Source organism: Methylobacter sp. BBA5.1 (genome assembly GCF_000746145.1).
GTDB lineage: Bacteria > Pseudomonadota > Gammaproteobacteria > Methylococcales > Methylomonadaceae > Methylobacter > Methylobacter marinus.
On the sequence record NZ_JQKS01000002.1, the window covers coordinates 173,014 to 229,718 of the forward strand.

59 protein-coding genes (2 of these 59 only partly in view) are annotated in these 56,705 nt (G+C 58.8%); 37 read left to right on the forward strand and 22 right to left on the reverse strand.

The features are described from left to right. The 4 genes from EK22_RS01835 to EK22_RS01850 form a co-directional block, all read left to right on the forward strand. On the forward strand, positions 1-1,257 hold the 3' end of the coding sequence (locus tag EK22_RS01835; protein WP_036247468.1) for an MMPL family transporter. The gene continues 1,359 nt to the left of window position 1, outside the view; only the last 1,257 of its 2,616 coding nucleotides appear in the window; its start codon lies beyond the left edge, outside the window; its stop codon occupies positions 1,255-1,257. A 505-nt stretch (positions 1,258-1,762) separates the two neighbouring features. Beyond that, a complete protein-coding gene (locus tag EK22_RS01840; RefSeq protein ID WP_036247470.1) occupies positions 1,763-2,281 on the forward strand; it encodes a hypothetical protein in 519 nt (172 codons plus the stop codon). Between the two features lie 142 nt (positions 2,282-2,423). Next, positions 2,424-3,917 carry a SulP family inorganic anion transporter gene (locus tag EK22_RS01845; protein ID WP_036247472.1) on the forward strand — a complete coding sequence of 498 codons (1,494 nt, stop codon included), beginning with the start codon at positions 2,424-2,426 and terminating at the stop codon, positions 3,915-3,917. Continuing rightward, positions 3,917-4,786 carry a universal stress protein gene (locus EK22_RS01850; RefSeq protein ID WP_036247474.1) on the forward strand — a complete coding sequence of 290 codons (870 nt, stop codon included), beginning with the start codon at positions 3,917-3,919 and terminating at the stop codon, positions 4,784-4,786. The genes EK22_RS01845 and EK22_RS01850 overlap by 1 nt, the downstream gene beginning before the upstream one ends. A 214-nt stretch (positions 4,787-5,000) precedes the next feature. Here the strand turns inward: EK22_RS01850 and EK22_RS01855 are convergent, their stop codons facing one another. Both EK22_RS01855 and EK22_RS01860 read right to left on the reverse strand, forming a co-directional pair. Then, positions 5,001-5,642, reverse strand: a complete 642-nt coding sequence (locus EK22_RS01855) for a class I SAM-dependent methyltransferase (RefSeq protein ID WP_036247476.1) — start codon at positions 5,640-5,642, stop codon at positions 5,001-5,003. Positions 5,643-5,653: 11 nt separating this feature from the next. After that, the gene (locus tag EK22_RS01860; protein ID WP_036247479.1) at positions 5,654-5,848 is read right to left on the reverse strand and encodes a hypothetical protein; all 195 of its coding nucleotides are present in this window, start codon (positions 5,846-5,848) and stop codon (positions 5,654-5,656) included. 70 nt (positions 5,849-5,918) lie between these two features. On the opposite strand from EK22_RS01860, the gene EK22_RS01865 reads away from it, so the two are divergent. Both EK22_RS01865 and EK22_RS01870 read left to right on the forward strand, forming a co-directional pair. Beyond that, positions 5,919-6,794, forward strand: a complete 876-nt coding sequence (locus EK22_RS01865) for a DMT family transporter (protein ID WP_036247482.1) — start codon at positions 5,919-5,921, stop codon at positions 6,792-6,794. A 90-nt stretch (positions 6,795-6,884) separates the two neighbouring features. Then, entirely contained in the window at positions 6,885-8,108 is a 1,224-nt protein-coding gene (locus EK22_RS01870) for an HD domain-containing phosphohydrolase (RefSeq protein WP_036247632.1), read from the forward strand. Positions 8,109-8,112: 4 nt separating this feature from the next. Here the strand turns inward: EK22_RS01870 and EK22_RS01875 are convergent, their stop codons facing one another. Then, complete coding sequence (locus EK22_RS01875) at positions 8,113-8,721, reverse strand: DUF938 domain-containing protein (RefSeq protein ID WP_036247634.1); 609 nt, start codon at positions 8,719-8,721, stop codon at positions 8,113-8,115. A gap of 149 nt (positions 8,722-8,870) precedes the next feature. Between EK22_RS01875 and EK22_RS01880 the strand changes: the two genes are divergently transcribed. From EK22_RS01880 to EK22_RS01955, 16 genes are all read left to right on the forward strand, one after another. Further along, positions 8,871-10,004 (forward strand): GNAT family N-acetyltransferase, encoded by a 1,134-nt coding sequence (locus tag EK22_RS01880; protein ID WP_036247485.1) that lies wholly within the window; start codon positions 8,871-8,873, stop codon positions 10,002-10,004. Between the two features lie 67 nt (positions 10,005-10,071). Then, the gene (locus EK22_RS01885) at positions 10,072-10,242 is read left to right on the forward strand and encodes a rubredoxin (protein ID WP_020158596.1); all 171 of its coding nucleotides are present in this window, start codon (positions 10,072-10,074) and stop codon (positions 10,240-10,242) included. A 23-nt stretch (positions 10,243-10,265) separates the two neighbouring features. After that, positions 10,266-11,279: an NAD(P)/FAD-dependent oxidoreductase gene (locus EK22_RS01890; protein WP_036247487.1), complete on the forward strand. Its 1,014-nt coding sequence runs from the start codon at positions 10,266-10,268 to the stop codon at positions 11,277-11,279. Between the two features lie 133 nt (positions 11,280-11,412). Continuing rightward, on the forward strand, positions 11,413-12,066 hold the full coding sequence (gene bluB, locus EK22_RS01895; protein WP_036247489.1) for a 5,6-dimethylbenzimidazole synthase: 654 nt from the start codon (positions 11,413-11,415) through the stop codon (positions 12,064-12,066). Next, a complete protein-coding gene (gene cobT, locus EK22_RS01900) occupies positions 12,057-13,091 on the forward strand; it encodes a nicotinate-nucleotide--dimethylbenzimidazole phosphoribosyltransferase (RefSeq protein WP_036247491.1) in 1,035 nt (344 codons plus the stop codon). Before bluB ends, cobT begins: the two co-directional genes overlap by 10 nt. 128 nt (positions 13,092-13,219) lie before the next feature. Next, positions 13,220-13,459, forward strand: a complete 240-nt coding sequence (locus EK22_RS01905; protein ID WP_020158600.1) for a hypothetical protein — start codon at positions 13,220-13,222, stop codon at positions 13,457-13,459. Continuing rightward, entirely contained in the window at positions 13,456-13,902 is a 447-nt protein-coding gene (locus EK22_RS01910; protein ID WP_036247494.1) for a type II toxin-antitoxin system VapC family toxin, read from the forward strand. Before EK22_RS01905 ends, EK22_RS01910 begins: the two co-directional genes overlap by 4 nt. A gap of 9 nt (positions 13,903-13,911) precedes the next feature. After that, complete coding sequence (gene cobS, locus EK22_RS01915; protein WP_036247497.1) at positions 13,912-14,658, forward strand: adenosylcobinamide-GDP ribazoletransferase; 747 nt, start codon at positions 13,912-13,914, stop codon at positions 14,656-14,658. Further along, entirely contained in the window at positions 14,643-15,206 is a 564-nt protein-coding gene (cobC, locus tag EK22_RS01920; RefSeq protein ID WP_036247500.1) for an alpha-ribazole phosphatase, read from the forward strand. Before cobS ends, cobC begins: the two co-directional genes overlap by 16 nt. 268 nt (positions 15,207-15,474) lie before the next feature. Next, positions 15,475-16,629, forward strand: a complete 1,155-nt coding sequence (locus EK22_RS01925; protein ID WP_081917725.1) for an aminotransferase class I/II-fold pyridoxal phosphate-dependent enzyme — start codon at positions 15,475-15,477, stop codon at positions 16,627-16,629. Between the two features lie 96 nt (positions 16,630-16,725). Continuing rightward, the gene (locus EK22_RS01930; protein WP_036247639.1) at positions 16,726-18,123 is read left to right on the forward strand and encodes a cobyric acid synthase; all 1,398 of its coding nucleotides are present in this window, start codon (positions 16,726-16,728) and stop codon (positions 18,121-18,123) included. Between the two features lie 71 nt (positions 18,124-18,194). Next, positions 18,195-19,139, forward strand: a complete 945-nt coding sequence (gene cbiB / locus EK22_RS01935) for an adenosylcobinamide-phosphate synthase CbiB (protein ID WP_235209204.1) — start codon at positions 18,195-18,197, stop codon at positions 19,137-19,139. Continuing rightward, a complete protein-coding gene (locus tag EK22_RS01940) occupies positions 19,136-19,633 on the forward strand; it encodes a bifunctional adenosylcobinamide kinase/adenosylcobinamide-phosphate guanylyltransferase (RefSeq protein WP_020158607.1) in 498 nt (165 codons plus the stop codon). Before cbiB ends, EK22_RS01940 begins: the two co-directional genes overlap by 4 nt. Before the next feature lie 123 nt (positions 19,634-19,756). Next, positions 19,757-20,863: a lytic murein transglycosylase gene (locus EK22_RS01945; protein WP_036247503.1), complete on the forward strand. Its 1,107-nt coding sequence runs from the start codon at positions 19,757-19,759 to the stop codon at positions 20,861-20,863. Positions 20,864-21,009: 146 nt separating this feature from the next. Further along, complete coding sequence (locus EK22_RS01950) at positions 21,010-22,215, forward strand: ABC transporter permease (RefSeq protein ID WP_036247642.1); 1,206 nt, start codon at positions 21,010-21,012, stop codon at positions 22,213-22,215. Positions 22,216-22,217: 2 nt separating this feature from the next. Further along, entirely contained in the window at positions 22,218-23,417 is a 1,200-nt protein-coding gene (locus tag EK22_RS01955) for an ABC transporter permease (RefSeq protein ID WP_036247506.1), read from the forward strand. Positions 23,418-23,467: 50 nt separating this feature from the next. Here EK22_RS01955 and EK22_RS01960 read toward each other — a convergent pair whose 3' ends face one another. Further along, positions 23,468-24,106 carry an MlaC/ttg2D family ABC transporter substrate-binding protein gene (locus EK22_RS01960; RefSeq protein ID WP_036247509.1) on the reverse strand — a complete coding sequence of 213 codons (639 nt, stop codon included), beginning with the start codon at positions 24,104-24,106 and terminating at the stop codon, positions 23,468-23,470. A 678-nt stretch (positions 24,107-24,784) separates the two neighbouring features. Here EK22_RS01960 and EK22_RS01965 point away from each other — a divergent pair. Next, on the forward strand, positions 24,785-25,642 hold the full coding sequence (locus tag EK22_RS01965) for an NAD(P)-dependent oxidoreductase (RefSeq protein ID WP_036247511.1): 858 nt from the start codon (positions 24,785-24,787) through the stop codon (positions 25,640-25,642). 88 nt (positions 25,643-25,730) lie between these two features. Here the strand turns inward: EK22_RS01965 and EK22_RS01970 are convergent, their stop codons facing one another. The 5 genes from EK22_RS01970 to EK22_RS01990 all read right to left on the reverse strand — a co-directional run bounded on the left by EK22_RS01970 (position 25,731) and on the right by EK22_RS01990 (position 29,923). After that, on the reverse strand, positions 25,731-26,489 hold the full coding sequence (locus EK22_RS01970; RefSeq protein ID WP_036247513.1) for a 4Fe4S-binding leucine-rich repeat protein: 759 nt from the start codon (positions 26,487-26,489) through the stop codon (positions 25,731-25,733). Beyond that, the gene (locus tag EK22_RS01975; RefSeq protein WP_020158615.1) at positions 26,490-27,044 is read right to left on the reverse strand and encodes a flavodoxin; all 555 of its coding nucleotides are present in this window, start codon (positions 27,042-27,044) and stop codon (positions 26,490-26,492) included. It abuts the gene before it with no gap. Positions 27,045-27,391: 347 nt separating this feature from the next. Then, on the reverse strand, positions 27,392-27,856 hold the full coding sequence (locus tag EK22_RS01980; RefSeq protein ID WP_235209205.1) for an amine oxidase: 465 nt from the start codon (positions 27,854-27,856) through the stop codon (positions 27,392-27,394). A 13-nt stretch (positions 27,857-27,869) separates the two neighbouring features. Next, positions 27,870-28,964: a flavin monoamine oxidase family protein gene (locus EK22_RS01985; protein ID WP_036247516.1), complete on the reverse strand. Its 1,095-nt coding sequence runs from the start codon at positions 28,962-28,964 to the stop codon at positions 27,870-27,872. A gap of 5 nt (positions 28,965-28,969) precedes the next feature. Beyond that, positions 28,970-29,923: a hypothetical protein gene (locus EK22_RS01990; protein WP_036247519.1), complete on the reverse strand. Its 954-nt coding sequence runs from the start codon at positions 29,921-29,923 to the stop codon at positions 28,970-28,972. A gap of 975 nt (positions 29,924-30,898) precedes the next feature. On the opposite strand from EK22_RS01990, the gene EK22_RS02000 reads away from it, so the two are divergent. Beyond that, positions 30,899-31,141, forward strand: coding sequence for a DUF6868 family protein (locus tag EK22_RS02000; RefSeq protein ID WP_036247524.1), 243 nt, complete (start codon positions 30,899-30,901; stop codon positions 31,139-31,141). Between the two features lie 67 nt (positions 31,142-31,208). On the opposite strand, the gene EK22_RS02005 is transcribed toward EK22_RS02000, so the two are convergent. Beyond that, complete coding sequence (locus EK22_RS02005; RefSeq protein ID WP_036247526.1) at positions 31,209-31,598, reverse strand: hypothetical protein; 390 nt, start codon at positions 31,596-31,598, stop codon at positions 31,209-31,211. 438 nt (positions 31,599-32,036) lie between these two features. On the opposite strand from EK22_RS02005, the gene EK22_RS02015 reads away from it, so the two are divergent. Then, on the forward strand, positions 32,037-32,504 hold the full coding sequence (locus tag EK22_RS02015; protein ID WP_020158621.1) for a MarR family winged helix-turn-helix transcriptional regulator: 468 nt from the start codon (positions 32,037-32,039) through the stop codon (positions 32,502-32,504). Positions 32,505-32,811: 307 nt separating this feature from the next. Here EK22_RS02015 and EK22_RS02020 read toward each other — a convergent pair whose 3' ends face one another. The 3 genes from EK22_RS02020 to EK22_RS02030 all read right to left on the reverse strand — a co-directional run bounded on the left by EK22_RS02020 (position 32,812) and on the right by EK22_RS02030 (position 35,085). Further along, positions 32,812-33,603: an MOSC domain-containing protein gene (locus EK22_RS02020; RefSeq protein WP_036247532.1), complete on the reverse strand. Its 792-nt coding sequence runs from the start codon at positions 33,601-33,603 to the stop codon at positions 32,812-32,814. Positions 33,604-33,700: 97 nt separating this feature from the next. Then, a complete protein-coding gene (locus EK22_RS02025; protein WP_036247535.1) occupies positions 33,701-34,681 on the reverse strand; it encodes a 2Fe-2S iron-sulfur cluster-binding protein in 981 nt (326 codons plus the stop codon). A 29-nt stretch (positions 34,682-34,710) separates the two neighbouring features. Next, positions 34,711-35,085, reverse strand: coding sequence for a group I truncated hemoglobin (locus tag EK22_RS02030; RefSeq protein ID WP_036247538.1), 375 nt, complete (start codon positions 35,083-35,085; stop codon positions 34,711-34,713). 197 nt (positions 35,086-35,282) lie between these two features. Between EK22_RS02030 and EK22_RS02035 the strand changes: the two genes are divergently transcribed. After that, positions 35,283-35,738, forward strand: coding sequence for an Rrf2 family transcriptional regulator (locus tag EK22_RS02035; protein WP_020158626.1), 456 nt, complete (start codon positions 35,283-35,285; stop codon positions 35,736-35,738). Between the two features lie 69 nt (positions 35,739-35,807). Here EK22_RS02035 and EK22_RS02040 read toward each other — a convergent pair whose 3' ends face one another. From EK22_RS02040 to EK22_RS02055, 4 genes are all read right to left on the reverse strand, one after another. After that, positions 35,808-36,227 (reverse strand): hypothetical protein, encoded by a 420-nt coding sequence (locus tag EK22_RS02040; RefSeq protein WP_020158627.1) that lies wholly within the window; start codon positions 36,225-36,227, stop codon positions 35,808-35,810. Positions 36,228-36,306: 79 nt separating this feature from the next. After that, complete coding sequence (locus EK22_RS02045) at positions 36,307-37,533, reverse strand: HlyD family secretion protein (RefSeq protein ID WP_036247541.1); 1,227 nt, start codon at positions 37,531-37,533, stop codon at positions 36,307-36,309. A gap of 123 nt (positions 37,534-37,656) precedes the next feature. Beyond that, positions 37,657-39,201 (reverse strand): efflux transporter outer membrane subunit, encoded by a 1,545-nt coding sequence (locus EK22_RS02050; protein ID WP_036247544.1) that lies wholly within the window; start codon positions 39,199-39,201, stop codon positions 37,657-37,659. After that, positions 39,198-40,793: an MFS transporter gene (locus EK22_RS02055; RefSeq protein ID WP_036247648.1), complete on the reverse strand. Its 1,596-nt coding sequence runs from the start codon at positions 40,791-40,793 to the stop codon at positions 39,198-39,200. The genes EK22_RS02050 and EK22_RS02055 overlap by 4 nt, the downstream gene beginning before the upstream one ends. A 276-nt stretch (positions 40,794-41,069) precedes the next feature. Between EK22_RS02055 and EK22_RS02060 the strand changes: the two genes are divergently transcribed. From EK22_RS02060 to EK22_RS02080, 7 genes are all read left to right on the forward strand, one after another. Then, positions 41,070-41,918: a LysR family transcriptional regulator gene (locus EK22_RS02060; RefSeq protein ID WP_036247650.1), complete on the forward strand. Its 849-nt coding sequence runs from the start codon at positions 41,070-41,072 to the stop codon at positions 41,916-41,918. Between the two features lie 221 nt (positions 41,919-42,139). Continuing rightward, on the forward strand, positions 42,140-42,820 hold the full coding sequence (locus EK22_RS02065) for a hypothetical protein (RefSeq protein ID WP_036247546.1): 681 nt from the start codon (positions 42,140-42,142) through the stop codon (positions 42,818-42,820). Next, a complete protein-coding gene (locus EK22_RS24615) occupies positions 42,801-42,968 on the forward strand; it encodes a hypothetical protein (RefSeq protein WP_020158634.1) in 168 nt (55 codons plus the stop codon). Before EK22_RS02065 ends, EK22_RS24615 begins: the two co-directional genes overlap by 20 nt. 203 nt (positions 42,969-43,171) lie before the next feature. Beyond that, the gene (locus EK22_RS02070; protein ID WP_036247548.1) at positions 43,172-43,729 is read left to right on the forward strand and encodes a GNAT family N-acetyltransferase; all 558 of its coding nucleotides are present in this window, start codon (positions 43,172-43,174) and stop codon (positions 43,727-43,729) included. Between the two features lie 3 nt (positions 43,730-43,732). Then, positions 43,733-44,155, forward strand: coding sequence for a GNAT family N-acetyltransferase (locus EK22_RS02075; RefSeq protein WP_036247550.1), 423 nt, complete (start codon positions 43,733-43,735; stop codon positions 44,153-44,155). Between the two features lie 69 nt (positions 44,156-44,224). Continuing rightward, on the forward strand, positions 44,225-44,569 hold the full coding sequence (locus EK22_RS22995) for a hypothetical protein (RefSeq protein ID WP_051961613.1): 345 nt from the start codon (positions 44,225-44,227) through the stop codon (positions 44,567-44,569). Continuing rightward, a complete protein-coding gene (locus tag EK22_RS02080; RefSeq protein WP_051961615.1) occupies positions 44,508-45,197 on the forward strand; it encodes an alpha/beta hydrolase in 690 nt (229 codons plus the stop codon). Before EK22_RS22995 ends, EK22_RS02080 begins: the two co-directional genes overlap by 62 nt. A gap of 403 nt (positions 45,198-45,600) precedes the next feature. Here EK22_RS02080 and mmoC read toward each other — a convergent pair whose 3' ends face one another. Together mmoC and hcp are read right to left on the reverse strand one after the other, a co-directional pair. Next, complete coding sequence (mmoC, locus tag EK22_RS02085) at positions 45,601-46,635, reverse strand: aromatic/alkene monooxygenase hydroxylase FAD-binding subunit MmoC (protein WP_036247552.1); 1,035 nt, start codon at positions 46,633-46,635, stop codon at positions 45,601-45,603. Positions 46,636-46,701: 66 nt separating this feature from the next. Then, on the reverse strand, positions 46,702-48,372 hold the full coding sequence (gene hcp, locus EK22_RS02090; protein WP_036247554.1) for a hydroxylamine reductase: 1,671 nt from the start codon (positions 48,370-48,372) through the stop codon (positions 46,702-46,704). Between the two features lie 167 nt (positions 48,373-48,539). Between hcp and norR the strand changes: the two genes are divergently transcribed. Then, positions 48,540-50,090, forward strand: coding sequence for a nitric oxide reductase transcriptional regulator NorR (norR, locus tag EK22_RS02095; protein WP_036247557.1), 1,551 nt, complete (start codon positions 48,540-48,542; stop codon positions 50,088-50,090). Positions 50,091-50,119: 29 nt separating this feature from the next. On the opposite strand, the gene EK22_RS23455 is transcribed toward norR, so the two are convergent. The 3 genes from EK22_RS23455 to EK22_RS02105 all read right to left on the reverse strand — a co-directional run bounded on the left by EK22_RS23455 (position 50,120) and on the right by EK22_RS02105 (position 51,865). After that, positions 50,120-50,260 (reverse strand): helix-turn-helix domain-containing protein, encoded by a 141-nt coding sequence (locus EK22_RS23455; protein WP_020158641.1) that lies wholly within the window; start codon positions 50,258-50,260, stop codon positions 50,120-50,122. Between the two features lie 95 nt (positions 50,261-50,355). Further along, complete coding sequence (locus EK22_RS02100) at positions 50,356-50,904, reverse strand: DUF2058 domain-containing protein (RefSeq protein ID WP_036247560.1); 549 nt, start codon at positions 50,902-50,904, stop codon at positions 50,356-50,358. A gap of 85 nt (positions 50,905-50,989) precedes the next feature. Beyond that, on the reverse strand, positions 50,990-51,865 hold the full coding sequence (locus EK22_RS02105) for a helix-turn-helix transcriptional regulator (RefSeq protein ID WP_036247652.1): 876 nt from the start codon (positions 51,863-51,865) through the stop codon (positions 50,990-50,992). Between the two features lie 578 nt (positions 51,866-52,443). Between EK22_RS02105 and EK22_RS02110 the strand changes: the two genes are divergently transcribed. The 3 genes in view from EK22_RS02110 to fdhF are tightly spaced (at most 19 nt apart) and all read left to right on the forward strand, a layout consistent with a single transcriptional unit that may run on beyond the window. Further along, positions 52,444-52,920 carry a formate dehydrogenase subunit gamma gene (locus tag EK22_RS02110; protein WP_036247654.1) on the forward strand — a complete coding sequence of 159 codons (477 nt, stop codon included), beginning with the start codon at positions 52,444-52,446 and terminating at the stop codon, positions 52,918-52,920. Then, positions 52,917-54,470 (forward strand): formate dehydrogenase beta subunit, encoded by a 1,554-nt coding sequence (locus tag EK22_RS02115; protein ID WP_036247563.1) that lies wholly within the window; start codon positions 52,917-52,919, stop codon positions 54,468-54,470. Before EK22_RS02110 ends, EK22_RS02115 begins: the two co-directional genes overlap by 4 nt. Positions 54,471-54,489: 19 nt before the next feature. Then, positions 54,490-56,705: the 5' portion of a formate dehydrogenase subunit alpha gene (fdhF, locus tag EK22_RS02120; RefSeq protein WP_036247567.1), read on the forward strand. It continues 625 nt past the right edge of the window; the window shows 2,216 of its 2,841 coding nt (coding positions 1-2,216); its start codon is at positions 54,490-54,492; its stop codon lies beyond the right edge, outside the window.

Consider the following 56,705-nt stretch of genomic DNA (forward strand, 5'->3'; position numbering starts at 1 on the left):
TTCCGCCATGCCCGGGCCATCCGCCTCGGCGCCCTGGTCGTTGCCATCCTGGCCAGCTTCACGCTCACGCAAGTGACGTTCGATACCAATCCGATCAACCTGCGCGATCCCAACACCCAGTCCGTGGTCGCCTTCAAGAAACTGCTGCAATCAAAAACCGACTCGCCTTTTGCCGTCTCCGCGCTGACCGACAACCTGACGCAGGCCGACCGCCTGGCCGCCGAATTTGCCCGGTTGCCGAGCGTGCACGAAGCGGTCACCCTGAGCAATCTGGTGCCTGAACAGCAGGATGAAAAGCTCGAGATTATCGACAATCTGAACCTGATCATGCCAGGTCAGCTCGACCGGTTCGAGCGCGCGCCGGAGCCGTCCGACGTGCGCGCCGCGCTGGTCAAGCTGGACCATGCCCTGCAGCAGGCCGCCGCCCAGCCGACGCCGCGCGTTTCGCCCGAACTGCTCGCCGGAATGCATCAGAATGTGCAGGCCTTCATCCAGCACGCCGACAGCCGGGATAATCCTGCCGCCGCTTATGCCGCGCTGGAACACAGCCTGTTCAGACTGCTGCCCCATACCATGCTGATGCTGCGCGACGGCCTGACGGCGTCGGGCATCGGCCTGGACGACCTGCCGGATGCCGTCCGCTCCCAGTGGGTCAGCGACAATGGTTTGTACCGTGTACTGGTCATGCCGAAACAAGATCTTAACAATCCGCAGCATCTCAAGACCTTCGTCAATGAAACCATGGCGACCCACTCCTCGATATTCGGCTTGCCGGTCGGCGACGTGACATCCGGCCAGGCGATTGTGGACGCCTTTATTCAGGCTTTTGCCAGCGCCCTGGCCCTGATCATCCTGCTGCTGTTGGCGATGACGCGCAGCCTGAAATCGACGCTGCTGATCATTACGCCGCTACTGCTCGCGGCCCTGCTGACCGCCGCCTGCAATGTGCTGCTGAACAATCCGTTCAATTTCGCCAATATCATCGTCCTGCCGTTGCTGCTGGGCATGGGCGTCGACAGCGGCATCCACATGGTGCACCGGCTGCAGCATCCGCAAAGCGATGCCGTCGATCTGCTGCAATCGAGTTCCGCGCGCGGCGTGTTTTTCAGCGCCTTGACGACTTTGTGCAGCTTCAGCAGCCTGGCCTTTAACTCCCATCTGGGAACGGCGAGCATGGGGCTATTGCTGTCCATCGGCATCGCCCTGACGATTATTTGCAGCCTGCTGGTATTGCCGGCTTTGAGTTATAGAAAATAAGCGCGGGAATAGGATCTGGCTAAAAATAACGTCCTGAAATTGGAATCCCGCACGGGATGTGCCGATCAGAAGCAGATATTCCAGGCGGCGCAGTGAAGCGCATCGCTCGCGAACGATACCCTAAAGGGCACAAGTGCGCCTCCTGGCGTCGGCACATCCTATTACTCAGTTTACATAAGCCATAAAACCCAATAAAACCGATGTTGTTGCCATGCAGCGACATCGTTGATTTATAAAGGTTTTTCAGAGTCGGTATAAAGTCGGGCGGCGAACCGTGGAAAACAGGGACAGCCCTGCGTATCCTACGGCTGGACGGCTGCCGTTGATTGCCAGGACCTTCGCGCGGGGTGACAAAATAACAGTCATCGTCATATAATACCCGCCACTTACTATATTAATGACTTGTTATTTACATCCCACATCAGGTTGTTAAAACCTTAGTCATCACAGCTCGATAACCGGCATCGCCTGAACAGGCGTGCATTGCAAAAACCAGTCTACGCCCTTGAAACTATCCAGCCTGCTTGACAAGACAGCCCGCTTGTTCCGTAAACAAGCGATCACCCGGCCACCGGATCAGCATTATGAAACCGACCGGCAAATGCTGATCCGGATCGCGCGGCAGTTTGCGCTGCTGTTTATCGTGATCTTGCTGCTCGACGAGATACTGGAGTTCGTTATTGAAGTCCTGCACTTTATTTTCGAATTGCTGCATCTGTTTATCGAGGCCATCGAAGAATTTGTCGAGTCAGTTCTGGAGCTCCTTCTGAATACCGGGCACCACGCCAGCGAAACCATCATCGTCAATACGGTGCTGGTCGTCATGATATATGGACTGTATCGCTTCTATCGCGCCTGGCCGCGCCTGTATCGCCGCTCAAAAAGAAACCGACTGGCGGCCTGGCTGCGCTATAAAAGACGTAAAGCCCGCCACTGGCGCGCACGGCCCCGGAACCAAAAAATAAAACTGATCGCGGCTTATACCGCCGGCACCGCTTTGCTGCTGTTCTGGCTGACGCTGTAATTGCCAACCTGTTTCCCAACCACTTTCAAACCCCATCATGAACCATAAACACTACCCACCTTAGTCTTCATACTATTGCTCTTACACTCATTCATCAAACGACGGCACGGGCCGTCAACCCTTTTGTATAGACAGGAACACTATGCTCTTTTTATCGAAAAAACAGGACTGGCTGGGTAACATCCGCGGCGATCTGCTGGCCGGTACTGTCGTCGCACTGGCGCTGATCCCCGAGGCCATCGCCTTTTCCATCATTGCCGGCGTGGACCCCAAGGTCGGACTCTACGCCTCGTTCTGCATCGCGGTCATCACCGCCTTCGTCGGCGGCCGGCCCGGCATGATCTCGGCCGCGACCGGCGCGATGGCGCTGCTGATGGTGACCCTGGTCAGGGAGCACGGCCTGCAATACTTACTGGCGGCAACCCTGCTGACCGGTGTCCTGCAAATCATCGGTGGCTACCTGAAAGTCGGCAGCCTGATGAGTTTTGTCTCGCGCTCGGTTGTGACCGGTTTCGTCAATGCCCTGGCGATCCTGATCTTTATGGCGCAGCTGCCGGAATTGACCCACGTCACCTGGCACGTCTACGCCATGACGGCGGCGGGCCTGGCGATCATTTATCTGTTTCCGTACATTCCGGCGATCGGCAAGTCGGTGCCTTCGCCGCTGGTCTGCATTGTCGTTTTGACCGGTGTCGCCATCTATCTGAACCTGGACATCCGCACGGTCGGCGACATGGGCCAGCTGCCTGATGCCCTGCCGGTGTTTTTGTGGCCCGAGGTGCCGCTGACGCTGGAAACCCTGCAGATCGTTTTCCCTTATTCGGCCGGACTCGCCATGGTCGGCCTGCTGGAGTCGCTGATGACCGCGACCATCGTCGACGATCTGACCGACACGCCCAGCGACAAGAACCGCGAGTGCAAGGGCCAGGGCCTGGCCAATATCGGCGCGGGGCTTTTGGGCGGCATGGCCGGCTGCGCGATGATCGGCCAGTCCGTGATCAATATCAAATCCGGCGGACGCGGGCGTTTGTCGACGCTGACGGCGGGCACCTTCCTGCTGATCATGGTGGTGTTCCTGGATGCCTGGATATCACTGATACCGATGGCGGCGCTGGTGTCGGTCATGATCATGGTCTCGATCGGCACCTTCAGCTGGCGTTCCATCATCAACCTGAAGGAACACCCCCTGTCCACCAACATCGTCATGGTGGCGACCGTGATTGTCGTGGTCTGGACCCATAACCTGGCGGCCGGCGTGTTCGTCGGCGTGCTGCTGGCGTCCTTGTTCTTCGCCAACAAGATCAGCCACTTCATGTATGTCGATTCGGATCTGGACGAAGAGAGCCATACACGCACCTACCATGTGATCGGCCAGGTGTTCTTCAACTCGGCCGACAAATTCTGTGCGGCATTCGACTTCAAGGAAGCCGTCGACAAGGTCGTGATCGATTTGCACCGCGCGCATTTTTGGGATATCTCTGCGGTCTCGGCGCTGGACAAGGTGGTCATTAAATTCCGGCGCGAAGGCGCGGACGTGGAAATGATCGGTCTGAACGAAGCCAGCACGACAATCATCGACCGCTTCGGCATCTACGATAAACCCGAAGAAATAGAAAAAATCATGGGAGGTCATTAATGAATACTGATAGCAACAGGGTTTTGGCATGCATCGACGGTTCGGCGCTCACTGAGTCGGTCTGCGATTACGCGGCCTGGATCGCACAGCGCGTCGATGCGCCGCTGAAGCTGCTGCATACGATCGATCATCATCCCGAGACGGCGCCGACCTCGGATCTGTCCGGCAACATCGGCCTGGACAGCCGCGATCATCTGCTGGAGGAGATCATCAGCCTCGAGCAGCAGCGCAGCAAGTTACGGCTGCAACAAGGCAAGCTGCTGCTGCAGACGGCCAGGGAGCGTGTCATGCGGGCCGGCATCGCCGAGCCCCTGACCAATCAGCGCCACGGCAGCCTGGTCGAGTCGCTGATCGAACTCGAGGACAGCATGCGCGTGCTGGTCATCGGCCTGCGCGGCAAAGTGCACGAGAACCAGCCGGACAAGATCGGCGCCAAGCTCGAGTCCATCATCCGCTCGCTGCATAAGCCGATCCTGGTCGTCAACCAGGCATTCAAGGCGCCGCGGCGCATCATGCTCGCCTATGACGGGAGCAAGGCGGCCGAGAAAGCCGTCGACATGGTCGCGACCAGCCCCTTGTACAAAGGCATGGTCTGCCATCTGGTGTACGTCAGCAAGGACGAGAACGGCAAGGGGCAACTGCTCGATCTGGTCGCCAACAAGCTCAGGCAGGCCGGCGATATCGAAGTCATCGCCAAGAAACTGACCGGCAAGCCCGATCAGGTGCTGTTCGAGTACCAGGAGACCCATGACCTCGACATGACGGTCATGGGCGCGTTCAGCCATACCCGCCTCCACGACCTGCTGCTGGGCAGTTTTACGACCAGAATGCTGCTGAACAGCAAAAAGCCGCTGTTGTTGCTCAGGTAAGGTTCGCGGTCGGTTGTTCGTACGGCCGGTCCATTCCTATTTCGGAATGAACCGTAGGGGCGGACCTGCGTGTCCGCCCTGTGTCCGGTGCGCGACGGTTTACCGGGAAACCATTGGCCGAGGGTGAACCGTTGGGCAAAATGTTACCGAAACAACCGTCAGGCCCCTGTCGTTTGGCGGTTGAAGAAATGATGCGAATTACAGCCATGTTCCGTCATCCCGACCAAGATTTCTGCAACAAAATCACATCGTTACCAACAAAATCGACCTGACACCCTGTCTGACTCGCCCACCAGATAAAGGTCTCGCGCGAGAAAAAGCACACATGGGTGGGGTCCTGTTTGTAGTGCCAGCGGCTGAAGGCCGCCTGGTCGATGACCATTTTCGTCATCAACCCCAGCCAGCCGCCCGGCCGCAGCAGCGCCAGCAGTGTGGTCAGGGTCTCGCCGGGTATGAACAGATGCTCCGCCACTTCGCTGGCGGTAATGAAATCGTAGCGCCGGCGCAGTACCGCTGTGTCGGCGGCATAGTAGGGATCGTAGATGGCCATGTCGTAGCCCGCCTCGCTAAACATCAGCGACAGCGTCGGCCCCGGACCGCTGCCGAAGTCCAGACCTGTCGCCGGCGCCGGCACCCGCTCGCACATCGGGATGAAGAGCCGCGACAGGAAGCGGCGGTAGCCGGCGTCGCGCGGATCGTTCCTGTGCAGATCGTAGTACGCCTTCTCCGCCTCCGGCGACAGGCGATACTGCGGCGGCACGAAAACCAGCCGGCAGCGGTTGCATTGGTGATAGGCGCGGCGCGCATCCTGATGATAAAAAACGCTGCAGTCGTGCCGGCACAGTGGACAATGCATGGTTTATGCTCCTAAACAGTGGTTCGGGGGGCATTATGCGTCATTTTCAGCGGCCAGTCCTTCAGGCTGCGGCGGATGCGCCCCTGTTTGTCCGCCACCCGTTTCTTGATGTCGATCATATCACTCTCCCGCGGGCGATGCGCTTCACTGTATCGCTTGCTCTGGGTCAGCTCAATCCTGTCGAAGCGCAATCCAATCACTTCCATTTCGCGCCAATGCCTATTAGAATGCGCCCCCCCTGCGTCATTCAAGATTCATGCATAAGGAAAACCGCTTTTGGAAATTTTTTTCGTTTTCGGCCGGCTGGTGCTGTCGTCGGTGTCCAACGTCTTTCAGAAACAGCTGTCGCATCACGGCCTGCATCCCTTTTACATCGTCGCCACCACCTATGCCGTGCTGGCGCTTCTCTCTCTGCCATTCCTTTTCAGCGCCGCATTTTCCCATCTGACTCCGTCGTTCTGGATCAATGTGCTGCTGGCGTCCCTGTTCGATGTCGGCGGCTGGATGTTTCTGGTGATGTCCCTGTCCAAAACCGACCTGTCGGTGTTCGGTCCGCTCAATGCCTACAAAGTCATCATATCCATGCTGCTGGCGCTCGTTTTTCTGGGCGAGGTGCCGACCGCGCAAGGCTTTGCCGGCATCCTGATTATCGTCGCCGGCAGCTTCCTGCTGCTGCCGCCGTCGGCCGGCACGGCGCAGGACCGGTTCGCCCGGCTATGGCGCGATCGCGGCGTGCAGGCCCGGTTCCTGTCCATTTTGCTGTTTTCGATCGGCACGATTTTTCTGAAAGGCTCGCTCGAGCATTCCGGCCCGCTGGAGACGCTGATCTTCTGGTCATTGTTCGGATTGCCGCTGATCCTTTTGGCCAACAGGTTCCTGACCACGGAACGGCTGGCGGACAACATCAGGAATTCGCAGCCGCATGTCCTGCCGATCACGGCCGTCGGCCTGACAGTATTCGTCATGCAATACCTGACGCTGGTGCTGATGTCGCAAATGCTGATTGCCTATACGCTGGCCTTGTTTCAGCTCGGCATGCTGCTGCAGGTCTTCCTCGGCTACCGGATCTTCAACGAGCCGGATCTGCTGCGCAGACTGGCGGCGAGCCTGGTCATGATCGCGGGAAGCCTGCTGGTGCTGCAGGTCAATTGACCTGCTCCGGCCTGAAAATTGCCTGTGAATGATTCGGGCTTTCAGGTGTCAAAAAATCGTTTAACGCACCGAACCAGAACGGGTATCAACATGGAACAACTGAAAATTGACCTACACAGCACAGTGACGGCCTTGAGCAGTTCACTGGATCTGGTCGGCATCGACGAAGTCAAGCACGGCAAGCGCGTCGCGATCATGGCCAAGAACGTGGCCCGGGAACTGGGCTGGAGCAAGGCCGACTGCCTGACGCTGATGCACGCCGGCATGCTGCACGACTGCGGCGTCTCCCGGGTGCAGGAGCACCGCCTTATATCCGAAACCCTGGAGTGGGACGGCGCGGAGGCGCATTGTATCCGCGCCGACGCCTACTTACGAGCCTGCGCGCCGCTGGCCCATCTGGCCATCGACGTCCGCTACCATCACACGCGCTGGGAGAAATTGCAGAGCTTGCCTTTGAATGAAACCACGCGCTTGCGCTCGAACCTGATCTATCTTGCCGACCGCGCCGACACGCTGCAACTGCCTTATATCGGCAGCGAACAGATTCTGCTGGAATACCCGGCCATCGTCGATTATGCCAGAAAGCAGGCCGGCCGCATGTTCGCGCCCGAACTGGTCGAAGCCTTCGCCCATGCCGCCGACGAGGAAGCCTTCTGGCTGTCCATGGACCCGGAGTATCTGGACGAGGAACTGGCTGAGTTCAAGAGTCATCAGACTCAGATTACGCTGAATATGGATGAACTGCGCGCACTGGCGCTGCTGTTCTCGCGCATCGTCGACGCCAAAAGCCACTACACCGAGGAACACTCCGAGCGCGTCGCCAAGATCGCGCGCTACCTGGCCGAACAGCTGGGCAGGACGGGACCGGTGCTGGACCTGATCGAAATCGCGGGCCTGCTGCACGACATCGGCAAGCTGCGCGTCGACGAGGCCATTATCGAAAAGCCGGGGCCGCTGACCGATCGGGAATACGCCTGCATCCGCCGGCACAGCTATGACACTTATCGGATTCTGCGGCGCGTATTCGGCCACACGCCGATACCGGTCTGGGCCGGCTATCACCATGAAAATCTGCTCGGCCTGGGCTATCCGTTCAAGCGCGCGCCCAAAGAGATCCATCTGGAAGCGCGCATCATCAGCGTTGCCGATATTTTTCAGGCGTTCGCACAGCACCGCTCGTACCGCGGCCGGCTGGCGAAGGATGAAATTATCGGGCATTTGCAGGCACTCGTCGCGCAAGGCCGGCTCGATGCGCAGGTCGTCGGCGCGCTGATCGACCATGCCGACGAATGCTACCGGCTGGCGACGGCTTGAGCCTTCAGCCGGAATCCGCCTGCCTACTCAGCACCAGCAGACGGTTGTTGGCCGGCATCGCGACATCGTCCACCAGCTGCAACCCGATCGAGGCCGCCAAAGCCTTGACCGCTTCGAAATCCCGGATGCCGCTGAGCGGGTCCCTGCTCTTCAGCCACTGGTCGAACCGGGCGTTGCTGTCGCTGGTATAACGGCCTTGATAGTTGAAAGGCCCGTAAATGCATACCGGCGCGTCCGGGGCCAGGTATTGGCCCAGGCGGTCAAAGAAAACCTGAACCTGCCGCCAGCTCATGATGTGCAGCGTATTGGCCGTGAACAGCGCCTCGATACGAGTGCACGGCCATGCGGCATCGGTCACGTCGAGGATCAGCGGCGGCCTCAGATTCGCCAGCCCTGCCGCCTGCCGCCACAGCTCGATGCCGGCGATATTCTCCTGCCGGTCGGTCGGCTGCCAGTTGACATGCGGCAGCTGCCCGGCAAAATAGCAGGCGTGCTGCCCCGTGCCGCTGCCGATTTCCCAGACCGTAAGCGGCCGGCTGAAAACAGGGCGGATCACCCGAAGAATGGGGTCTTTATTGTTCTCGCAAGCTTGGGAAAAGGGTCTGTTGGTCATGGCCATTCAAAGGATTTGTTCACCTGCCAATGATAAGTTTTTTGGACGCTTCATGGAACCCGGAGCAATAAAACTCAGCCGATAGTTGTAGAATTTAATCCGCTGTTTAATGATACCCTGCTACTAATTCATCTGATTCATCGCTAAAAATGGACGTAAAACCGATCACCAGCATGGCGCAAGTCGATGCCGGAACCTGGAACCGGCTGGCCGGGGACGGCTATCCATTTCTGCGCCACGAATTCTTGCTGGCACTGGAGCAGAGCGGCTGCGCGGCGGCCGAAACCGGCTGGTCGCCGCATCATTTGCTGATGCTGCGGAATGATGTGCCGCGGGCCTGCATGCCGCTGTACCTGAAGACGCACTCGCGCGGCGAATATGTGTTCGACCAGCAGTGGGCGCACGCCCATCAGCAGTGCGGCCTGAATTATTACCCGAAATGGCTGACCGCGATTCCGTTCACGCCCTGCCAGGGGCCGCGCATGATGGTCGATGAATCGGCCGACGCGCAGGAAGTCACGCGCCTGCTGGTTGCCTTCATCAAGCAGTTATCCGAACAGAACGGCATCTCCTCCTGGCATTGCCTGTTTCCCGAGCCAGAGCAGGCGCAATGGCTGCGCGACCAGGGATTGAGCCTGCGCGAAAGCGTGCAGTTTCACTGGCTCAACCGGGGCTACCGCGATTTCGATGACTTCCTGCAAACCTTCAGTTCAAGCAAGCGCAAGATGATCAAACGCGAGCGCCGGCGGGTCTGCGAACAAGGCATCGAGCTGCGCCGGCTCAGCGGCCGTGAAGTCAGTCCGGCGCAGTGGCAGGCGTTCTTTCAGTTCTACACGATGACCTATCTGAAAAACGGCATGTCACCCTACCTGAACCTGGCCTTTTTCGAGCAGCTGGCGGCGACGATGGGCGAAAAGTTGCTGCTGGTGCTGGCGGTCAAGGACGATCAATACGTCGGCGCGGCATTGAGCGTGATCGGCGCCGATACGCTCTACGGCCGCTATTGGGGCTGCTATGAAGAATACAACAACCTGCATTTCGAAGCCTGTTACTATCAGGGGCTGGAATATTGCATCGCGCACGGCCTGAAGCGCTTCGACTCCGGCGCCCAGGGCGAACATAAAATCGCTCGGGGATTCGAGCCGGTCACGACCTGTTCGGCGCATTGGCTCAAGGATGCCGAATTTGCCAGGGCCGTGGAACATTTTCTGCATGAAGAACGACAAGCCGTGGCGCTTTATAAGCAGGATGCGGCGACCTATCTGCCGTTTAAAAAAGACTAGTTAAAACTAAAAAAGATCTGTTACAGTCAGAAATAATTGTTTTTTAACCAGCACGAGAGGAGCGTTTATGTCCGACTTTAAAAAATACCGGTGCAGCGTTTGCGGTCATATCTATGATGAAGCGGAAGGCGATTTCGATACAGGCATAGAACCGGGGACGCGCTTTGAGGACATACCCGACGACTGGCGCTGTCCTGAATGCGGCGCCGAGAAAAGCGCTTATGAGTTGATGGAATAATCCCGTACCTTAAAGAGAACCGTATGCATATTGTTATCATCGGCTCCGGCGTGGGCGGCGTCAGCTTCGCGGAAAAATACCGCGCATTGTGTCCCGATGCGCGGCTTACGCTGATCACGCGCGAGAATGACGGCTATTATTCGCGGCCGCTGCTGTCGCGGGGCTTCAGCACCGACACTATCGAACAGTCCATCATCCTGAAACCCTTCGACAAGCTGCGCGCGCAGAGTATCGACATCATCAGCGCCGCCGAAGTCACGGCCATCAATCCGGCCGAGCGGACCGTCGCCGTCAACGGCCCCGATCAACAGACCCTGCTGTCGTACGACAAGCTGATACTGGCGCAGGGTTCCTCCGCTTTCATCCCGCCGCCGTTCAGGCCTTATGATGAGCTGTTTTTCCGCTTGAACAATCTGGTCGATCTGAAAAAGCTGCGCCGGTTCCGGCAAGGCTTTCTGGACCGGAACCGGCGGCCTGCCTGGGCCATCATCGGCGGCGGCCTGATCGGCTGCGAGGTGGCCTCCGACCTGGCCGTTTCGGGCGACCCGGTAACGCTGTATCATGCCTCGGGCCGGCTCATGGAGCGCCAGCTGGTCACGGAGGACTCGGTATCCCTGCTGAACGTGCTCAAAGGCTCGGGCGTGAAAGTCTTGTTGCACCAGGCGGTGCAGGGCTTTTCGCGGGAAGGCGATAAAGTCAGCGTCAATACCGACGTCTCGGCCGCTTTTGATGCCGTGATCGTGGCCACCGGCTTCAAGCCGCGCACGGAGCTGGCCGAACAGGCGGGCCTGGAAACGGGCCGAGGCATCAAGGTCAATCAGCGGCTGCAGACCTCGGACGAACATATCTACGCGCTCGGCGATGTCGCCGAACTGCCGAACGGCAAGCTATACGCGTTTATTCTGCCGATCCGCAACCAGGCCTTATGGCTGGCCGGCTTCCTGGCCGGCCAGGAAAGCGGAGACTGGCAGCCGCCGGCTTTCAATCCGAAAGCCAAAGTGCACGGTTTCGAAGCGACCCATCCTTATCTTTTCTAACATCGTAGCGTAGGGTATGCAATGCATACCCTACGTTGGCTATCTATGACTTATTTAGACTCATCCTTGCATTCTGGGCGATAATAGGCGACTGAAGTCGCCCCCACCGGGCCGTTTAATATTGATCAGTACCATGACCCGACACCGTTACGCCGACGACGAAATCGCCGCCGTCTACCGCGCCATTTACGAACGCCGCGATATGCGCCACTTCCTGCCCGACCCGGTTGATCCCGAAGTCCTGAAGCGCCTGCTGCAGGCCGCGCATCACGCACCCAGCGTCGGCTTCATGCAGCCGTGGCGGTTCGTGCGCATCAGCGATCCCGGTCTGCGCAATGCACTGCATGCGCTGGTCGAGCAGGAGCGCATCAATACGGCCCGGGCTTTGGGCGAGCGCGAGGACGAGTTCATGAAGCTGAAGGTGGAAGGCATACGCGAATGCGCGGTCGTGCTGGTGGCCGCCTTGTGCGAACGGCGCGAGCACTACATTTTCGGCCGGCGCACGCTGCCGGACATGGATCTGGCCTCCCTGGCCTGCGCGATACAAAACCTGTGGCTGGCGGCCAGGGCGGAAGGCCTGGGGATGGGCTGGGTGTCCCTGTTCGAGCCCGAACACGTCAAAGCCCTGCTGAAGATGCCCGAAGACAGCCAGCCCGTAGCGATCCTGTGCCTGGGCCATGTCGCCGAATTCTACGACAAGCCGATGCTGGAACAGGCGCAATGGGCCGAGCGCAAGGATCTGGACACTTTATTATTTGAAAATACCTGGGATACACCGTGCCGCTGAATTTCTCCATCGCCCCGCTCTCGTCAACGCTTCGCCCCGCCCTGCAGCAAAAAATCGACCAGAAGACCAAGCCTTTGGGGGCGCTGGGCCTGCTCGAAACACTGGCGCTGCGGATCGGCCTGATCCAGAACACCCTGACGCCCCGCCTGAACAAGCCCTGCCTCATCGTTTTCGCGGGCGATCACGGCGTGGCCGAAGCCGGCGTCAGCGCCTATCCGCAGGCCGTGACCGCGCAAATGGTCGCCAATTTTCTGGCCGGCGGCGCGGCGGTCAGCGTGTTCGCGCGCCAGCACGGCATGGAACTGCTGGTCGTCGATGCCGGCGTCAATGCCGATCTGGACAGCCATCCGGCGCTGATCGGCGCCAAGATAGCCAAGGGCACGCGCAACTTCCTGACGGAACCGGCCATGACCGACCGGCAATGCCTGGAAGCCCTGCAAACGGGCGCGGAAATTGTCTCAAGCCAGCACAAGCTGGGCTGCAACTGCATCGGCTTCGGCGAAATGGGCATCGGCAACACCTCGTCCGCCGCCCTGCTCATGCATGTGCTGACGGGACTGCCGCTGGAACAATGCGTAGGCCGCGGCACCGGCCTGAACGACGAACAACTGAGCAACAAGGTCGCGGTATTGCGGCAGGCGCTGGAGCGGCACCCGGCCATTACCGAACCCCTGGCGGCCCTGACGACGTTCGGCGGCTTCGAGATCGCCATGATGACCGGCGCCTATCTGAAGGCGGCCGAGCTGGGCATGCTGATCCCGGTCGACGGCTTCATCGCCGGCAGCGCCCTGCTCGTGGCCAGCCGGCTGCATCCGCAGGTGCTCGATTATTGCGTGTTCAGCCATGTCTCGCGCGAACAGGGGCATCAGGCGCTGCTTGAGCACTTCAATGCACGTGCGCTTATCAATCTGGACCTGCGGCTCGGCGAAGGCTCCGGCATCGCCCTGGCCTATCCGCTGCTGCAGTCGGCCGTGCTGATGCTGAATGAGATGGCATCGTTCGATGAGGCCGGGGTTGATCATTAAAAATCCTCAGCATGCAACTGAAACTTTAATAAGTTCCATCAATCGGTTAATCTGGCAGTGAATTCCTTCCTGAGTTTCGCATCCTATTGACCATTGACTATACAATTGCGTAACCGGAGTATAAAACCATGCAGCACATTATCAATTTACCCCATGAAATGGTGGAGCAGATCAACCATTTACCGAATCCTGATCAATTCATCTATGACGCCATCCGTCGCGCGCTGGAAGCACGGCAAAAACCGTCAAAATGGGCGCAGCTTGCCGAGCGCATTGCCGAAAATCCTATTGATCTGGAAGAGCATACCGAGCAATTCAAGCAGGATATGAAAGAATTCAAGCAAGATTTTGCCTTTAAATCCGAATGAATTATTTACTCGACTCCAACACGCTGTCAGACCTTTATAATGCGTCGGCTTTAGCGCACCCTAAAATTCTGCAGCGCCTATCAATGCTCACTGATGCCGACAAAGTCTGTTTTTCGGTACTGTCGCTCTATGAATTTGAATACGGTTTCGCCAATGCGCCGGAAAGTAAAAAACTCCGTATTCGGCAAAAAATCATTCAAATGCAAAAAGATTTTTGCTGTTTACCCTTGACTCCCCAAGGAGCCGAGCTTTTCGGTTTGTTAAAAAAATCCATCAAGGATTTGCGTAACCTCAATCAAGAGAATCTTAAAAAACACAATATAGACTTGATGATGATCTCGACCGCAATCACGGAAAATTGCATGCTGGTCAGCGCCGACAAAATTTTTACCGATATCCAAACTGTTTTTGCAGATTTAAGTACCGAAGACTGGACAATCTGAAAGACAGTCATGCCCCATCCAAGACTTTTCCTGCTGGCCCTCGGTTTCTACACGCGCCTGCCCGTGCCCCAAAAGCTGGATTACAGGCAGCTGCCCGAAGCCGCGGTTTACCTGCCGCTGGTCGGCTGGCTGGTCGGCGGGCTGTCGGCAGCGAGTTTTTATCTGGCCGATGGGCTGTGGCCGCAGCAGACAGCCGTCATCATGGCGCTTGTTGCAGGCATTCTTGTTACCGGCGCCTTCCATGAAGACGGCTTCGCCGATGTCTGCGACGGCTTCGGCGGCGGCTTCGACAAGCCGCGCATACTGGAGATCATGAAGGACCCGAGGACAGGCAGCTATGGCGTACTCGGCCTGGTGCTGCTGCTGGCGCTGAAGATCAGCGTGCTCGGCGCGCTGCCGGCGGCCGCCGTGCCGTTGTTGTTGCTTGCAGGGCACAGCTTCAGCCGGCTGCCGCCCTTGCTGATCATGCGCCGTTACGCTTATGCGCGCATCGACCACAGCAAGGCCGGCGCCGCCGTTTTCAGGCCCGGCATCGCCGGTCTGCTGTTTGCGGCAAGCCTGGCTTTAGTGCCTTTGCTGCTGCTGCCGGCCTTCTGCTGGCTGGCGATCCTGCCCGTGCTGGCTGCCGACTGGCTGTTGGGGCGTTATTTTTACCGCCGTATCGGCGGCTATACCGGCGATTGCCTCGGCGCCAGCCAGCAGATCGCCGAAACCGTTTTTTATTTGAGTGTGAGTATTTTATGGACATTTATCTGATTCGCCATACCAACACGGCCGCGGAACCGGGGCTTTGCTACGGCCACAGCGACATCGGTCTGGCCGACAGTTTTGCCGACGAGGCCCAGGATCTGCATGACAAACTGCCCGAGTTCGATGCCGGCTGCAAGGTGTTTAGCAGCCCGCTGACGCGCTGCCTGGAGCTGGCCAAAACCTTTTCGGAAGCCGTGACCACCGATGAGCGCCTGAAGGAGCTGCATTTCGGCGATTGGGAAGGGCGACGCTTCGACGATATCGATGCCGATGCCGTGCAAAACTGGACCAATGATTTCGTCAAGGCCGCGCCGCCGAACGGCGAGAATTTCGAGGATCTGTACCTGCGCGCGGGCGGCTTCTGGCAGGATCTGGCGACGGTCAAGGCTGAGCAGGTGCTGGTCATCACCCATGCGGGCGTGATCCGCGCCCTGCTGGCGCGCGCCCTGAACATGCCCTTGGCCAATTCGTTCCAATTGCGCATCGACGCCGGCTCCGTGCATAAGCTGCGGCACAGCGTCGATTTCACTTACGTGGATTACATCAACTTGTAAATGAAGTTTGTAGGGTACGCATCGCGTACGAGGCTGTGAAAGAATTAGTGAAAAACGTCATAAAAAGCCTTATTCACCACGAAGATCACGAAGGACACGAAGAAAAAATTAAGTTAATCAAAAACTTAAAACTTCGTGCTCTTCGTGTCCTTCGTGGTTAAACCCTTTAAATTGAATACTTTCACAGTCTCGTACCTTTTGGGGTGTTAGGTCATCAAAAATGGTACGCGATGCGTACCCTACGCTTCATGGTAAAAATATTTAACCCTTGCATGACATCAGTTTATTCATGAAGCACGGCGGCAATATCTACCGGTTCGCTCAAAACCTGGGCTGCCTGCCCCGGCAGGTGCTGGATTTCTCGGCCAATATCAACCCGCGGCAGGCGGCAACGCTGGACTGTCTGCAGCAGGTGCAGCTCGGCCCTTATGCCGATCCGCATTACGGCTTGTTGAAACAGGCGCTGCAGGAACGCTACCCCGGCCCGCCCGGCGCCGATATCGAAGTCTTCAACGGCGCCAGCGCGGCCATTTTTGCCCTGCTGCGCTTTCTGCAGCCCGACGATCTGGTCTTGTACGCGCCGCTCTATGGCGAATATGCGCATATCGCCGGCGAGCTCGGCTGCCGGCTGCATACCATCGACCGGTTTGTCGATCCGGCGGCCGATGTCCCGCGAGGCAGCACGGTCATTTTCGTCAATCCATCGACGCCGGACGGCCGGCTTTACGACCTGAAGGACTGGCTGGACAAATGGCGGGCCGCCGACTGCACGATCATCATCGACGAGTCGTTTCTGGACTTTTGCCTACAGGACGTAGGCAAGGGGCGTGAGCATGACTGCATGAATGCAGGAGGTATACCCTCTGGGGCACAAGGGGCAATGCCGGGAGCGATTGCTGAGGAGCGGAAGCTTTGTGAAAATAAATCGGTCGCCGGCCATATCGGACACTACGACAAACTGTACCTGATCAAATCGCTGAGCAAATTTTACGGCTGCGCCGGCATCCGCATCGGCTTTGTCATGGCGGCCAGTCCGGCGATCGAAGCGCTGAAACGCCTGGAGCCGGCCTGGAAACTGTCCAGCCTCGACATGGCTTACATGCAGCAGGCGCTGGCAAATACGGCTTTTATCGGACAGACCCGCCGGCAGACAAGCGAACTGCGCGGGCAGTTGCATCGAGCCCTGTCGGACTGCGGCCTGTTCCGGCGCATTTATGACGGACAGGCCAATTTCCTGCTGGCGGAACTGGCCGGCATGGACGGCTATCAATTGCAGGAGAAACTCGCGCCGTCGCGCATCCTGATCCGCGTCTGCGATAATTTTACCGGGCTGACCCGCTATCATGTGCGCTTTGCCGTCAAGGACGAACAGGCGATTGCCGAGCTGGCGCGATGCCTGAATACGATAACCTCTGAACTTTAATATTAACCACGAAGAACACAGAGAACACGAAGTTTATATTTTTCTTCGTGTCCTTCGTGGTCTTCGTGGTTAATACAACATTAGGCGATGATTGAAATGAAACCCTTAGCAGTTTTCGGCACCAGTTCGGATGCCGGCAAGACCACGCTGGTCACGGCCCTGTGCCGCATCTTTGCCGACCGCGGCCTGCGCGTCGCGCCGTTCAAGGCGCAGAACGTCTCGAACAATTCGGCCGTCACGCAGGAAGGCGGCGAGATTTCGCGCGCCCAGTGCCTGCAGGCCGAGGCCGCGCGCGTCGAGCCCAGCGTGCTGTTCAATCCGGTGCTGCTCAAGTCGCACGGCAACGGCTGCGTGCAGGTCGTCGTCAACGGCCAGGTTTACAAAAACGAGTCGATCGCCGCCTATTACGACGAGATCGGCACTCTGAAACAGCAGGTCCGGCAGGCCTTCTCGACCCTGCAGCAGTCCTATGACCTGATCGTCGCCGAAGGCGCGGGCTCGCCCGTGGAGCTGAATCTGCTGCACAAGGACCTGTCGAACACCTTCATCGCCAAAACCTTCCATACCAAAAACATCCTGGTCGCGGACATCGAGCGCGGCGGCGTCTTCGCATCGATTTACGGCACCCTGGAGTTGATGGACCCGGTCATGCGCGCCAACCTGATCGGCATCGTGATCAACAAATTCCGCGGCGACCGGCGCTTTTTCGACGAGGGCGAGAAGATCATCCGCGAGCGCTTCGGCGTGCCCGTGCTGGGCGTGCTCCCCTTTCAGCCCTTGAATATCGACATGGAAGACTCGCAGTCGCTGAAGAATTACCGGCAGCGCCTGAACGATGTCAAAATCCGCGCCGCCGTGATCGCCTACCCGGGCCTGGCCAATTACAACGACCTCGATGCGCTGATGGCCGATGCCGAGGTGCAGGTAGAACTGATCGACGCCTACCGGCCGCTGGGCCAGTTCGACATGGTGCTGCTGCCGGGCAGCAAGACCGTGATCCGCGATCTGCAATGGCTGAAAGCGCTGGGCCTGTTCGACGAGATCCGGCAGCTAGAAAAACCGGTGTTCGGCATCTGCGGCGGCTATCAGATGTTCTGCACCAAATTGCACGACCCCGATGCGCTCGAGCATGACACCGCCGGCAGCGAAACGGGGCTGGGATTGTTCGACGATACGGTAGTCTATAAAATCCCGAAAATCCTCAAGCGCGGGCAGTACGAGCTGTTTTCCTGCCCGGCCGTCACAGGCTATGAAATCCATTGCGGCCGCATGGCCAAGTATCCTTTGGCGCATCGGCACGAGCACGTCGCCGGCACGCATGTGCACGGCATTTTCGACAATGACGACTTTCGCACCGCTTATTTCAAAGCCATCAATCCGGCCTATCAGGGCTATGACTATACGGCCTACCGCGAGGCCGAAATCCAGGGCTTTGCCGACATGGTCGCGCAGCAGCTGGATATCGCGGCGATTCTGGAGGCGCTGCAGGATTGATATGGATATAAAAATCCGTTGTGTAGGGTACGCAGTGCGTACCACCTGGAAACTTGATTCAGAAAACCGCTTTGAAAAAGGTACGCGATGCGTACCCTACGTTTATGCAGGTCTGGCCGATGTATTTTGAACTGGCATTACTGGCCTATCTGATCGATTTGACGATCGGCGAGCTGCCCGGCAAGCATCCCGTGATGTGGATGGGCGACTTTATCTCGGCCTTCGAACGGCGTTTTTACCAAGGCCGCATCCTGACCGGCGCGCTACTCGTGACCGGCCTGCTGGCGCTGACGCTGTCGATAGCCGCCGCACTGGTTTATCTGGCCGGCCTGCTGCCGGCCTGGCTCTCCTTGCCCGTTCTAGCCATGGCGGCCTCGACCGGCCTGGCCATGCACATGCTGCACGCCAGCGTCGCCGGCCTGCTGACGGCCGAAAATCCCAGGCAGGCGTTGAGCTATCTGGTCAGCCGCGACACCGGGGCCATGACCGAAACGGAGGTCTACAAGGGCGCGCTGGAAACCTGGGCCGAAAACCTCAGCGACGGCGTCATCGCGCCGCTGTTTTATCTGGTCCTGTTCGGGCTGCCGGGCATCGCCGTCTATAAAGCCGTCAATACGATGGACTCGATGATCGGCTACAAGACCGGACGCTATTTTTATTTCGGCAAGGTCGCGGCCCGGCTGGACGATATCGCCAATTACCTGCCGGCCCGGCTGACGGCGCTGCTGATCATTGCGCTGGCCGACGACAGACGGCGGGCCTGGCAATGCTGCCTGCGCGACGGCGGCAAGCTCGAAAGCCCCAACGCCGGCTTCCCGATCGCGGCCATGGCCGGCGCATTGGGCGTGGCGCTGGGCGGCGACGCCCGCTACCACGGCCGCATCAAGCACAAGCCGGTACTGGGCTGGTCAATCCATCCGATCAATCAAACGACATTGGAACAAGCATTGAACATGAAAACGGGCATTAATCTTATCGTGCTGACCCTCCTGATCGCAGGAGCCCTGCTGACATGAAAACGCTGTTCATTGGCGGCATCAAAAGCGGCAAGTCCCGGCTGGCCGAAACCTACATACTGGAGCAGGCCGGGGACCTCAAGCCCTACTATCTGGCCACGACCGAGTTTTTCGACGACGAGATGCAGGCGCGCATCGCCGTCCACAAGCAGCGCCGCCAGGATTTTTTCGATACGCTGGAAGAGCCCGTCAGGCTGTTCGAGGCGCTGAAGGACTGCCGCCGGCCCGTGCTGGTCGAGTGCGTATCGATGTGGCTCAACAACATGCTGTACCACGGCCATTCCGAAACCGCCATCCTGGACGAGCTGCAGGCAGTGCTGCAAATTCCCTGCGATATGGTCCTGGTTCACAATGAAGTCGGGCTAGGTATCATTCCCGACAATCCGCTGGCCAGACGCTTTGTAGACCTGTCCGGCAAGGCCTCGCAATTAATCGGGCAGCATTGCGACCGGGTGTTTTTTTGCAGCGCGGGCTTAACAATACCGATGAAATAACCAATAATAGAAGCCAACAATAATAAGAAATCTCGCCGCCCGCGCGGAACGGTTATCCGTATGCCGCCCGGATGTCCTGGTGCTCTTTTTGGGGGGCCACTAATTAATAAGAAGATAAAAAATATGTTGGTAACAAATATAACTTATAAACGGGTGTTTCAATTAGCTTTAACCCTGTTGCTTGCCGGCTGCGCCACGGATACGGAGAACCGCCGCTCCGATACGCTGGCCGCCGTGATGCCGCAAAACAAAGTTCCATCCGCGCCGAAACCGGTCGTCAAAGCCGCGGTCTCGCTGCCGCCGGCTCAATCATTCAGCCAGCCTGTCTCCGTGCCCGCCCCGGCCTACTCGGCCCGCACACTGACCGGCATTTACGCCTACTCGCAGCCTGTGCATGACTTTATCCGGCACATGGTGCAAAAGCACGGCTTCTCGGAAACCTATCTGAACGGCCTGTTCTCGCAGGCCACGCGCCTGGATTCCGTTATCCGGCTCGAAACCGCGCCGCGAGGCCACGGTCCGGCCAAACCGGGCGTCTGGACGCGCTATCGCAGCAAGTTTCTGACCGATCAGCATATCAGCCACGGCGTGCAATTCTGGATCGATAACGCCGATATCATCCAGAAAGCCAGCGCCACCTATGGCGTCGATCCCGAATATATTGTCGCGATCATCGGCGTCGAGACCTATTTCGGCCGCAACGTCGGCAAGACCGGCACCTTCAATGCCCTGGCGACATTGGCTTTCGATACTCCAAGACGCACCAAATTCTTCACCTCGGAACTGGAGAATTTCCTGCTCATGACGCGCGAGGAAGGCTTCGATCCGCTTGAGCCGGTCGGCTCCTGGGCCGGCGCCATGGGGCTCGGGCAATTCATGCCCAGCAGCTTCCGCAGCCTGGCCGTCGATTTCGACCACGACGGGGTGCGCGATCTATGGAACCAGAAAGATGCGATCGGCAGCGTCGCGAATTATTTCTCGCACAGCGGCTGGCAGCGCAGCAGGCCGGTTGCCAGGCAGGCCAAGGGCGGCAATGCCAAATCGACGATTGCCCTGAGCACTTACCAGGGCAATGAGCACTGGCAGGTTTACCCCAATTTCAAGGTGATCAAGCGTTATAACAACAGCAACAACTACGCCATGGCCGTGCACCAGCTGGCCCAGGCCATCAAGCAGAGTTACGCGGCCAAGCAAGGTCCGGCATTGGTGATGGAACAGGGCGGCAGGTAATGCGTCTAGCGCTTGCCGGCCGTGGCCTTAAACGTTACGCCGGCGTTTACGGCAAAATCGCTTTTTAATCGATCGCGGTTCGGTTAGGCTAGCTTCCGATTGGCCGTTCCTGTTTGCGCATGAACGGCCGCCTCCGGAGCCGGCCCATGTTTTTCAAAGATACCTTAACCCAAGCTTTCGGCGCGATCAGGACCCAGCGCCTGCGCGCCGCGCTGATTATCCTGGCCATGAGCATCGGCGTGGCTTCCGTGACCGTGCTGACGGCCCTGGGCGAAAGCGCCCGCCTGTTTATCGTGCGGGAGTTTGAAGCGCTGGGCACGCATCTGATCATCATCCTGCCCGGGCGTACCGAAACGGTCGGCGGCGCGCCGCCGCTGTTCGGCGAAACGCCCCGGGATCTGACCCTGGGCGATGCCTATGCCCTGCTCAGGAGCCACTATGTGGCCGCCATCGCCCCGGTAGCGGTCGGTTCGGCGCCGGTTTCAACGGAAGGCCTGGAGCGCGAAACCAATATCCTCGGCTCGACGCATGAATTGCTGTCCGTCCGCCATCTGACCCTGGCCCAGGGACGCTTCCTGCCGGAAGCCGATCCCGATAAAGCCATGCCGGTCTGCGTGATCGGCCAGACTATCCGCGAACAGCTGTTCCCCGGCAAGCCCGCGCTCGGGCAGTGGCTGCGCATCAATGACCGCCGGTTCCGCGTCATCGGGATATTGTCCTCGAAAGGCCAGTCCATCGGCACCGACTTCGACGAAATCGTCATCATCCCGGTCGCCTCCGCGCAGGCGCTGTTCGACACCTACTCGCTGTTTCGGGTGCTGGTGGAAGCCAAGTCCAAACAGGTCATGCCTCAGGCCATGGATGACATCACCAACATCATCAAGGCCCGCCACGAAGGCGAGGACGATATCACGCTGATTACCCAGGACAGCGTCGTCAGCACTTTCGACAAGATCCTGACCGCGCTGACTTTGACCGTGACCAGCATTGCCGGCATCAGTCTGGCCGTGGCCGGCGTGCTGGTCATGAATGTCATGCTGGTGAGCGTGACGCAGCGCACCGCCGAAATCGGCCTGCTGAAAGCCTTGGGAGCAACCCGGCGTCAGCTGCACGGGCTGTTTCTGGCCGAAGCGGCGATGCTGTCGCTGGCCGGCGCGGTAGTGGGCGTCGTGCTGGGGCAAGTCGCGCTGTGGGGGCTGCAGACCGCCTATCCCGATTTCCCGTTCATCCTACCGGGCTGGGCGCTGTTCGCGGCGCTGGCCGTGTCCTTGCTGACGGGGCTGGTGTTCGGCGTGCTGCCGGCCAGAAAAGCCGCGCGCCTCGACCCCGTGACCGCCCTGGCGAAGAGGTAGCCATGCGCGCCGCTGACCTGATCGCCTTGTCCTACCGCACCGTCATCAGCCACAAGCTGCGTTCGGGCCTGACCGCCCTAGGCCTCATCATCGGCATCGCCGCGGTCGTGATACTGACCTCCATCGGCCGCGGCATCCATGCCTTCGTGCTGACCGAGTTTACCCAGTTCGGCACCAACCTGATCGCGGTCGTGCCCGGCAAAACCACGACCTTCGGCATCTCGGGCTCCACGATCAGCACCGTGCGGCCTTTATCGATAGCCGATGCCGAAAGCCTGGGCCGGCTGGACCATGTGATTGCCGCCATGCCGACCGTGCAGGGCAACGCCGAAGTCAAAGCCGGCGGCAGGCAGCGGCGCACCAATGTCCTGGGCGTCGGCTCGGCCGTGCCGGAGATCTGGAAGATCAACGTCGCCTCGGGCCGTTTTCTGCCCGCCGGCGAGGAATCCAATCCGCGCGCCCTGGCCGTCCTGGGCCATACGCTGGCACTGGAACTGTTCGGCACGGCCAGCCCGCTGGGCCAGCGCATCCGCGTCGGCAGCGACCGCTATCGCGTGATCGGCGTCATGGAAAGCAAAGGCCAGCTGCTGGGCTTCGACATGGACGATACGCTTTACATCCCGGCCGCCAAGGCGCTGGAGATGTTCAATCGCGAAAGCCTGATGGAGATCGATCTGCTCTATGAAAGCGATGCGCCGGTCGCGCGCCTGGAACAGGCCATCAGGAAGCACCTGATCGCCCGGCACGGCAGCGAAGATTTCACGATCATCACGCAGAACCAGATGCTGGAAAAGATGGATTCGATTTTAAGCATCCTGACCCTGGCCGTGGCGGCGCTGGGCAGTATTTCATTGCTGGTCGGTTCGGTCGGCATCCTGACCATCATGACTATCGCTGTATCGGAACGGATCTCGGAAATCGGCCTGCTGCGCGCCATCGGCGCGGAACGGCGCACGATTTTTCAGCTGTTTTTATCGGAGGCGCTGGCCCTGAGCGCGACCGGCGGCCTGGTCGGCGTGCTGACCGGCATCGCCACCGTGCGGCTGATCGCGGCGGCCCTGCCGGCGCTGCCGGTGCAACTGGCCTGGAGCTATATCGCGGCGGCCTTTCTGGTGTCCTTGCTGATCGGCATCGCCGCCGGCGTGGCTCCGGCCATGAAGGCGGCCCGGCTGGAACCTTTGGAAGCGTTGCGCGCCGAGTGACGGCAACAGGCCCGACCCGGCCCCGTTCCGGCGGGTATTTTCAGGTGGGCTCAGCCTTTATCGTCGGTGACGGGCTTGCTGTTTTTGTCGACCAGCTTTTGTATGACACTGTCAATCGAGCCCGTTTGCGCAATCTCCTGGTTAAAAGAGGTGCGATAGTTAGTCACCAGGCTGACGCCGCCGATGATGATGTCGTAAACCTTCCACTCGCCTTGCTTGTTCAACAGCATGCGATAGCTGACTTCAACAGGCTGCTGCCCCGGCTGATGGACCACCGTTTTTACAATGGTCCTGCCATCGTCCCTGTCATCGGCATAAGGTTTGAAAGTCAGGCTCCAATCCTTGTAATCCAGAAAGGCCCGGGTATAGGTGCGTACCAGCAAGGTCTTGAATTCCTCTATGAAGCGCTGTCTTTGTTCGGGCGTGGCCTGGCGGATATTTTTACCCAATACCAGCAGCGCCACTCTAGGCATGTCGGCGAATTCGGTCACGATCCCGTCGACAAACCGGACCGACTTGTCGAAATCCTTTTGATAGGCCGGCTGTTTTAATGTCTGTTTGATTTGTTCCGAGCTGTTCTCGATAACCCGCCGGGCCTGTGTGGCATCCTCGGCGGCGGGCGCAACCGGGGGCAAGGCGAAAAAGCTGAAGAAGAGTATCAGTAGCGACAACGATTGCCTGTGAAACATAGAAAACTCCAGAAAAGATAGTAATGCTGGTTAAAATGTCCCGTTTCATGGCCAGATTCCGGACTTGGCCTAACCGGCGGACGGGCCGGATTGTGCCTGTAAAAGGTTGGGTTTAAAGCCAGAACGTTTGCCTGGGTCAACCGGCGCCAATCTCATGTCGGTGGACAACCCCGGCTTATCTTCTACTTTATACCACCAGGTTATACATCTGAATGACTAATAGAGTAAAAATCGGCCTGATTCTATCCATGCGGCCGGATAACTGATGTGGCACGGTTGCCGGTTTGAGTTCATTTATGCCCTATGGGTACTTGTGGGCCATAGGGTATTCGCACTGCATGTTAGTGCCGAAATCCGGCGTTTGCCCTGATACCGTAAAATGAACAGACACGTGTGTTCGCCCTTGCCCAACGGTTCACCTTTGGCCAGCGGTTCTCCGATAATTTGTTGTGCACCCGAAACAGGGCGGACACGTAGGTCCGCCCCTACAATGCATCCGCACGATACAGGCAATCCCTTTGATCTGTATGAGCCGCATTTTATTCCGGTAGTGGCTGAATTGGCTGCGGAATGTCGGTCCGAAGGTTCCCTTACATTTTTTGCGCAAGTCCTTATTAATGATAAAAACCGATAAAAACGTTATATTCCGGTATTTGGATTATTCATAAGGAGACAATCATGGCGACGACAAAACCTGCAATTGCCTGGCTCGGCGCCGGGCTGATGGGAAATCCGATGGCCGGCCGACTGCTGGATGAAGGCTATCCGATCCGGGTCTGGAACCGCACCCGCGCCAAGGCGGAAACGCTTTCAAGCCAGGGCGCGGCGATTGCCGACACCCCGGCCGATGCCGTAACCGGCAGCGATATCGTTTTTACCATGCTCAGCGACGCCCAAGCCGTCGAAACCGCCCTGGGGGATGTCGCATTGTCGGGCAAGACGCTGGTACAGATGTCGACCATTGGCCCCGGCGAGAACCGGCGCCTGGCCGGCCAAGTCAACGATGCCGGCGGCGTTTATCTGGAAGCGCCGGTACTCGGCAGCATCCCGGAAGCGCGCTCGGGCAAATTGATCATCATGGCGGGTGGCCCCGAAGCCGCGTACGCCGAAGTCAGGCCGATGTTGACCTGCCTGGGGCCGGAGCCGCGCTTGATAGGCTCCGTGGGCCAGGCTTCCGCGCTGAAACTGGCGCTGAATCAGCTGATCGCATCGCTGACCGTAGCCTTCTCCACCAGCCTGGGATTCGTCGAGGAAAACGGCGTCGACGTCGACAGTTTCATGGAAATCCTGCGCCAAAGCGCCCTTTATGCGCCGACCTTCGACAAAAAGCTGGCGAAAATGCAGGAGCACGACTACCGCAATCCCAATTTTCCCACCGAGCATCTGATCAAGGACATCGACCTGTTCAAGCGCGAAGCCCGCGGCCTTGATACCACGATGCTCGACGTGCTGCTCCAATTGTACAGACGCGCCCAGGCCGGTCATGGACGGGAGGATTATTCCTGCGTGTACGATGCGGTGACGGGGCGTTGTTGAGCCGAAACCTGGCAGCTCTTTATGCCGGGTTTCCGCAAAGCTCCAACCCAGCCTACCCGCTCTCGCATCTTTTCAAGCGGTTCTTCGGCTATCCCGGCAGTGCTGATAAAGCCTCCCAGCGCTGCCGGGCGGCGAGGCGGACGTCCTCCTCGCTATCGTCGAGCATTTGTTGCAGCAGTTCCGGCTTTGCCCGCAGCGCCACTTCGTACCGCACCATCCAGTCATCGTCCTTGCTCATCATCGCCAAATCGTCAACGTCCATGCGCTGGGCGACGATGCGGCGGATATCGACTTCCGGGTCATAGGCCATCAGCCCCAGGCTGACGCAAGGGAGGCGCCCTGCCACCGTACGCCGCACCTCATTATCAGGGTCGGCCGCCAGGCGGAACAAGCGGCCTTCCGGCAAGCGCCTGGCGACATAGACGCGCACCAGATAATCCTGGTCCTCGGCCATCAGCTCCAGCTGTTGCTCCGGCAATCGGTCGGCCACGGTTATCCTGACTTCCCTGTCCGTGTCGTTGCGCAATTCCGGCAACCATTCCAGCGGCACCCGGTAGGCCAATACGCGCCGTACCGCTTCGTCAGGATCGGTCAGCAAAGGCCGCAAATCCTGGACCGGCAGATAACGCGCGGCGATCGCGCGCCGTTCCCAAAAGCGGTCCTGACTGTAATCGGCGGCATAGGCCGGATTGGCACGGAAAAACCGGTCGATTTGCCGGCCGCTTTCCGCCGCCACGCAGCAATCGCCGGGCTTGCAAGTGCCGGCCGCCAGCAGCGTATCGCGATATTTGCATGAGCGGCAGTCGGCCAACGGGGTCAGATCGGCCTCGGGCCCGGTTTGCCGCATTTAGCTCGCCTCCGCCAGCGCCGGCAGCAACTGCGGGGTGATTTGCGCCAGCCAGGCCTTGATCCGTTCCTCGGTCAGGAACGGCTGCGTGCGCTGGTCCAGCACCAGACCGACAAACTGGTTATCGATGATCGAATCGGAATGCTCGAACTGATAGCCCTCGGTGCTCCAGGGACCGATGATGTCGGCGCCGTAGCCGTAAAACACCCGGTAAAGCTGGATCAGGGAACTGGCGAAGCGCGAGGCGTAGCGTTCCTGATTCCCCAGCCCGAACAAGGCCACGCGTTTGCCGGACAGGTCGACATCATCCAGATGAGGCACAAACTCCTGCCAATTGGGTTCCTGGCAACCGACCGCCAGCCCCGGCAAATCGCCGACGCCATAACTCGGCGTGCCGAGTATCAGGGCGTCGTACTGCAATAACTCGGCCGGACTGGTACGGTTGATGTTTTTGGGTTTGTCGGCCAGTTCCTCACCCAATAAGCTAAAAATCTTTTTAGCCACCAGGCGGGTGCTGCCGGTATCGGTTCCGAAAAAAATGCCGATTTTGCTCATAAATTACCTGTATTGAAGATTGCGGGACAAGACGGCATGGCCGTTAATGCGGTACAAGCAAATTCCGCTCCAGCTTTCGACAATCGATTTTTATGGTGAATATCAATGAGATAGCCCGCCCTTACAGAGAACCTGCTCCAGCCGGGTGCAGACACTGCGACAATCACGGCAGCCACTGTGGGATTTGCGACATTGGCGCGGAGCACAGGTTTAATAGGCAGGCCGGGTTGGCGCTTTAGCGGAAGCCCGGCCTGGATGGCTTCGATGCTGGGATTGAAAACCTGCCTACGCTTGTTGTAGGTGCGAATTCATTCGCACTTGTACCACGGAGGGGTATGCGCACGGCGCTACCGAGTTTCCAGAAAATAAGCATTGGCGCTCAGGGCAAAGTTCTGCCAGAGCCCGGCGATGCCCCGTTTCACCTCGATAACGTAAGCTTTGTCCGGTCTGTGTTCGTCGGGAAAATTGGATAAGGCGCAGGAGGTCCGGTGTTTATCGACGACAAACTGTAAAAAATCGTCGACGAAGCCGTCGAAAGCCGCCAGCGCTTGCCGGGTCAAATCCGATAATCCCTGATGGACCGGCGTCTCGCTGTTATCGAACGGCAGCGTCTGCAATTGCGCCAGGGCGTCGGCATACGCCTGCTCCAGAACAGCCAGCACATTGCGCTGAAAACAGCCGTCCCATTGCTGCCGGGAAAGATCCCGGGCGAGCGATTGCTCGTAGTGTTTTTTCAACCCGGCTTTCTGCTCGTCGATATAGTGCCTGAACCGGGCGAGACAGGCGGCGTTTTTCTGTGTGTTCGTCATCATGGATGTCCTTGTCTTAAAGTGTCAGTGCGGTAAAAACCCGGTCGCTCGCTGCCAGCGCGCCTTCCAGATAGCCTCCCTCGGCTTCGGCGGTTTCGGTCCCGCAGAAATAAAGCTTGTCCCGCCAGTGATCCAGTTGCAGCCAGGGATGTCCGTAGCGAGGATGTTCCGCCGGCGGCGCGAGATCCTGCTCGGCGGCGGTAAACGGTTCCGCGCTCCAGTCCTGAACCAGAACCTGAAGCGGATGCGCCGCGGCCGCACCGAACAGTCGCACCATCTGCCGCACGATCAAGACTTCAAGCTTGTCGCGGTACAGGGCTCGGGTAAAAGCCGGCAAGCCGAAAAAGCCGAACAAGGCGGCCGACTCGTCCTGTTCCGAACAGGCATCGTAAATTTCAGCCAGCACCGCTCCCGGGTAGGGCTGCAAGGCATTGCCGGAATAACCCTGGCGGCGCCAGAACGCTTCGGGATACACCAGCATGGCTTTGGCATGTCCCGCCATCCAGGTGGGGATGTCCTGCATGGCCTGGATCAGTTTCGGCGCCAGCGGCGGTTCGAAGGTAATCGTTTCCGCCGCTAAGCGGGGCGGCAGCGCCAGTATCACCTGTTTCGCCCGATAGGAGACCTGGCCATTGCCGGTTTCAAAGACCAGATCGATGCGGTTCCCCCGGTCGGCCAATTGCAACAGGCGGTGTTGCGGATGCAGGATCGACGCCGGCAGGCGCTGCAATAAGCCGGCTATCAATTGATGGCAACCGCCTCTGATGCGCCGCGCGCTATCGTGTGTCTGGGTGTCGATATACCGGGTCGGGGCCGATTGGGCGTCGATCTGATACAGGCTATGGCCGCTGTCCCACTGGCGAAAAAACGCCAATCCCAGACGTTTGGCCAACGCCGCGATGCGCGGTTGATGATCGGGCCATACCCAGGTTGGCCCGAGGTCGACCGCGAACGATGACGCCGCGGGTCCTGCCGTGACCGATCGGGACAGGATTCTGCCGCCGTAACGGCTGCGCGCCTCGAACACCGCGATAGGACGGCCGTGTTCGAGCAGGCGGTCCGCCAGGGACAATCCCGAGAGCCCGGCGCCGATAATCGCGATGTCCAGCATACGCCTTAACCTTCCCGTGCCGTCCGGCAGCGCAGCGAATTGCTTTGCCAGCGCGGCAAGGCCGGCGCCTCGGTTGACGGCGTCGGCATGATCAGTTTTTTGCGGAAAATATCCCAGACCCCGTCGAACCGCTGCTGGACACGAATGCTCCAGCCCCAGACTATCGGCAAATGCACCGGCACCCAGATATGCCGGTCGGGATCGCTGGGGGCGGCGTTTTGCATGAAATACCAGGTATATTTCTCCAGAACACTGACGGAAACGACCGGTTTATTGTTGAATTCGGCCGAAATCGCTTGACTGACCGCGCGGCTGAAATCGAAACGCTGCTTGCCGCCCAGCGCCTGAAAAGCGCAAACCGGCTTGACGACGGCGTTATCGTCCGGGTCGTTCAGGTATAAAACCGGATCGCGGCCTGCCGATTCGGTGTCGAGCAAAACCAGGGACTCGCCATCGGCAAACTGTACCGTACGCGACGCTTCCACCAACTGCACCAGGCCCAGCTGGCTGGCGAAAGCGTCGGTCATCCATTCCAGCTCGAACCGGGGCGAGATGGTCAGGACCGGCTGGTTATCCAATAAACACACCTCGGGCGCGTCCAGGCTCGCATCCATCAAGGTCAGCCGGTTGTTCCGCGGCGAGCGCGGCGGGGCCACATCGGTGCACAAACAACGACGGATGCCCGGACCGAGCAGATCCATATCCCAAATAAAGCCCCGCGGCGGCTGGGTGCTTAAATCAATGGGTTCTATTTGCGCCGCATCCACACTGAGCCGGTAGGCGCCGACCAGGCCGGTCAATTGCTCATGGTCGCCATCCGTAACGTGATTCAAATAGTCCGCCACAACCGGCTCCGGCAGCACCAGGTCATAACGGCAACCCGGATGAATAGCCGCCTGAACCTGACCGGGAACCGGGCTGGAACGAACGGGAAAATGAAGCGTGACAATGTTATTCATGGCGCGGAGGCGGTCTGTGTCCCTGATTCGGTTAGCGTTACGGCATACGACATTCAAGAATGGGGCCAATCCGGCAACGTCCCCCCTTTCGATGCGCCTTCGCCCGCTCCAAGCGAAGCGCCAGCGACTCTGCGGCGGCGCCTCAGTGGCGGCGGAATGCAAAAAACGGTCCCGAACGATGTCATAAAGCCGACAAATTACCGGGTTTTGTAACACTCAGGCAGCTGATCGCGGTTGAGAGTGTGAAAGTATTCAATTTAAAGGATTTAACCGCGAAAGACACGAAGGCTTTCAAATTCAAATATTTGCCTATTACTTAGTCAGCCTTATTCTGACGAGTAAAAAGTTGCAGAGCATTCATGGCGTGCGAATAGTGCGAATGAATTCGCACCTACAATTTAACCGTCATAATTAAATTGACTGACTACTATGTTTCCGTAGTAATTCATGAAGTCACGGGAAGAAAATGGCAACAACTTGATTTTCTTCGTGTGCTCGATTGCTGTTCCAGACGCAATTCTACCGCCTCCCTAATCCCCATGGATGGGGTGAATGCAGAGAAATGACGGGATCATTTCCTGTCCATGGAGGCGTTCGTGTCCTCGGCACACCGCTACGCTGCTCCTGCATTGCCTACAAGGATGTAGGTACTTAGCGTGAGCAGGAGCGGAAGCTGCGCCTAAAGCGCCTACTATTGGTGCTAAGCCACAGGGATGTGGCGAATGTCGAAAACGTATAACGCCATGGATGGCGTGTAGTAGAGTAATGCAGGAGCAATTACCGAGGAGCAGTTTTCGACCTACCTCCTGCATGAGCCCCAGGGATGGGGTAAATGCAGATATTGCAGGAGCAAATATCTGCCCATGCAGTCGTTCGTGGTGAAATATTCAGGCTAGTAAATTGGCCTCTATAAAGGCTATGTGTCAAAATCCGGGAGCTTTATTTTGTCGTATCAGTTGCCAGGGAAACTCATCCATGAATATCGAATCAATCCGTGACCTTCTGTTATGGTGCACCGTTATAAACTACGGTGTGCTGCTTGTCTGGGCTTTATTGTTCACCGCCGCTCACGAGTGGATGCATCAACTGCACGGACGGTGGTTTCGTCTGCCGGTTGAGCGGTTTGACGCCATCCATTACGCAGGCATGGCGGTTTACAAAATCGTCATCCTGGTTTTCAATCTCGTTCCCTATGTTGCATTGCATATCGTCGGATAAGCCCGCGGCTCAAGCGGGACGGCTTTACAAGCCCGCCCCGTCCATGAATGGCGCCGCCGGCTCGGGCTTAATGCGAGGATGCGTACAGCTGCTGAATTTCCTTGTAGCGGTTGGCGGCATCCGTCAATGTTTCCTTAGCCGAAGCCAGTTCGTTGTTCTTGAGCTCGGTACGGGCTTTCTTCAAAACACCGCTGGCCTGATTGCGTTTCAAGTCCAGCCTATTATTGGCGATGTCTTTCTGCAATTGCCGGGCATCGCTGACCATATCGATCAGCACCTCGTTGTCCGTGCCGTTATCTAGGGCCGCAATCGTCTCCTCGACTTTCGCCAGCGTGTTTTCGATAGCCGCTTTAACATCCTCATACGATGGATTCGCGACGGCGGAAGCGGTGAATGATGGGGCTGCCAGCGATACGGCCATAACAGAAGAAACCAGAAATTTGTTGAGTGCGTTCATGAGTAAACCTCGAAGTGGATAAAGGGTATTGTTTACCTGACGATTAACAAAGGCCTAAAAGTCAGACCAATGCAGCTCGCGAGGCATGGTGAAATACTATCAGATTCTGTTCTAATTAGAACTAAATTTGTTCTAATACGGACTATTTTTCTGGAGACCGTGCTTTTTACGGCCTGGACGCGCCTGGAAATTAAATTGATTAATCCATATTATCAATTGCTTATATGACTTTCCAACATTTCGCTTCACTTGCCCGGCGCCGTTCGGTTTATGCCGTAAGGTCGGCAGGTCTTGCCGGAAACCGGCCGACTGTAGCTTCCATAAGCACAAAAGGGCGGTCATAATGAACGCAATGAGGCCTAATTCCATTAAAAAACTTGAGGAAATTGGGCATTAAGCCTACTATTTAGTTCTAATTAAAACTATCAAATTGACGTTATGAATTCTCCATCCACCTTTCCCAGCGTACTGCGCGAGCTGGCGCGGACGCACCAGGTTTTTCTGGCCTATGCGGCGACCCATGTGCACACGCTGGATCTGACCCTGCCCCAGTTCGATATCATCCTGACCCTGGGCAATACCGCCGGCATGTCCTTCAAGCAGCTGGGCGAGAAGACCATTATCACCAAAGGCACCCTGACCGGCGTCATCAACCGCCTGGAAGACAAGGGGCTGGTCCAGCGCATGGCCTCGAAAACGGACGGGCGCAGCCAGATCGTGCGGCTGACGGAGGCCGGCGCGGCGCTGTTCAAGCGCGCTTATCCCGAACATCTGGAATTTATTTATCGGATATTCAGTGATTATTCCCCGGAGGACATCGCGACGCTGGAAGCCGCGCTGGTGCGGCTGCGCGAGGCCGTCACCGCGGCGCGTGGCGGCAAGGGTGAGGAATCAGCAGCCGATTAGCGCATGGAATGAATCAGGAGATAGGTGCGAATTCATTCGCACATTTGAGAAAGTTGTTTTATCCACGTTCCTAAGGCCTGGGTCGTCAATAATGTCCCTGTTTAAACATAGGATGTGTCGACGACAGGAGGCGCATCGTTCGTAAGCGATGCACTTCATTGCGCCGCCTGGAGCGCCTGCTTTTGGCCGGCACATCCTATGCGGGATGCTAATTTCAGGAAGTCATTAATCCTGAGCGCTGTTTCAGGAAAAAACAGGCGCCGGACGCGGCATTCATGCGCTCGATGCAAACACCTGAAAGAGCGTTTCAATCAAGCAGGCTGACTTTATCGCCCACCTGAATCCGCCCGCCGGCGGCGCTCGGGAGCATGGCGATGGCAAACGTCGGCTTTTTCTGGCCGAAGGCGCCGGTCAGCGTCTTAAGGATCGGCAGATCCCGTTCGCCGGTGTCGGGGTTCGCATGCGTGGCGAGGCAACGGGTCTTCGGCGCCACGACCTCGAAGTCAACCCGGCCTATGCGAATCCGGCGCTCTATCCAGCTTTGCTCTTCCCAGGCATCCAGGCCGTCGATGGCGATGTTCGAGCGGAAGCGAAGCTCACTGAGGCCGTCGCCGCCGAGCGCATGGCCGACGGCCGCCAGGCTTGCGCGGCTGTGCAGGGTTATCTGGCCGGCCTCGTTGTCCTGATAGCGCGGCGTAACGCCGTCCCCGACCAACCGCAACGGCAGCCGTTCCGGATGCGAGGCCAGTGGATTCTCATCCAGCGTCAGCACATAGCTTTCGAGCGCGGCGGCAATAAGCTGACGGCCCTGCCCGTCCAGCGCCGCCTCGACCAGAACCGCATCCTCCAGGCAGATGCGCAATCGGAGCGCCCTGTGGTCGAACCGAAGGCGAAGGCGCGCGAGACCGGGCGTGTTCACCAGCGCGACGAACTCGTGCTTTTTGCTCCAGGCCGCTTCCTGCGCGCCTGAGTTGGCGAAACGAAAGCCGAGAACCCGATCACCGGCGATGCGGCCTTGATCGAGCACCTCGACAACATCACAGGCTTCGGGCGTAAAGCCCTTGACCGGATAACGGTATAAGGCGACGACGCGGGGCATCAGGCAATCTCCCTCGGTAAAGACCGGCTACGACAGGCTGACAATACTACCAGCGCTCAGGCCGCGGCCCAAGCGCGGGAATTTTGCGCCGGCATCATCAGGAAGACTGGCTGACGTTGAAGGCGTCGGCATAGATATCCTTCATGGAGGCGCCCGCCAGAAAAGCTTTCATTCTGGCGGCCTTGACCATTTCCGGATGCCCGCACAGAAACAGGCGCCAGTTCTTGAGGTCGGGGATTTGCTGAAAGGCCACGTCATGGGCGCGTCCCGCGGCAAAGCCGTGCGGCACATCGCCGCCGGACAGGCAGGGCACGTAATTGAAATTCGAATATTGCCTGACCAGATCGTGCAGTTCCCCGGTCAGATACAGGCCGTCCAGATCGCGGCTGCCGTGAAACAAATGGATAGGGCCGGTATGGCCCTGGCCCAGGGCGTCGCGGACGATGCCGTAGAGCGGCGCGAGTCCGGAGCCCGTGCCGATCAGGACCAGGCCCTGCTCGTTATTGCCGGGCGTGTAAAAACAATCGCCGGCGGGGCCGCGAACCTCGACCGTCTGGCCGGGGCGCAATTCCTCGTGGATCCAGCCGCTGACCCGGCCTTGCGGCAGGCGGCGGACATGCAGGTGCAGATGGTCATCCTCATAGGGCACGCTGGCGAGCGAGTAGCTGCGGCCCAGTGTCGGGTCTTGAAACAGATTGATGAATTGCCCGGCCCGGTATTCGATGGGCGCATGACATTCGAGCGCCACATGCATGATTTCCGGATTCAGCAATGTCAGGCTTTTGACCGTAGCGGGAATCGCCGCCTGGATATCATCGTCATCCGGCAGCGCGACTTCAAGATCCTCGGTGGGATGGCAAACGCAGGCCAGAAAATAGTTCTGCAGCTTCAGGCTATCCTTCAAGCCCTGCTGCGAGGCCTCTGGCGGCTTGCCGCCGGTGGCACGCATCAGGCAGGTCTGGCAGGCTCCGCTGCGGCAGGAAAAAGGAACGGGCACACCGCGATCGGTCAGGCAATCCAGAACGGATTGATCTTCGCCCAGTTCAAAGTTGTCTTTTGCGTAATGAATAGTCACCATGGCGGCGTACCTGTTTCTAGGATCAAGGATTATCGGCCCAGCACGTCGTCTCGCGTACTTTCGGCGATGGCGGCAACCTGATTGATCAAGGCGTCGTCCACGCCCAGCTCGCGCAGCGTCGCCGCAAGATTTTCGATCACCGCATCGACATGCGAATCATTCAGGCCGCGCTCGACCAGATGGGCATGGCCGGTGCGCATATCGAGGCCGCTGTAGTTATGCGGGCCACCGAAAGCCATGGTCAGGAAGGCCTTTTGCTTCGCGGCCTGTTTTTCCATGTCCACGCCCTCGAAGAAGGCGCTGATGCGGCCATCGCTCAATACCTTACGGTAAAAAATATCCACGGCGGCATTGACGGCAGCCTCCCCACCTAATTGCTCGTACAAGGATGCTTGTTGCGACATATTTTTCTCCAACTCAATTTAAAAAGGTGTTTAAAATACATCTTAAAAGCCTAACCTCACGAGGGGCAGAGATAAGGCGCGGCCATAAGATGTATTTGACATGCATCTTATGGCCGAGTAGTAAAATCGTCAAGTCCTATCTTTCATTTTTTTAAGCCCCGCCTGAATCGCGGGCTGATTTTTAAGGAGTATCACCCATGCAGCTTACGCAATTCACTGATTATTCACTGCGCCTGCTGATCTATCTCGCCCGTTTGCCGGAACCGGGCATGGCGACCATTTCAGAGATTGCCGAGTACTACCAGGTTTCCCGCAACCATCTGGTCAAGGTGGCGAACAGCCTGGCCAACCAGGGGCTCATCATGACCACCCGGGGCAAGGGCGGCGGCATCCAGCTGGCCCGGCCCGCGTATACCATAGGCGTCGGCGAAGTGATACGGCTGACCGAAGTCAACATGAACCTGGTGGAGTGCTTCGATGTGCCGTCCAATCAGTGCCGCCTGACCCGCGACTGCTTCCTGAAAGGCATGCTGTACGAGGCGCAGCGCGCATTCATGGCGGTGCTGGACAAATACTCGCTGGCCGATGCGGCCCGTTTCGGCTTCAAGCCCGACCTGTCGGTCCTGCCGGGCGACCAGCGGCCGCCGACCTGAGCGGGCAAGAGGTTTGCTACGTGCATTCGGCGCGATAAGGTCAAGCCGTTCGGACGTTTATGCCCGCCGTCACATAAAAAGCCAAAGGATCATGCCGCTCACGCCCGTTATCCCGCCCAGCCACCATTTGGCTTTTCCCGCGGGCGATAAAGCCTGCCAGTACGCCAGACTATCCAGCTTCAGCCGCAGCCAGCCGATTGCAAGGCACTCCCTGCATTTGCGGCAACAACGCGGTATGACCCGCAACAGCCTGTACACGCCATAACAGGCGATCGCCGCCATGATGTAGAAGACGATGATCTGCGTCTCGCGGCGGTCAGTGTGAAAAATATGCTCGACCAACAGGTCCAGCGACTGTTCAACCAGCTCGAACGAAACGTGCATCAGTTCAAGCAACAGATGGAACACCGTGTCGTACATTGCGATGACGGTGATAATGATGGTCAGAATGACGCTGAAAACGGTTTTTTGATGATGGGATAAGATCATGGTAAACCTCCGAATAATCGCTTCGTTGGCCCGCGTCCGACCGCTTCAGAGCGGGCACGGGCGTCGCCGGGCATAAACCTCATCGGTAAGTGCCGGCGTTGTCAGCGGCTGCTGCATGAAGAGGCCTGCACTCCGGCGCCAACGCATCGTTTTCCTGAATCAAATTCGCCCTGATGATTTTCCGGGCCTCGGCCTCCGCATCGGCAAGTTCATCAATAAAGATGTCTGTCTCATACTCCTGCGTGGAGACGCCTGCCAGTGACACGCCCTGGGACTGATCCGAGTCCTTGACGTATATTGCGGTCCTGGTGGAAAGTCCCGGACGGATGGGGTTGTTCAGCACTTCCTCTTGCCGCAGTCCGATACGCACGGGAACACGTTCCACGATATGAATGAAATTTCCGGACGCGTTTTCCGGCGGCAGCAAGGCAAAGACGCTGCCCGTGCCCGGCACCAACCCTTCCACCGTGCCATGATAGACGCGGCTCTCGCCGTAGAGGTCGACGGTAATCTCCGCCAATTGGCCGGGCCGCACCCGCGCCATCTCGGTCTCCCGCAGGTTCGCCTCTACCCACAGATGCTCCAGGGGCACGAGCGTCATCAGCTGATCGCCGGGCTGAACCCGGTTCCCGACCTGTACCTTGCGCATGGACACATAGCCTGAAACGGGCGCATGGATATGCTGCCGCGCGTATTCAAGATAGGCGGCGATGAATCTGTGCTTGGCCGCTTCCACATCCGGATGCAGCGTTCGGCTGGTGCCGCCCACTCTCGCGTCCACGGATTCGAGCTCCGCCTCGGCCTCCCGCATATCGGCTTCGAGCGCCGCCATCTGATCCTCGGCATTTTGCAGAGCCTGCTCGGATACCGAGCCATTGGGCAGCGCCTGACGCAAGCGCGCCACATCGTGACGCACCCGGGCCAGGCGGGCCGTACGGGCTATCAGTTTCTGGCACATCTGCCGGCGCGTGGCAAAAACGGCGCCGATTTCGCGCACGGTTTGGCCCAACTCGCCCCGGCTCCGGCTTAAAGCGGTCCGAGCCCGGTGCTCATCCAGACGAACCAGTAAATCGCCCTTGTTCACGTACTGGCTCTCCTCGACCAATACCTGCGTGACGATGCCCGTTGCATCCGCCTCCACCGGAATAAGATTGCCGGTGACGAAGGCATTACGGCTTATTACCCAGAAGCGACAGTAATGCCACCAATAGCCGGCATAAGCCAGAGCGCCTACAGCCAGCACTAGCGCAACCGACAATAGATAGCGGTTGCGTCGGGTTCGAATGATCTTGGGATGAGTTCTCATAGGTTTTTATATCGGCAACACCAAATTTTATTTTATAAAACAAATATATAAGTTTTTCCGCTTGCGCTCTGGCCTGGCTTGGATAGCGCGAGGCTCGTCGCCATCTCCGCCCCCGGGCCGTCCTCAGAGCCGCCATGGCAACCACCAAACCCACTCCCGCTCCGGCGGCCGCGGGTTAATCTTGAAATCGTTCGCGTACCCGCCGCCCAGCGCTTCCACCAAATCCACCATGGCGACCCGCTGGTCGGCTTCCAGCGCCTTCAGGACATATTGCTGATCCAGCACGGCCGTCTCGCGCGCCAGCAACGCCCGGCGGTCATCCAGGCCGCTGCGGAAACGCTCCTGTACGAGCTCCAGTTTTTCATGCTGCGCGGACAGCAGGCGGCCTTGCGCGTCGAGTCTGGCACGCGCCTCCCGCCAGCTGCTCAGGCTGTCGGCCACCTCCTGCACGGCATGCAGCAAGGTGTCGTTGTAAAGTTCCACGGCGCCATCGTATTCCGCCCGCTGCGCCGATAACTCCCCGCGCAGGCGCCCGCCCTCGAACCAGGGCAGCCGCAGTCCCGGCGCGACGCCGTAGGAAAAACTGGAGCCGGAGAACAGCAGATTGGCCAGGGAACTCGCCCCCTTCGTCAGCCTGAGGGCATTGATGCCGACGAAGGCGGTCAGATCGATGGTGGGCAGGAAACTGGCCTTGCTGACCTTGACCCGTTGCGCGGCCGCCTCGGCCCGGTGCAGCGCGGCGGCAATATCGGGACGCTGGCTGAGCAGTTCCAGCGGCAGCTGCGCCGGCAAGCGCGGCCCTTCCCGGCTGATCCTCGCATCGTCGAACAGGTGCCGCGTCGCGTCGGGCCCGCCGCCGATCAACCGGGCTAACAGGTTCCGCTGCAGATCCAGCAAATCCCGGATGCCAGCTTCGCGCTTATTCAGCCGCTCCAGTTCAATAGTCGATTGCTGCACCGGATCGGCGGCATCCAGGCCCAGCCGCCACCGAGTTTCATCCATCTCGAGCAGGTCGCGCCGCAACCCGATCATGGCATGCACCAGATCGAGCTGGCGCCGCAGCGCCAGCCCATGCATATAGGCACGAGCAATCGAGGCAGTCAGTTGCAGCAGGATTTCGGCATGCTCCGCTTCCTCGGCCGCTTCCTCGCCCAGCGCCGCTTCCAGCGCGGCGCGGTTTTTTCCCCAGAAATCGAACTCGTAGCGGAAACTCAAAGGCGTAATCTTGCCGAACACGATATTCGCGCCCGCCGCTTCTTCATGGTTGAGCGCGGCGAAAACGCCATTCTCTGAAATGCGCTCGTTCGCGAACTCCGCCTCGGCATCCAGGAACGGCAGCAGCCTGGCGCCCTCCACGCGTACCATGGCATGCGCCTGGCGCAAGCGCGCGGCCGCCAACTTGAGGCCGATATTCTCTTTCAAGGCGATAGTCATCAGATTGTCGAGTTCCGGGCTGCCGAATTGCTCCCACCAGCGCGCTTGCGGCCAGCGGACGGCAGGCACGGGGAGCTCGTCGTCCGCCGCCTGCGACAGCGCGTGCTCCAACGACGGCGTCTTCAAGAACTCGGCCGGCCTGTCGCCTTGAGGAATCCAGGCGCAACCGGCTGCCAAAAGCATCAGCCCGGTATGGATCCCCAACAATCCCGTGCTTATCAATCGGCGGCTCATGGCTCCTCCATGAGTTCTTCCGCCCGAAGATCTCCCAGCTCTTGCAGCAGGGTCGGATGCAGCGGCTGACAGGTGGGATGGGCCAGCCATACCAGTCCGGCCAGTCCCAGAAACAGGTAACTCGCCAGCAGAAAGGCGTCGTTTAACGCCAGCAGGGTGGCCTGCTGCCTGATCACGACCAGGAGCCGGGCCTTGACCATGGCGGCATCCAGGCCGGAAGCCTGCAATTTCGAGGCAAACCCCTGCAGCACATCGATGGCGGCGAAGCGCCGCCCGCCGAAGTGCTCGGCAAAATGCAGCTGATGAAAGGGGATGCGCCGAAACAGCACGACGCCCTGTAAAGTGATGCCGATGGCCCCGGCGACAATCCGCAGAAACCCCGCCTCTTCGGCCGCGCGCAGTTCCTGGCCGCCCCGCAGGCCGTGCAGAGTCAGCTTGGTCAGCGGGGTAAAAAACGAGCCCAGAAAAAAGCCGAGCAGCAGCATGGGCCAGAAAATCTGATCGAACGAGCCGGGATCGTCGAACAGGCCCAGCCAGTAAAAGGTAAAGGAAAAGCCCAGCAGGTTGATACAGGCCGGCAGGCGAGCGTCCAGTCGCCGGGGCAGTTTATGCATCGCCACGGTCACCGGCACCGCGAGCAGGATCATCGGCAGGTAAACCATGCCGGCCAGAAAGGAAGAATAGCCCAGCAATACCTGAAGCTGGACGATGAACACCGACAGCAGGCCCTGGATCAACAGAAAACCCACGGCCAGGCAGATCACGCCTATGGTGAAATTGCGATGCGCGAAAAGCCGCAGGTTGAAGACCGGATGGGTTTCCTCGGACTCCCAGATGATAAAGCAGGGCAAGGACACGGCCAGCACCAGCAGCATGCTGCACAAGAAGGGCGATTCCAGCCAGTCGAAATCGTTGCCCTGATTCAGAATGGTCTGCAGGCTGCCAAGAATCAAGGCCATGAGTACAAAACCGATATCATCGAAACGGGCGACGTTGCGCTCGAATCCCCGGCCGGCCAGCAGGGAAGCACTGATGCCGGCGATAGCCACGGCGCAGGCGGCATTCAGATAGAACAGCGCGCGCCAGCTCAGTTCGTCGGCGATCAGGCCGCCTATCGGAAAGCTGATGGTAAAAGGCATCAGCGTGACCAGGCCCCATACGCCCAGACCCAGCATTTTCAAATGCTCGGGGTACTCCTTCAACATCAGGGACTGCCCGAGATAAAGCGTAATCCCTCCCGAAAAGCCGAGCAGGATGCGCGCCGGCACGAACAGCCATAAGCTCTGGCTGATGGCGCACAGATAAGAAGCCAGGGCATACACGACAAATGCCGCGCTGAACAGGCGATAATCGCCGTACCGGCCCGACAGCCATCGCGCGCCGGGAAAGGCCAGCGCCAGGGCAATGATGAAATAGGTCTGGCCCCAGGTGGCAAAGCTCGGCAACACCCCGCCCAGATCACCGGCGACATGCGGCAGCAACGCGATATAGGCGCCGACATTGAACAGCACGATCATATGCCCCAAGCCGAGCACAACATTGAACAGAATGAAGCGCCAGCCGCGCAGACGTTTAGCGTAGATGAGGGTCATGGGCTTAACCTGCCGGTTGTTGATGGGATGCGCCGGCCGGACGTCCGCCGCGCGCGAGGGCTCGGCGGACGTCCGGTCGCATTGACGCGAACCCCACCGACTGCCGGCAGCCCTTTTTTCAACGGGGCTGTGCATTTGGTTTCCAGGCCGGCTGGCGCTGAAAACGGGGAGGCGGACGATCGGTTCGTGTTCATGCGGTTACTATAAAAACTTCTCTTTATATAAGACAAACGATTTTTATTGGACATTAATATCGATATATCCGATATTAAGCGGATGGACATAGAACAGATCAGAACCTTTTTAAGCGTCGTCGCCAATGGCAGCTTTCTGGAAGCGGCCAACCGGCTGTACGTCACCCAATCGACCGTGAGCACGCGCATACAGCGGCTGGAATCTTATCTCGGCGTCACCCTGTTCGTGCGCAATCGCTCCGGCGCCACGCTAACGCTGCCGGGGCAGCGTTTTTTGCGCCACGCCAAGTCCCTGTTGCTGACCCTGGAGCAGGCCCGGCACGACATCGGGCTGCCCAGCCGCTTTCGCGCCAGCATTACCGTGGGCACCCGGATCGCCTTATGGGAAGAACTGCTGCCCCGCTGGGTCGGGGACATGCGCCGGCAGGCGCCGGACATATCCATCCGCAGCCAGATCGGTTTTGAAGAAGATTTGATGCGGGCGATGATCGAAGGCCGGATGGATGTCGCCATCATGTACACGCCGCACCATAGCCCCGGTCTTCAGATCGATCACCTGTTCGATGAAACGCTGGCGCTGCTGACCACCGACCCCGACCAGCCCTGGCCGAATGACGACTATATTTACGTGGACTGGGGACCGGCCTTTTACGCGCTGCACAATAGCCATTATCCCGACCTGGAAAGCCCCGCGCAGGTGGTGAATATCGGCTGGCTGGGCGTGCAGCTGATCATCAGCAACGGCGGCTCATGTTTTCTGCCCATGCGCATGGCCGAGCCCTTGATCCAGGCCGGAAAACTGTTTCACGTGCCCGGCAGTCCACGGTTCAGATTGCCGACCTACATGGTTTTCCCGCGCGATAGCGATTCCCCTGTTCTGCAACAGGTGCTGGACAGCCTGCGTTTGCTGGGCCGGCAGCAGAAGACATGAGGATTGAGCCGGTTTCGCCGGCATTTAAATGGCCGCGCTGCCTGAATCGCGATGAGTACCCTAAAGGGCATAACGGCATCGCTGCCACGGAAACGGCCTTAACCTGAAAGGTCGGATATTATTTTTCAGTCGCACCCGCCTCTACAGGTGCCTGAGTCGATTGTCCGCGTAACATCAGTTATGCTGACCAAAAACCAATCAACACTATCAGGTAAATAGTGATGGATAAATATAAGGTTACAGTCAATAACAAGTCATATAGCGTGGAAATTGAAAAAAGTGATGCTGAAAAATTTGACTATTCTTCTTATGAAAAATCATTGGAAAAGATTCTGGAGCAGACGCAGAAGGAATATTGGATACACTATGTGGATATCAACAGACATCAAGTCGTTGTCGGCCGTAATAACTTATGGGTTGCGGCAGCGCTTATCGGCGCCTTGTCCACGCTTTACTCCCTGTACTATCAAAAGGTCGACCTTATCAGCGTAACCGGCGTTGTATTTATAATAAGTTATATTTCGGTTATTCTCGCTTTTGGCATTTGCTTATACGCCATGCCGGCCAGAAAAGGCTACAAATCCGTATACCAGAATAATTGGGTCGACTTTTCATTATCGGCTCATCGCCGGCTGGAAAAAAAAGAAGCCAATGCCTACTGTAATTTTTTATCGGATTTAATAACCAAAACCGACGCGGCGAATATTATCAATATTAAAACTAATACGGCCCGGGGAAAGCTCTTCAGAATCACTTCCTGGCTGTTAATCAGCTCATTCGTATTCGCATTAATCTGTATAGGGCTTTTTATTATCAGTGAAACTCAAAATAGTATTTGCAGCGTATTGACCAGTAATATTGAAAACCACATGAGGTGCATTTGTGAGCAACGAGGAACCTGAAAAAACACCATCCGAGGAACAACCTCAAGTCGAGAAGCCTGAACAACCGTCCACGACAGGAACGCCGGAGCGTTATTTCGATAATGCGGACCCCGTGTATGGAACAGATGACTTCGAGATCAAAAATGAAGGATTAAAAAACATTTAACCGCATGGCTACCGAATGCCGTAGGGCGGGTTAGACGCGCAAGCCGCTGCATTATCAGCCTGCACCAGTCTTTCCGCGCGTCGTAACCCGCCTTTTTTGAATATCGAAAATCATCAGGGACAAACCGGGATTTCGCTGTTCTAAAGTGCAATAAAGCAACGCAAACCGGTTATAATACAAACATTACGGCCCAACATAAGAAAATGTCCTATCTGATCGAATTCGAGACCAAACGACTCCGTTTGCGGCAGTGGCTGCCAGGCGACCGCGAACCTTTCGCCGCGCTTAACGCAGACCCTACAGTGATGGCGTTCTTTCCCTGCCTACTCGATCGCGCTGCCAGCGATGCCATGGCGGATCGCTGCGAAACTCTGATTGCCGAGCGGGGCTGGGGATTCTGGGCCGTTGCATCGAAGCCGACGGGGCAATTCATCGGCTTCGTGGGCTTACATATCCCGGCCGCCGAGCTGCCGTTTTCTCCTTGCGTGGAAATCGGCTGGCGACTGGCATTTTCGTACTGGGGAAAGGGGCTTGCGACGGAAGCGGCAACCGAGACGCTGCGTATCGGATTCAAGTGCCTCAACCTGTCTGAAATCGTGTCATTCACCGCCGTTCACAACTTCCGATCGCGAGCGCTGATGGAGCGTATCGGCATGCATGAGACACCCACCCTGTTCGGCCATCCGGCCGTACCCGTCGGCAATCCGCTCCGTCAACACTGTCTGTATCGCCTGTCGCATGAACAGTGGCACCGGCGGTAAACCATGAATTACCGGCTCAGACCCGCTACGGATGCGGATTACAGCTACTGTTACCGCCTCACCCAAAGGAACATGGGCGAGTTGTTCCGCAGGCACTGGGGCGGCTGGATTGCCGCCGAGTTCCGCAAAGGCTTCGCGGCCGGGAACATTTCCATGGTGATCATTGCCGGCAAACGGGCGGGCTTCCTCAGCGTAGTGAAAGAACCGACTGCCCTCTACATCGACAATATCCAGCTATCGCCCGCCTGGCAGGGCCGGGGGATTGGCACGGCGCTGCTGAAGCGCCTGCTCGCCGAGCATTCAGGGGTCAGCATCCGCCTGACGACTTTTGAAGACAATCCGGCCAAGAGGCTGTACGAACGCATGGGATTTGTCGTTTTGGAGAGCAAGGGCATGACCGTTAAAATGGAAAAAACGCCCCGATAAGGCGGTGTCGGAGGCGTTAAACCTCAAGCACAGGGGTAATCTTGTCAAATCCCGATGGAGAGAAAATCCATGATCCGCACTAAGCTAATCGTCGTCATGCTCACCGGCGCCATGGCGGGATATTCCCAACCCGGCAGCGCCCGGCAGCAGGGCGTGATGCCGCTGGATGCGCTGCGCCGGGAACCTGTCCGCCCGCAGCTCGATATCCCTTACGCCGCGAGCGACAATCCCCGTCAACGACTCGATCTGTATCTGCCGGATAAGCCCCGCTCCGAGAGGCTGCCGGTAATCGTGTTCCTGCACGGCGGAGGCTGGCGCTACGGCGACAAGGCCAGCGGCGCCGCCCATCTTGATGCCGTTCGTCCGGAGCGGCGAGTATGCCGGCGTCTCGGCAGGCTACCGGCTGTCGAATGAAGCCATCTGGCCGGCGCAGATCCACGACAGCAAGGCGGCGATCCGCTGGATTCGGGCCAATGCCGATAAGTATGGCCTGGACTCCCGGCGGATCGCCGTCTGGGGCCGCAGCGCCGGCGCCCATCTCGCGCTGATGCTCGGCTTTACCGGCGACGCGCCGGAACTCGAAGGCGACGCGGGTCCCCACGATGACATGTCCAGTGGAGTGTCCGGTGTGGTGAATTTCTTCGGCGTGACGGACATTCCGGCCATGATCGGCCAGCCCAGCGACATCGACCGCGCCGACCCGCTGGCGCCCGAAGCCCGGCTGATAGGCCGCGCCCTGCCCGGCAACGCTGATGCGGCCAGGGCGGCTTCGCCGATGACCTACGTGACCCCGAACGATGCGCCAGTACTGACGCTCCACGGCACGGCGGATAACATCGTTCCCTATAACCAGGCCGTCCGCCTGGACAGAGCGCTGACCCAGGCGGGCGTGCCAAGCTATTTTATTTCCGTCACCGGGGCGCGCCATGGCGGCTTCCCGGATGAGGCGATTGACAGGGTGCGAGACTTCTTCTCAAAAATCCTGCTCGGCAACGACGTAGAGATCCCGACCGGGACCTTGAATAAGCCGGAAGCCGATTAACCGCTTAAGATCAGACGGCGGGTTACGACGCGCGGAAAGATCGGTGAAGGCTGATATATAGCAGTTTGCGCGTCTAACCCGCCCTACGGATCTCGAACGCGAAACCTATGGGCATGGGCGCAAGTGATCCGCACCTAAGGATTCGGCAAAATATAGGTCGTATCCGTGGGAGCGATGCCTACATCGCGACTTGTCCGGCGATTTTAAGTTGCTACGCAAGCATCGCTCCCGCCGAGGTTATCCGAATTGGAAACAATGCCATTACTCAATCTGTCTGTGTGTATCGTCAGATCAGATGGCGGGTTACGACGCGCGGAAAGGCCGGTGAAGGCTGATATATAGCGGTTTGCGCGTCTAACCCGCCCTACGGATCTACTGTATTTTCAGGCAGGCTTGTCAATACCTAAGCCGGCAGAAACCTTTCGCTGTACACCTGCTCGATCGGCACGCCTTGAGAGCGGGCCGCCGCTTCGGCGGCGTCGATCAGGGCCGGCGGCCCGCACAGGTAAATGTCAGGCTGCACCTGCAAGTCGGCCAGATCCCGGGCCAGCGCATCGACGGGCGTGCCGCAAAAGCCTTGCCAGTCCTGATCCGGCTTCCACACGCATACAATCACCTGGAGCTGGGGCAATTCGGCCTTCAGCGCTTCCAGTTCCGTCAGACAGAACAGTTCCTCGGTCCGGTTGACGCCGAAATAAAGCCGGGCCGGGTGCGGTTCCTGAAACTCGGCCATACGCCTGAGCATGGACAGCATGGGCGCCAGCCCGGTGCCACCGGCCACGAACCAGCGCGGCCTGAGACCGTTTTCGCACAGGCCGAAGGCGCCCTGAGGGCCGTGCACGAGCAACGTCTGGCCGGCCTGGGCCTGCTCCCGCAGCCAGGTGGAAAAAAGTCCGCCGGGCTGGAGGCGGATCAAAAATTCCAGCCGCCCCTCCCAATTGCCCGTGTTGGAAAGCGAGTAGGCGCGCTTGATCCCCTGCTCCGGCACTTCCAGTTCCACGAACTGGCCGGGCTCGAATTCGGCCGCGTTGCCGCCGTCTTCGTCAGGCTCCAGGCTGAGTTCCAGGCGCACGGTGTTTTCACCGACGGAATCGATGATGACGATAGCCGCGTTTCGGCGCCGGATGTCGCCGAGCAGGATGCGGTCATGGTCGAAAGGCAGGGACACGCTCAGGTCGCTGAGCGGAAAGGTGCGGCACAGCAGGATGCCGCCTTTTTCCGCCTCGCCGGCCGGCAGCGCGGCGGGATTGTGCTCGCCCAGAATGTAATCGCCGCGCGTGGCGTCGGCGTAGCAGGCGCCGCAGCTGCCCTGCCGGCACTGGGAGGGCAGCACGATGTGCGCGCCGGCGGCCGCGTCCAGCAGGCTCTGCTCGGCGCCGCATTCGAAACGCAGCTGCTCTCCGTCCCGGGTCGTGAGTTCAATAGTGTGAGTGCTCATATTTTGTTAGGCTCCATGTGAGGCTGATAAGGCCGGGAGCGCAAAGCCCCCGGCCCGCATGCGCATTCAGGCGGCTTTCGGCGCCAGCGCGGCGTCGATATCGGCCTGGGCTGTGGTGATGGGCTGGAGCCCGTACTTGTCCACCAGCGCCTGCACCAGGTTCGGGGTCAGGAACGCCGGCAAGGTGGGGCCGAGGCGAATGTTGCGGATGCCCAGCGCCAGCAGGGTCAACAGCACGGCGGCGGCCTTTTGTTCGAACCAGGAGACGATCAGCGACAATGGCAGGTCGTTCACCTCGCAGCCGAAGGCATCGGCCAATGCGGCGGCCACCTTGATGGCGGAATAGCTGTCGTTGCACTGCCCCATGTCGAGCAGGCGCGGGATACCGCCTATGTCGCCGAAGTCGTGCTGGTTGAACCGGTATTTATTGCAACCCAGCGTCAGCAGGACGGTATCGGAGGGTGCCTTTTCGGCGAACTCGGTGTAGTAGTTGCGGCCGGGCGCCGCGCCGTCGCAGCCGCCGATCAGGAAGAAATGACGGATGGCGCCGGACTTCACCGCGTCGATGACCTGGTCCGCGACGCCCAGCACGGCATCGCGGCCGAAACCGATGGTGATGGTTTTCTCGGCCCCGGCTTCGTCTTTGAAGCCGGGCAGCGCCCTGGCCGCCTGGATCACGGGCGCGAAGTTCCCGTCGCTGATATGGCGCACGCCGGGCCAGCCGACCGGGCCAGCGGTGAAGATGCGCTGGCGGTACTGGGGCTGCGGCTCGATGATGCAGTTGGAGGTCATCAGGATGGGGCCGGGGAAATCGGCGAAGTCTTTCTGCTGGTCCTGCCAGGCGCCGCCGTAATTGCCCGCCAGATGCGGATAGGCCTTGAGTTTGGGGTAGGCATGCGCGGGCAGCATTTCGCCGTGCGTGTAGATGTTGATGCCGGTATCCCGGGTCTGCTCCAGCAGCGCCGCCAGATCGCCCAGGTCGTGGCCGGACACCAGAATGGCCTTGCCCGGGACCGGGGTCACGCGCACGTCGGTCGGCTGCTGCGCGCCGAAGGCGCCGGTGTTGGCCGCATCCAGCAATTCCATCACGGACAGGTTCAGAAAGCCCAGGGCCAGGCATTGATTGAGCAAGGCATCCATGTCGTCGGGGTCCGAGCTGAGGAAATCCAAGGCATCCTCGACCCCGGCATAAACGGCCTCGCTTTCCTTGCCCAGCACGTGGGCATGGTGCGCATAGGCGCAGACGCCTTTCAGGCCATAAAGCACCAGCGAACGCAGGCCGATGATGTCGGCGCCGACCTGCTCGATCCCGGCATTGATGCCCACGCCGGCGGCCTGTTTGAGCAGTCCCTCCGTGTCGGCCGCGGGCTGCCAGGCGGCGGGGCCGGCGAGGCTTTCAGGCAGTTTGCCCGTCGCCAGCGCAGCCGCTTCATAGCGCGCCTTGACCCGATCGCGGATCGAGGCGGTCTGCTGCAACAGAACCGAGAAGCGGGTAGCATTGAAATTGACGTTGGTCAGCGTCGTGAACAACGCGTACAGCATGAAGCCGCCGGCTTCGTTATCGGGCGCGTTCAGGGCGCGGGCGCGCTTGGCGTACTGGGCGATGCCCTTGACGCCGTAAATCAGCAAATCCTGCAGGTCGGAGGTAGTGGCATCCTTGCCGCACATGCCTTTGGTGGAAGCACAGCCGCTTCCGGTTTCAGAGCGGTAGGTCTGTTCGCATTGGTAACAAAACATCGGACGTTCTCCTTGGGTTGTTTGAAAAAGGTTCGAACCGGGTTTTGCACGGACCATGCCAAGCTGCGCCAGCGCTTTAAAACCTTACACTTTGTAGCCCATTTCGAGGTATAGTTGTCCTGTTAACATCGCGTTAAAGTTGTCTACTTAACAACCAGGTTATCATTATGACGACCCCTAACTTTTTTACCTCGCTGATTTCAGTGGTCGCGGACCTTTCCTCCCACATGCCGTCGGAGCAGCGTTACCGGCGCCTGCTGCAGCATTTGCGCCAGACTTTTCCGTGCGATGCCTCGGCATTGCTCAGACTGGAAGGCCGCCAGCTGGTGCCGCTGGCGGTCAGCGGATTATCGGAAGACACGCTGGGACGGCGTTTCGCCATTGACGAGCATCCGCGGCTGGCGCGCATTCTGGCATCCGACCGAGCCGTGCGCTTTGCCGCCGATTCCGATCTGCCCGACCCCTACGACGGGCTGATCGAGGCGGAGGATGCCCGGCTGCTGGTACATGACTGCATGGGGGTAACGTTGTTTATCGACGGCGAACCCTGGGGCGTCCTGACCCTGGATGCGCTGGGCGCGGGCACGTTCGACGGCATCGACCCGCTGCAATTCAGCGCCTTCATCAGCCTGACCGCCGCATCGGTCAAGGCCGCCGGCCTGATCTCGTCCCTGGAGCAGCGGGTCAGCTATGCCACCCGGACCCTGATCAAGAAAAACGCCGATCACGGCCTGATCGGCGAGAGCGAATGCATGCAGGCCTTGCGCAATGAAATCTCCACCGTCGCGCCCTCGGAACTGGCGGTGCTGATTCTGGGCGAGACCGGAGTGGGCAAGGAGCTGGTGGCCCAGCGCATTCATCTCGAATCGGCGCGCGCCGACCAGGTCATGGTGTACGTCAACTGCGCGGCGCTGCCCGAGAGCATTGCCGAGAGTGAACTGTTCGGCCACAGCAAGGGCGCGTTTTCCGGCGCCGTCAGCGACCGGGCCGGCAAGTTCGAGCTGGCCGACGGCGGCACGATTTTTCTCGACGAGATCGGCGAACTGCCGCTTTCAATCCAGGCCAAACTGCTGCGCACCCTGCAAAACGGCGACATACAGCGCGTCGGCAGCGATCGGCAGATCAAGGTCGATGTCCGGATCATCGCCGCGACCAACCGCAACTTGCGGCAGGAAGTCGCCAGCGGCCAGTTCCGCTCCGATCTTTACCACCGCCTGGCCGTTTACCCCATGCATGTTCCGCCCCTGCGGGACAGGGAAAAAGACGTTTTATTGCTGGCCGGCGCCTTCCTGGAAAAAAACCAGCAACACCTGGACGTTAAGAAGCTGCGCCTGGACTCGGGCGCTAAAAAAGCCCTGCAGGAGTACCACTGGCCCGGCAACGTCCGCGAACTGGAGCATTTGCTGAGCCGCGCCGCGCTCAAAGCTTCGACCCGGGGCAATCGCCAATCGGGCATCGTCACGATTTCCGCCGCCTATCTGGACATAGCCCCGCATGCGCAGGCCGAGCCGGGCGCCGTACAGGACGGCACGGCATCGGATGCCGCGGCGACTGTTTCAATCCCCCTGGATTTCAAAGACGCCGTTGATGAGTTCCAGCGCCAGCTTATCCGGCAGCAGATCGCCCGGCACCACGGCAACAGGGCCGCCGCCGCGCGATCGCTTGGGCTGGATCGCGGCAATTTTCATCGCTTGCTGAAACGCCTGGCGATGCTCTGAGCCCAGGCCCCGCGGATAAGCCTGCGCCGCTACCCCAGCTTTCGGTACAGGGTGCTGCGATCCACGCCCAACAGCCTGGCGGTCTGGATCTTATTGCCGCCGGTTGCCTCCAGTACATGGCGGATATAAGCGCGCTCCACGTCCTGCAGCAGCTTCGGCTGAATTTCCAACGACAGTTTGTCTTACCCGATTTTAATCAGTGGCTTTTTGCGTGACCTGACTGGTCCGGCACCTGGCGGTTGGTCTATGCCTTTTAAACCGCGCGTTACCAGATCAAATCATCAGGCACCTGGTAAGCCGCATAGGCGTCGTCAATTTTCTCTTCAGCCTGTTGCTGATCATTCAGCAACAGCACGCAGCGCTCATCACGCGCCTTTATTTTCAGCGCGACATCGGCCGGCACGATCTCATACTGCTGCTCCCATTTCACAATCGCCAGGCGGCCGCTGCTGATCTGGTCGCGCATGGCTTCCGGAACATACACGGTCTTGACCTTGTTGTCGTCGCTGAATTTGTAAGCAATGCCGTCGTCGACATCGGCCTGCTCCCGGCGGTTCTGGTCGATCAGCTGCCTGATCTGGGCGGCGATCTCTTTTTGCTCCGCCTGTTCTTTCTTCAGCTGACTGAGTTCGCGGTCGCGGGCGGCCTGCTCTTCCCTGGCTTTCTGCGCCAGGCGTCTGGCCTCATTGTCGCCTTCGGCGTTATTTTGCCGCTGCTGTTTGCGTTTATCCGAGCGAATCTGTTTAGCCTTCGCGTCGGTCGTCAGGCCCGATTTTAACAGCTGCTCCTGTAACGATAATTTTCTTTGGCTCATGGTTCGGTCCTAATAACTTGTTAAATTCCAGACGGGCGAAAACCGTTCGCTATACGCGACTTCATGCCCTATAAATTTGAATGCATCACCTGTTGAAAATGATGTTGCCCAGACCCTGGATATCGTAACCGCCCAATTCCTCGGCCTTCTCGATAAAAGCGGCGGAGCGGCTCAACGTAAACAGCGCCTGGATCGGCGGCTCGAAATAATCTCGCCGACGCATGACCAGATCGAAACGCTCGGTCGCCAGCGGAATAAAGTCCAGATGCAATTGCCTGGCGACCGAAGCCACGGCAATACCTGCATCGGCCTTGCCGCCGGCAATGGTAAGCCCGACATCGAGCTCGGTCCGGGCCAGCTTGTTGACAATGTTAAGATCCGATCGATCAATCTTTCCGCCGGCCAGCAGATAATCCAGCAGCACCCGGCTGCCGGCGCCTTCCTGGCGGTCTATCAGCCGCGCCTTCTTGCCGGCCAGGTCGGCCAGAGAACCTACAGCCAACGGATTGCCCGGCGCGACCACCAATCCCTGCTGCCGCCATGCCCATTCGATCACGACGATATCCTGACTCTTTAACGTCGACTTGATCAGCGGCACATTGTATTGGCCGCTGTCCACATCCAGCACATGCATGCCGCACAGGATCGCTTCGCCCAGGCCAAAGCGGCTCAAGCCTTCCAGGCTGCCGGTGGCCTGCACGGCCAATGGATGGCGGCTTTCGCGCAAGGCCCATTCCAGCAAGGGATCATGGCTGCCGACCACGACTTCCGGCACCTGTTGGACATAATGCGCATTCAGGGTCGATTCGCTGTTCTGCATCAGCCACAAATCGATCAAATGCCTGGGGAACAGCCATTTTCCCATGACCCGCGTGCACGGTATCTGCTTTTGCGCAACCAAATCGTAAATCTTGCGCTCCTTGATTCTTAAATACTCCGCGACTTCATGCACCGTCATCATTTCAGGCAAGCGTTTATCCTCCAGGTTGTTTGTTACAAATTGATGAAACAATATAGCGAGGTTGCCGGCACCGTGCAATCCAGCTGATAAGGGCTGAAAATCAAATAATTATGCATAATTATGTTTTATTTTCATAATCTATCGGCATTCCTTCCATATCCCTAGCCAGAAGCCGGTTTTTACGCCATCGCAAGAACCGTAGGTTATACGCATTGCGTACCTGTCATAATCTCCATACGTACTGAGTTTCTAAGAAGGTACGCGATGCGTACGAGACTGTGAAAGTATTCGTTTTTTGAAATTTTAACCACAATATATTGTGCATTTGATATTTGTATATAACAGCATATAGACATTGAAGAGAAAAATGCTGAATACTTTCACAGTCTGGTACCCTACAAACGCCATGATCCGGACGCTGGAGTATCCCCCTGATTCCCCGCAGGACACACAAGCCATAAAACCACAATAATTTTGCATAATTTGTTATATTTATGTGTTTTTTACATGCCTATTTAAAATATGCTATTCTTCGCCATCCTTATTCCGAGACGAAAGAGCAACACAGCGAGACCAACATGACAGACCTTAACGGTAGACAAGAAGCGGTACGGAACGCTATCGCCTCTTTAAAAGACAAGCCCGGAGCGCTTTTACCGATTCTGCACAGCGTGCAGGACACGCTTGGTTACATTCCCGCCGACAGCATTCCGGACATTGCCAGGGCCTTGAATCTTTCCCGCGCCGAAGTGCATGGCGTCATCAGCTTTTATCATTACTTCCGCGACACGCCGCCCGGCAAACACACGCTGCACGTCTGCCGCGCCGAATCCTGTCAGGCCATGGGCAGCAAGCAGCTGGAGAGCCATATCAAAAACAGGCTCGGCATCGACTATCATGAAACCACGGCCGATGGGAAGTTTTCCCTGGAGCCCGTGTATTGTCTCGGCCTGTGCGCCCGTTCGCCGTCCCTGCAAATCGATGACACCGTTTACGGCCGTGTCACTGAAGAGCGTTTCGACGCCATCGTCAACGAACTGGAGGCTTCCTTATGAGCATCATTGTCTACGTTCCGAATGATTCCTGCGCCGTTGCCATGGGCGCCGACCAGATCGCTGCCGCCATTTCAGAACAAGCCCGGAACCGGGGTCTCGAAGTCACTATCGTGCGCAACGGCTCGCGCGGCCTGTACTGGCTGGAACCGATGATTGAAGTCGCAACGCCAGCAGGCCGCGTTGCTTACGGCCCGGTTCAGAAAAACGACGTCGAAGGACTTTTTGAAGCCGATTTCCTGAACGGCGGCGCGCATGCACTGCATCTCGGCCTCACGGAAGAAATGGACTATTTCAAGCGCCAACAGCGCCTGACTTTCGCGCGCGTCGGCATCACCGACCCGATCAGCCTGGACGACTATATCAAACACGACGGCTACCGCGGCCTGAAGAACGCGCTGGCCATGAACAGCGCCGACATCGTCAAGCACGTCACCGATTCCGGCCTGCGCGGCCGCGGCGGCGCGGCATTCCCGACCGGCATCAAATGGAACACGGTGCTGAATACGCCGGCCGACCAGAAATACATCATCTGCAATGCCGACGAGGGCGACTCAGGCACTTTCTCTGACCGCATGATCATGGAAGGCGACCCGTTCGTGCTGGTCGAAGGCATGACGATCGCCGGTCTCGGCGTCGGCGCGACGCAAGGCTACATCTATCTGCGCGTCGAATACCCGCACGCGGAAAAAATGCTGAACGCGGCCATCGCGGCCGCCTATGAAGCCGGTTATCTCGGCGACAACATTCTGGGCAGCGGCCACGCCTTCCATCTGGAAGTGCGCATAGGCGCGGGCGCCTATGTCTGCGGCGAGGAAACGTCCTTGATGGAAAGCCTGGAGGGCAAACGTGGTCTGGTGCGCTTCAAGCCGCCACTGCCGGCCATCAGCGGCCTGTTCGGCAAGCCGACGGTCGTGAACAATGTCATCTCGCTGGCTTCCGTGCCCATCATCCTGGACAAGGGCGGCGACTATTACCGCGACTTCGGCATGGGCCGCTCGCGCGGCACGCTGCCGATCCAGCTGTCGGGCAACATCAAACGCCCTGGCCTCGTCGAAAGCGCCTTCGGCCTGACCCTGCGCGAACTGCTGTACGACTTCGGCGGCGGCTCGGCGTCGGGCCGTCCGATCCGGGCCGTGCAGGTCGGCGGGCCTTTAGGCTCCTACATGCCTGAATCACAATTCGATACGCCGCTCGATTACGAAGCGTTCTCGGCCATCTGGGCCGTCCTGGGCCACGGCGGCATCGTCGCGTTTGACGATACGGTCAACATGGCTGAAATGGCCCGCTACAGCATGGAGTTCTGCGCGATCGAATCCTGCGGCAAATGCACGCCGTGCCGCATCGGTTCCACACGCGGCACGGAGGTCATGGACGCCATCATCAAGGGTGACAACCTCAACAAGAATATTCCGCTGCTGCGCGATCTGTGCGATACGCTGCTGAACGGCTCTCTCTGCGCGTTGGGAGGAATGACACCTTATCCGGTACTGAGCGCGCTGAATCATTTCCCCGAGGATTTCGGGGCTCAAGATAAAGCGAACGCGGCCTAACCCATTTAAGGAGACGACTATGTCTAAATTCGAAAAAGATTTTGGCACGCCAGCCAGCCCGTCAGACCAGCTGGTCACGCTGGAAATCGACGGTTTCAAGGCCACTGTGCCGGCCGGCACCTCGGTCATGCATGCCGCCGCCTCTATCGGTATTGAAATTCCCAAGCTGTGCGCGACCGACAGCCTGGAGCCGTTCGGTTCCTGCCGTCTGTGCCTGGTCCAGGTGGAAGGCGGCCGCGGCTATCCGGCCTCGTGCACGACGCCCTGTGCCGACGGCATGAAAATCACCACGCAGAACGCCAAACTGGCCGAAGTGCGCCGCGGCATCATGGAGCTGTATATCTCCGATCACCCGCTGGACTGCCTGACCTGTTCCTCGAACGGCGACTGCGAACTGCAGGACATGGCCGGGGCCGTGGGCCTGCGCGAAGTGCGCTACGAGCCGGTCAAGACGCACCTGAATGCCGAAAAGGACGACAGCAATCCTTACTTCAGCTTCGATCCCAGCAAATGTATCGTCTGCTCGCGCTGCGTCAGGGCCTGCGAGGAAACCCAGGGTACTTTCGCCTTGACCCTGGACGGCCGCGGCTTCGACAGCAAAGTCTCGCCCAGCCAGAATCAGGCCTTCATGGATTCCGAATGCGTCTCCTGCGGCGCCTGCGTACAGGCCTGCCCGACCGCGACGCTGATGGAAAAATCGGTCATCGAGCACGGCCAGCCCGAACACGCTGTGGTCACGACCTGCGCTTACTGCGGCGTCGGCTGCTCGTTCCGGGCCGAGATGCGGGGCGACCAGGTCATCCGCATGGTCCCCGACAAGGACGGCAAGGCCAACCACGGCCATTCCTGCGTCAAGGGCCGCTTCGCGTTCGGTTATGCGACCCACAAGGACCGCATTACCAAACCCATGATCCGCAAGAGCATCAAGGACCCCTGGCAGGAAGTCAGCTGGGAAGAGGCGATCGACTACGCCGCCTCCGAACTGAAACGCATCCAGGGCAGCTACGGCAAGGACTCAGTCGGCGGCATTACCTCATCACGCTGCACGAATGAAGAGACCTATCTGGTACAAAAACTGATACGTGCCGGCTTCGGCAACAACAACGTCGATACCTGCGCGCGCGTGTGCCATTCCCCGACCGGTTACGGCCTGAAGCAAACCTTCGGCGAATCGTCCGGCACGCAGAACTTCGATTCGGTCATGCACGCCGACGTCATCATGGTCATCGGCGCCAATCCGACCGACGGCCATCCCGTGTTCGGCTCGCAGATGAAAAAACGCCTGCGCCAGGGCGCCAGACTGATCGTGGCCGACCCGCGCGAGATCGATCTGGTCAAGACTCCGCATGTCAAGGCCAGCCACCACCTGAAACTGCGCCCCAGCACCAACGTGGCACTGATCAACGCACTGGGCCACGTCGTGGTTACGGAAGGTCTGGTTGATGAGGCATTCGTACAGGAGCGCTGCGATCTGGTCTCTTTCGGCAAATGGAAAGATTTTGTCGCCGAACAGCGCAATTCACCCGAAGCGTCCGAGGAAATTACCGGCGTACCGGCCGCCGAGGTACGCGCCGCGGCCAGACTGTATGCCCAGGCTCGCAACGGCGCGATCTATTATGGTCTGGGCGTCACCGAACACAGCCAGGGCTCGACCATGGTTATCGGCATCGCCAACCTGGCCATGGCCACGGGCAACCTGGGACGCATCGGCGTCGGCGTCAACCCGCTGCGCGGCCAGAACAACGTACAGGGCTCGTGCGATATGGGATCATTCCCGCATGAATTCCCCGGCTACCGCCATGTCTCCGACACGGCAACACGGCAGCTGTTTGAACTAAACTGGGGCGTTGCGCTGGATTCCGAACCGGGCCTGCGTATTCCGAACATGTTCGATGCGGCGCTGGACGGCAGCTTCAAGGGCTTGTACGTTGAAGGTGAAGACATCGCCCAGTCAGACCCCGACATTCAGCACGTGCACGCGGCGTTGCGCGCGATGGAATGCGTGATCGTGCAGGATCTGTTCCTGAACGAAACGGCCAAGTTCGCGCACGTGTTCCTGCCCGGCTCGTCCTTCCTGGAAAAGAGCGGCACGTTCACCAATGCCGAACGCCGCATCTCGCCCGTGCGTCAGGTCATGGCGCCACTGGGCGGCTATCAGGACTGGCAGGTCACGCAGCTGCTGGCCAATGCCATGGGCTATCCAATGAACTACAGCCATCCGTCCGAAATCATGGA

Coding starts and splice junctions, on each gene's coding strand:
- EK22_RS01845 (WP_036247472.1), top strand. CDS start 2,424: ATGCTCTTTTTATCGAAAAAACAGGACTGGCTGGGTAACATCCGCGGC.
- EK22_RS01850 (WP_036247474.1), top strand. CDS start 3,917: ATGAATACTGATAGCAACAGGGTTTTGGCATGCATCGACGGTTCGGCG.
- EK22_RS01855 (WP_036247476.1), bottom strand. CDS start 5,642: ATGCATTGTCCACTGTGCCGGCACGACTGCAGCGTTTTTTATCATCAG.
- EK22_RS01860 (WP_036247479.1), bottom strand. CDS start 5,848: ATGGAAGTGATTGGATTGCGCTTCGACAGGATTGAGCTGACCCAGAGC.
- EK22_RS01870 (WP_036247632.1), top strand. CDS start 6,885: ATGGAACAACTGAAAATTGACCTACACAGCACAGTGACGGCCTTGAGC.
- EK22_RS01875 (WP_036247634.1), bottom strand. CDS start 8,721: ATGACCAACAGACCCTTTTCCCAAGCTTGCGAGAACAATAAAGACCCC.
- EK22_RS01880 (WP_036247485.1), top strand. CDS start 8,871: ATGGACGTAAAACCGATCACCAGCATGGCGCAAGTCGATGCCGGAACC.
- EK22_RS01885 (WP_020158596.1), top strand. CDS start 10,072: ATGTCCGACTTTAAAAAATACCGGTGCAGCGTTTGCGGTCATATCTAT.
- EK22_RS01890 (WP_036247487.1), top strand. CDS start 10,266: ATGCATATTGTTATCATCGGCTCCGGCGTGGGCGGCGTCAGCTTCGCG.
- bluB (WP_036247489.1), top strand. CDS start 11,413: ATGACCCGACACCGTTACGCCGACGACGAAATCGCCGCCGTCTACCGC.
- EK22_RS01905 (WP_020158600.1), top strand. CDS start 13,220: ATGCAGCACATTATCAATTTACCCCATGAAATGGTGGAGCAGATCAAC.
- EK22_RS01910 (WP_036247494.1), top strand. CDS start 13,456: ATGAATTATTTACTCGACTCCAACACGCTGTCAGACCTTTATAATGCG.
- cobS (WP_036247497.1), top strand. CDS start 13,912: ATGCCCCATCCAAGACTTTTCCTGCTGGCCCTCGGTTTCTACACGCGC.
- cobC (WP_036247500.1), top strand. CDS start 14,643: ATGGACATTTATCTGATTCGCCATACCAACACGGCCGCGGAACCGGGG.
- EK22_RS01930 (WP_036247639.1), top strand. CDS start 16,726: ATGAAACCCTTAGCAGTTTTCGGCACCAGTTCGGATGCCGGCAAGACC.
- EK22_RS01940 (WP_020158607.1), top strand. CDS start 19,136: ATGAAAACGCTGTTCATTGGCGGCATCAAAAGCGGCAAGTCCCGGCTG.
- EK22_RS01945 (WP_036247503.1), top strand. CDS start 19,757: ATGTTGGTAACAAATATAACTTATAAACGGGTGTTTCAATTAGCTTTA.
- EK22_RS01950 (WP_036247642.1), top strand. CDS start 21,010: ATGTTTTTCAAAGATACCTTAACCCAAGCTTTCGGCGCGATCAGGACC.
- EK22_RS01955 (WP_036247506.1), top strand. CDS start 22,218: ATGCGCGCCGCTGACCTGATCGCCTTGTCCTACCGCACCGTCATCAGC.
- EK22_RS01960 (WP_036247509.1), bottom strand. CDS start 24,106: ATGTTTCACAGGCAATCGTTGTCGCTACTGATACTCTTCTTCAGCTTT.
- EK22_RS01965 (WP_036247511.1), top strand. CDS start 24,785: ATGGCGACGACAAAACCTGCAATTGCCTGGCTCGGCGCCGGGCTGATG.
- EK22_RS01970 (WP_036247513.1), bottom strand. CDS start 26,489: ATGCGGCAAACCGGGCCCGAGGCCGATCTGACCCCGTTGGCCGACTGC.
- EK22_RS01975 (WP_020158615.1), bottom strand. CDS start 27,044: ATGAGCAAAATCGGCATTTTTTTCGGAACCGATACCGGCAGCACCCGC.
- EK22_RS01980 (WP_235209205.1), bottom strand. CDS start 27,856: ATGATGACGAACACACAGAAAAACGCCGCCTGTCTCGCCCGGTTCAGG.
- EK22_RS01985 (WP_036247516.1), bottom strand. CDS start 28,964: ATGCTGGACATCGCGATTATCGGCGCCGGGCTCTCGGGATTGTCCCTG.
- EK22_RS01990 (WP_036247519.1), bottom strand. CDS start 29,923: ATGAATAACATTGTCACGCTTCATTTTCCCGTTCGTTCCAGCCCGGTT.
- EK22_RS02000 (WP_036247524.1), top strand. CDS start 30,899: ATGAATATCGAATCAATCCGTGACCTTCTGTTATGGTGCACCGTTATA.
- EK22_RS02005 (WP_036247526.1), bottom strand. CDS start 31,598: ATGAACGCACTCAACAAATTTCTGGTTTCTTCTGTTATGGCCGTATCG.
- EK22_RS02015 (WP_020158621.1), top strand. CDS start 32,037: ATGAATTCTCCATCCACCTTTCCCAGCGTACTGCGCGAGCTGGCGCGG.
- EK22_RS02020 (WP_036247532.1), bottom strand. CDS start 33,603: ATGCCCCGCGTCGTCGCCTTATACCGTTATCCGGTCAAGGGCTTTACG.
- EK22_RS02025 (WP_036247535.1), bottom strand. CDS start 34,681: ATGGTGACTATTCATTACGCAAAAGACAACTTTGAACTGGGCGAAGAT.
- EK22_RS02030 (WP_036247538.1), bottom strand. CDS start 35,085: ATGTCGCAACAAGCATCCTTGTACGAGCAATTAGGTGGGGAGGCTGCC.
- EK22_RS02035 (WP_020158626.1), top strand. CDS start 35,283: ATGCAGCTTACGCAATTCACTGATTATTCACTGCGCCTGCTGATCTAT.
- EK22_RS02040 (WP_020158627.1), bottom strand. CDS start 36,227: ATGATCTTATCCCATCATCAAAAAACCGTTTTCAGCGTCATTCTGACC.
- EK22_RS02045 (WP_036247541.1), bottom strand. CDS start 37,533: ATGAGAACTCATCCCAAGATCATTCGAACCCGACGCAACCGCTATCTA.
- EK22_RS02050 (WP_036247544.1), bottom strand. CDS start 39,201: ATGAGCCGCCGATTGATAAGCACGGGATTGTTGGGGATCCATACCGGG.
- EK22_RS02055 (WP_036247648.1), bottom strand. CDS start 40,793: ATGACCCTCATCTACGCTAAACGTCTGCGCGGCTGGCGCTTCATTCTG.
- EK22_RS02060 (WP_036247650.1), top strand. CDS start 41,070: ATGGACATAGAACAGATCAGAACCTTTTTAAGCGTCGTCGCCAATGGC.
- EK22_RS02065 (WP_036247546.1), top strand. CDS start 42,140: ATGGATAAATATAAGGTTACAGTCAATAACAAGTCATATAGCGTGGAA.
- EK22_RS02070 (WP_036247548.1), top strand. CDS start 43,172: ATGTCCTATCTGATCGAATTCGAGACCAAACGACTCCGTTTGCGGCAG.
- EK22_RS02075 (WP_036247550.1), top strand. CDS start 43,733: ATGAATTACCGGCTCAGACCCGCTACGGATGCGGATTACAGCTACTGT.
- EK22_RS22995 (WP_051961613.1), top strand. CDS start 44,225: ATGATCCGCACTAAGCTAATCGTCGTCATGCTCACCGGCGCCATGGCG.
- EK22_RS02080 (WP_051961615.1), top strand. CDS start 44,508: ATGCCGTTCGTCCGGAGCGGCGAGTATGCCGGCGTCTCGGCAGGCTAC.
- mmoC (WP_036247552.1), bottom strand. CDS start 46,635: ATGAGCACTCACACTATTGAACTCACGACCCGGGACGGAGAGCAGCTG.
- hcp (WP_036247554.1), bottom strand. CDS start 48,372: ATGTTTTGTTACCAATGCGAACAGACCTACCGCTCTGAAACCGGAAGC.
- norR (WP_036247557.1), top strand. CDS start 48,540: ATGACGACCCCTAACTTTTTTACCTCGCTGATTTCAGTGGTCGCGGAC.
- EK22_RS02100 (WP_036247560.1), bottom strand. CDS start 50,904: ATGAGCCAAAGAAAATTATCGTTACAGGAGCAGCTGTTAAAATCGGGC.
- EK22_RS02105 (WP_036247652.1), bottom strand. CDS start 51,865: ATGATGACGGTGCATGAAGTCGCGGAGTATTTAAGAATCAAGGAGCGC.
- EK22_RS02110 (WP_036247654.1), top strand. CDS start 52,444: ATGACAGACCTTAACGGTAGACAAGAAGCGGTACGGAACGCTATCGCC.
- EK22_RS02115 (WP_036247563.1), top strand. CDS start 52,917: ATGAGCATCATTGTCTACGTTCCGAATGATTCCTGCGCCGTTGCCATG.